The sequence below is a fragment of the Streptosporangium sp. NPDC002721 genome, from assembly GCF_042888905.1.
Taxonomy (GTDB): Bacteria; Actinomycetota; Actinomycetes; order Streptosporangiales; family Streptosporangiaceae; genus Streptosporangium.
On the sequence record NZ_JBIAQI010000019.1, the window covers coordinates 55879 to 112296 of the forward strand.

The 56418-nt window shown below is 72.0% G+C and carries 47 protein-coding genes, 1 pseudogene and 1 riboswitch (2 of these 49 cut by a window edge); of the genes and pseudogenes, 20 read left to right on the forward strand and 28 right to left on the reverse strand.

The window, feature by feature from the left end:
* Positions 1-786 carry the 5' portion of a M4 family metallopeptidase gene (locus ACFYWM_RS26655; protein WP_389918495.1) on the reverse strand. 330 nt of this gene lie to the left of the window's left edge, so the window shows 786 of its 1116 coding nt (coding positions 1-786); its start codon is at positions 784-786; its stop codon lies beyond the left edge, outside the window.
* Positions 787-1168: 382 nt separating this feature from the next.
* Here ACFYWM_RS26655 and ACFYWM_RS26660 point away from each other — a divergent pair, with 382 nt between their 5' ends.
* Both ACFYWM_RS26660 and ACFYWM_RS26665 read left to right on the forward strand, forming a co-directional pair.
* Entirely contained in the window at positions 1169-2008 is an 840-nt protein-coding gene (locus ACFYWM_RS26660; RefSeq protein WP_389918498.1) for a metallophosphoesterase family protein, read from the forward strand.
* The gene (locus ACFYWM_RS26665; RefSeq protein WP_389918501.1) at positions 2005-2655 is read left to right on the forward strand and encodes a 4'-phosphopantetheinyl transferase; all 651 of its coding nucleotides are present in this window, start codon (positions 2005-2007) and stop codon (positions 2653-2655) included. The genes ACFYWM_RS26660 and ACFYWM_RS26665 overlap by 4 nt, the downstream gene beginning before the upstream one ends.
* A gap of 27 nt (positions 2656-2682) precedes the next feature.
* Here ACFYWM_RS26665 and ACFYWM_RS26670 read toward each other — a convergent pair whose 3' ends face one another.
* Together ACFYWM_RS26670 and ACFYWM_RS26675 are read right to left on the reverse strand one after the other, a co-directional pair.
* Positions 2683-3327: a LuxR C-terminal-related transcriptional regulator gene (locus ACFYWM_RS26670; protein ID WP_389918504.1), complete on the reverse strand. Its 645-nt coding sequence runs from the start codon at positions 3325-3327 to the stop codon at positions 2683-2685.
* A gap of 14 nt (positions 3328-3341) precedes the next feature.
* Positions 3342-4670 (reverse strand): sensor histidine kinase, encoded by a 1329-nt coding sequence (locus tag ACFYWM_RS26675; RefSeq protein WP_389918507.1) that lies wholly within the window; start codon positions 4668-4670, stop codon positions 3342-3344.
* Positions 4671-4848: 178 nt separating this feature from the next.
* Between ACFYWM_RS26675 and ACFYWM_RS26680 the strand changes: the two genes are divergently transcribed.
* Positions 4849-6366: an alpha/beta fold hydrolase gene (locus ACFYWM_RS26680; RefSeq protein ID WP_389918510.1), complete on the forward strand. Its 1518-nt coding sequence runs from the start codon at positions 4849-4851 to the stop codon at positions 6364-6366.
* A 277-nt stretch (positions 6367-6643) separates the two neighbouring features.
* Complete coding sequence (locus ACFYWM_RS26685; protein WP_389918513.1) at positions 6644-7618, forward strand: glycoside hydrolase family 5 protein; 975 nt, start codon at positions 6644-6646, stop codon at positions 7616-7618.
* Between the two features lie 82 nt (positions 7619-7700).
* On the opposite strand, the gene ACFYWM_RS26690 is transcribed toward ACFYWM_RS26685, so the two are convergent.
* A complete protein-coding gene (locus ACFYWM_RS26690) occupies positions 7701-8360 on the reverse strand; it encodes a LuxR C-terminal-related transcriptional regulator (RefSeq protein ID WP_389918516.1) in 660 nt (219 codons plus the stop codon).
* Positions 8361-8367: 7 nt separating this feature from the next.
* Complete coding sequence (locus ACFYWM_RS26695) at positions 8368-9108, reverse strand: helix-turn-helix domain-containing protein (RefSeq protein ID WP_389918518.1); 741 nt, start codon at positions 9106-9108, stop codon at positions 8368-8370.
* 126 nt (positions 9109-9234) lie between these two features.
* Here ACFYWM_RS26695 and ACFYWM_RS26700 point away from each other — a divergent pair, with 126 nt between their 5' ends.
* From ACFYWM_RS26700 to ACFYWM_RS26725, 6 genes are read left to right on the forward strand one after another with little or no spacing between them, the layout of a single operon-like run.
* Positions 9235-10734, forward strand: a complete 1500-nt coding sequence (locus tag ACFYWM_RS26700) for a lyase family protein (protein WP_389918520.1) — start codon at positions 9235-9237, stop codon at positions 10732-10734.
* Positions 10731-11639 (forward strand): hypothetical protein, encoded by a 909-nt coding sequence (locus tag ACFYWM_RS26705; RefSeq protein ID WP_389918523.1) that lies wholly within the window; start codon positions 10731-10733, stop codon positions 11637-11639. The genes ACFYWM_RS26700 and ACFYWM_RS26705 overlap by 4 nt, the downstream gene beginning before the upstream one ends.
* Positions 11636-12667: a PLP-dependent cysteine synthase family protein gene (locus ACFYWM_RS26710; RefSeq protein ID WP_389918526.1), complete on the forward strand. Its 1032-nt coding sequence runs from the start codon at positions 11636-11638 to the stop codon at positions 12665-12667. Before ACFYWM_RS26705 ends, ACFYWM_RS26710 begins: the two co-directional genes overlap by 4 nt.
* A 44-nt stretch (positions 12668-12711) precedes the next feature.
* Positions 12712-14085: an ATP-grasp domain-containing protein gene (locus ACFYWM_RS26715; protein ID WP_389918529.1), complete on the forward strand. Its 1374-nt coding sequence runs from the start codon at positions 12712-12714 to the stop codon at positions 14083-14085.
* Positions 14086-14132: 47 nt separating this feature from the next.
* Positions 14133-15227 carry a GntG family PLP-dependent aldolase gene (locus ACFYWM_RS26720; protein WP_389918531.1) on the forward strand — a complete coding sequence of 365 codons (1095 nt, stop codon included), beginning with the start codon at positions 14133-14135 and terminating at the stop codon, positions 15225-15227.
* Between the two features lie 23 nt (positions 15228-15250).
* A complete protein-coding gene (locus tag ACFYWM_RS26725; RefSeq protein WP_389918534.1) occupies positions 15251-16588 on the forward strand; it encodes an MFS transporter in 1338 nt (445 codons plus the stop codon).
* Positions 16589-16645: 57 nt separating this feature from the next.
* Here the strand turns inward: ACFYWM_RS26725 and ACFYWM_RS26730 are convergent, their stop codons facing one another.
* Entirely contained in the window at positions 16646-17746 is a 1101-nt protein-coding gene (locus ACFYWM_RS26730) for a lytic polysaccharide monooxygenase (RefSeq protein ID WP_389918538.1), read from the reverse strand.
* Positions 17747-17970: 224 nt separating this feature from the next.
* Positions 17971-20274 (reverse strand): polysaccharide lyase 8 family protein, encoded by a 2304-nt coding sequence (locus ACFYWM_RS26735; protein WP_389918541.1) that lies wholly within the window; start codon positions 20272-20274, stop codon positions 17971-17973.
* Positions 20275-20357: 83 nt separating this feature from the next.
* Here ACFYWM_RS26735 and ACFYWM_RS26740 point away from each other — a divergent pair, with 83 nt between their 5' ends.
* The 3 genes from ACFYWM_RS26740 (at position 20358) to ACFYWM_RS26750 (ending at position 21328) form a co-directional block, all read left to right on the forward strand.
* The gene (locus ACFYWM_RS26740; protein ID WP_389918544.1) at positions 20358-20504 is read left to right on the forward strand and encodes a hypothetical protein; all 147 of its coding nucleotides are present in this window, start codon (positions 20358-20360) and stop codon (positions 20502-20504) included.
* Between the two features lie 108 nt (positions 20505-20612).
* On the forward strand, positions 20613-20921 hold the full coding sequence (locus tag ACFYWM_RS26745) for a hypothetical protein (RefSeq protein WP_389918547.1): 309 nt from the start codon (positions 20613-20615) through the stop codon (positions 20919-20921).
* A 101-nt stretch (positions 20922-21022) separates the two neighbouring features.
* Entirely contained in the window at positions 21023-21328 is a 306-nt protein-coding gene (locus ACFYWM_RS26750) for a hypothetical protein (RefSeq protein WP_389918550.1), read from the forward strand.
* Positions 21329-21446: 118 nt separating this feature from the next.
* Here ACFYWM_RS26750 and ACFYWM_RS26755 read toward each other — a convergent pair whose 3' ends face one another.
* A complete protein-coding gene (locus ACFYWM_RS26755; protein WP_389918553.1) occupies positions 21447-22010 on the reverse strand; it encodes a TetR/AcrR family transcriptional regulator in 564 nt (187 codons plus the stop codon).
* A gap of 146 nt (positions 22011-22156) precedes the next feature.
* Here ACFYWM_RS26755 and ACFYWM_RS26760 point away from each other — a divergent pair, with 146 nt between their 5' ends.
* Together ACFYWM_RS26760 and ACFYWM_RS26765 are read left to right on the forward strand one after the other, a co-directional pair.
* Complete coding sequence (locus ACFYWM_RS26760) at positions 22157-24349, forward strand: MMPL family transporter (protein WP_389918555.1); 2193 nt, start codon at positions 22157-22159, stop codon at positions 24347-24349.
* Between the two features lie 164 nt (positions 24350-24513).
* A pseudogene (locus tag ACFYWM_RS26765) lies at positions 24514-25110 on the forward strand (type I restriction enzyme endonuclease domain-containing protein); the annotation flags it as partial.
* On the opposite strand, the gene ACFYWM_RS26770 reads toward ACFYWM_RS26765, so the two are convergent.
* The 4 genes from ACFYWM_RS26770 to ACFYWM_RS26785 all read right to left on the reverse strand — a co-directional run bounded on the left by ACFYWM_RS26770 (position 25018) and on the right by ACFYWM_RS26785 (position 27512).
* Positions 25018-25470, reverse strand: coding sequence for a hypothetical protein (locus tag ACFYWM_RS26770; RefSeq protein ID WP_389918558.1), 453 nt, complete (start codon positions 25468-25470; stop codon positions 25018-25020). The pseudogene ACFYWM_RS26765 and the gene ACFYWM_RS26770 overlap by 93 nt on opposite strands.
* Positions 25451-26104, reverse strand: coding sequence for a DUF433 domain-containing protein (locus tag ACFYWM_RS26775; RefSeq protein ID WP_389918561.1), 654 nt, complete (start codon positions 26102-26104; stop codon positions 25451-25453). Before ACFYWM_RS26775 ends, ACFYWM_RS26770 begins: the two co-directional genes overlap by 20 nt.
* Positions 26105-26418: 314 nt before the next feature.
* Positions 26419-26637 carry a DUF397 domain-containing protein gene (locus tag ACFYWM_RS26780; RefSeq protein ID WP_389918564.1) on the reverse strand — a complete coding sequence of 73 codons (219 nt, stop codon included), beginning with the start codon at positions 26635-26637 and terminating at the stop codon, positions 26419-26421.
* Between the two features lie 17 nt (positions 26638-26654).
* On the reverse strand, positions 26655-27512 hold the full coding sequence (locus ACFYWM_RS26785) for a helix-turn-helix domain-containing protein (protein ID WP_389918567.1): 858 nt from the start codon (positions 27510-27512) through the stop codon (positions 26655-26657).
* A 228-nt stretch (positions 27513-27740) separates the two neighbouring features.
* On the opposite strand from ACFYWM_RS26785, the gene ACFYWM_RS26790 reads away from it, so the two are divergent.
* Both ACFYWM_RS26790 and ACFYWM_RS26795 read left to right on the forward strand, forming a co-directional pair.
* On the forward strand, positions 27741-28019 hold the full coding sequence (locus tag ACFYWM_RS26790; protein WP_389918570.1) for a hypothetical protein: 279 nt from the start codon (positions 27741-27743) through the stop codon (positions 28017-28019).
* Positions 28016-28423, forward strand: coding sequence for an ATP-binding protein (locus ACFYWM_RS26795; protein WP_389918573.1), 408 nt, complete (start codon positions 28016-28018; stop codon positions 28421-28423). Before ACFYWM_RS26790 ends, ACFYWM_RS26795 begins: the two co-directional genes overlap by 4 nt.
* Before the next feature lie 409 nt (positions 28424-28832).
* On the opposite strand, the gene metH is transcribed toward ACFYWM_RS26795, so the two are convergent.
* From metH to ACFYWM_RS26825, 6 genes are all read right to left on the reverse strand, one after another.
* Complete coding sequence (gene metH / locus ACFYWM_RS26800) at positions 28833-32450, reverse strand: methionine synthase (protein ID WP_389918882.1); 3618 nt, start codon at positions 32448-32450, stop codon at positions 28833-28835.
* A 65-nt stretch (positions 32451-32515) separates the two neighbouring features.
* A riboswitch (S-adenosyl-L-homocysteine riboswitch) is annotated at positions 32516-32591 on the reverse strand.
* A gap of 227 nt (positions 32592-32818) precedes the next feature.
* Entirely contained in the window at positions 32819-33511 is a 693-nt protein-coding gene (locus ACFYWM_RS26805) for a formylglycine-generating enzyme family protein (RefSeq protein ID WP_389918576.1), read from the reverse strand.
* A gap of 121 nt (positions 33512-33632) precedes the next feature.
* Positions 33633-34577, reverse strand: coding sequence for an alpha/beta fold hydrolase (locus tag ACFYWM_RS26810; RefSeq protein WP_389918579.1), 945 nt, complete (start codon positions 34575-34577; stop codon positions 33633-33635).
* A 229-nt stretch (positions 34578-34806) separates the two neighbouring features.
* Positions 34807-35352, reverse strand: coding sequence for a GNAT family N-acetyltransferase (locus tag ACFYWM_RS26815; protein WP_389918582.1), 546 nt, complete (start codon positions 35350-35352; stop codon positions 34807-34809).
* Positions 35349-35768: an arsenate reductase ArsC gene (locus ACFYWM_RS26820; protein ID WP_389918585.1), complete on the reverse strand. Its 420-nt coding sequence runs from the start codon at positions 35766-35768 to the stop codon at positions 35349-35351. Before ACFYWM_RS26820 ends, ACFYWM_RS26815 begins: the two co-directional genes overlap by 4 nt.
* Before the next feature lie 146 nt (positions 35769-35914).
* On the reverse strand, positions 35915-36307 hold the full coding sequence (locus tag ACFYWM_RS26825) for a metalloregulator ArsR/SmtB family transcription factor (RefSeq protein ID WP_389918588.1): 393 nt from the start codon (positions 36305-36307) through the stop codon (positions 35915-35917).
* A gap of 124 nt (positions 36308-36431) precedes the next feature.
* Here ACFYWM_RS26825 and ACFYWM_RS26830 point away from each other — a divergent pair, with 124 nt between their 5' ends.
* Complete coding sequence (locus tag ACFYWM_RS26830) at positions 36432-36914, forward strand: ArsI/CadI family heavy metal resistance metalloenzyme (RefSeq protein ID WP_389918591.1); 483 nt, start codon at positions 36432-36434, stop codon at positions 36912-36914.
* A 118-nt stretch (positions 36915-37032) separates the two neighbouring features.
* Here the strand turns inward: ACFYWM_RS26830 and ACFYWM_RS26835 are convergent, their stop codons facing one another.
* A complete protein-coding gene (locus tag ACFYWM_RS26835) occupies positions 37033-37695 on the reverse strand; it encodes a hypothetical protein (protein WP_389918594.1) in 663 nt (220 codons plus the stop codon).
* Positions 37696-37870: 175 nt separating this feature from the next.
* On the opposite strand from ACFYWM_RS26835, the gene ACFYWM_RS26840 reads away from it, so the two are divergent.
* Positions 37871-39082, forward strand: coding sequence for a hypothetical protein (locus ACFYWM_RS26840; RefSeq protein ID WP_389918597.1), 1212 nt, complete (start codon positions 37871-37873; stop codon positions 39080-39082).
* Positions 39083-39269: 187 nt separating this feature from the next.
* Here ACFYWM_RS26840 and ACFYWM_RS26845 read toward each other — a convergent pair whose 3' ends face one another.
* Positions 39270-39695: a hypothetical protein gene (locus tag ACFYWM_RS26845; RefSeq protein WP_389918600.1), complete on the reverse strand. Its 426-nt coding sequence runs from the start codon at positions 39693-39695 to the stop codon at positions 39270-39272.
* Positions 39696-40096: 401 nt separating this feature from the next.
* Here ACFYWM_RS26845 and ACFYWM_RS26850 point away from each other — a divergent pair, with 401 nt between their 5' ends.
* Positions 40097-40432: a hypothetical protein gene (locus tag ACFYWM_RS26850; protein ID WP_389918602.1), complete on the forward strand. Its 336-nt coding sequence runs from the start codon at positions 40097-40099 to the stop codon at positions 40430-40432.
* A 99-nt stretch (positions 40433-40531) separates the two neighbouring features.
* Here the strand turns inward: ACFYWM_RS26850 and ACFYWM_RS26855 are convergent, their stop codons facing one another.
* The 8 genes in view from ACFYWM_RS26855 to ACFYWM_RS26890 are tightly spaced (at most 13 nt apart) and all read right to left on the reverse strand, a layout consistent with a single transcriptional unit that may run on beyond the window.
* Entirely contained in the window at positions 40532-44743 is a 4212-nt protein-coding gene (locus ACFYWM_RS26855) for an amino acid adenylation domain-containing protein (RefSeq protein ID WP_389918604.1), read from the reverse strand.
* Positions 44724-45122, reverse strand: coding sequence for an acyl carrier protein (locus ACFYWM_RS26860; RefSeq protein ID WP_389918607.1), 399 nt, complete (start codon positions 45120-45122; stop codon positions 44724-44726). The genes ACFYWM_RS26855 and ACFYWM_RS26860 overlap by 20 nt, the downstream gene beginning before the upstream one ends.
* A complete protein-coding gene (gene panD / locus ACFYWM_RS26865) occupies positions 45122-45547 on the reverse strand; it encodes an aspartate 1-decarboxylase (protein ID WP_389918885.1) in 426 nt (141 codons plus the stop codon). The genes ACFYWM_RS26860 and panD overlap by 1 nt, the downstream gene beginning before the upstream one ends.
* Before the next feature lie 13 nt (positions 45548-45560).
* Positions 45561-48683 (reverse strand): amino acid adenylation domain-containing protein, encoded by a 3123-nt coding sequence (locus ACFYWM_RS26870; RefSeq protein WP_389918610.1) that lies wholly within the window; start codon positions 48681-48683, stop codon positions 45561-45563.
* Between the two features lie 8 nt (positions 48684-48691).
* Positions 48692-50296, reverse strand: coding sequence for an amino acid adenylation domain-containing protein (locus tag ACFYWM_RS26875; protein ID WP_389918613.1), 1605 nt, complete (start codon positions 50294-50296; stop codon positions 48692-48694).
* The gene (locus tag ACFYWM_RS26880) at positions 50293-53364 is read right to left on the reverse strand and encodes a beta-ketoacyl synthase N-terminal-like domain-containing protein (RefSeq protein WP_389918616.1); all 3072 of its coding nucleotides are present in this window, start codon (positions 53362-53364) and stop codon (positions 50293-50295) included. The genes ACFYWM_RS26875 and ACFYWM_RS26880 overlap by 4 nt, the downstream gene beginning before the upstream one ends.
* On the reverse strand, positions 53361-55067 hold the full coding sequence (locus ACFYWM_RS26885) for a fatty acyl-AMP ligase (RefSeq protein ID WP_389918619.1): 1707 nt from the start codon (positions 55065-55067) through the stop codon (positions 53361-53363). Before ACFYWM_RS26885 ends, ACFYWM_RS26880 begins: the two co-directional genes overlap by 4 nt.
* Positions 55064-56418, reverse strand: the 3' portion of a protein-coding gene (locus ACFYWM_RS26890) for an SDR family NAD(P)-dependent oxidoreductase (protein WP_389918622.1). Its footprint extends 2884 nt past the window's final position; 1355 of the gene's 4239 nt are visible here — the last part of the coding sequence; its start codon lies beyond the right edge, outside the window; the stop codon is at positions 55064-55066. The genes ACFYWM_RS26885 and ACFYWM_RS26890 overlap by 4 nt, the downstream gene beginning before the upstream one ends.

Here is a 56418-nt window from a genome sequence, read left to right on the forward strand (position 1 = left end):
CGGCTGGCGGTCGCGTCCCCCGCCGGGGGTCGACCAGGCGGTTCCCGGCGCCTTCATCGACCGCAGGGCCGTCCCCCGCAGGGCGCTGCCCAGGATGCCGTCGCCGATGAGCCAGTCGGCCCGGTCCGCGGTCTGCCCGCGGCCGTACTGCTTGGCGAGCGACCCGAAAACGTCGGAGAACGACTCGTTGAGGGCTCCGGGCTGCTTGCTGTAGACCAGGTTCGCGGTGAACTGGGTGACGCCGTGGGTCAGCTCGTGCGCCACGATGTCGACGGCCCTGGTGAGGGAGCCCTTGGTGAAGATCTGCCCGCTGCCGTCGCCGTAGATCATCTGGAAGCCGATCCAGGCGGCGTTGTCGTAGTCGGTCCCGTAGTGGACCGAGGAGACGATCTCCAGCCCCCGCCCGTCGATGCTGTCGCGCCCGAAGACCTTCCGGTAGAAGTCGTAGGTGACGCCCGCCCCGTCGTAGGCGTCGTCGACCGCCGCGTCACCGGAGGGCCCGTCGCCCTCCCCGCGCCTCTTGCGGCCGGGGAGGTCGAAGTCGCCGCCGTTCTCCACGTCGTAGACCGTGCGCACCATGCCCGGGGCGGGCGCCACGTCGGCGACGGTGAGGCTGAGCTGGCGCAGCACGCCGGCGAACGACGCGCGCTGCGCGCGGGCGGTCTCGGAGGTGGCCAGGGTCCTGAGCGCGGCCTCCCGCTCCTCGGGGGTTCCCTGGCCGGCGACCGCCTCGAGCAGGTCGGGGGGTGCGATGCAGCACTGGGGCATGCTGTCGAATGTCGTCATACGTCAAGCATCGCCGCCGTCCCGGCCGGGCGCATGAGTATGTCCGTACTCGGCCGGGGGCGCCGTACCCGAGGCCTTCACGGCGGGGTGGGGTGCGCCTCCGGGAGCGGTCATGAGAGGGTTCTTTTGCTCGGCGATCACGAGTTCGTGACCGCGCCCGGGAAGCGGGCGAGACGGAGGCGGCGGTGCTTGGGAACGTGGAAACGAACGAGGGGACGGCGGGGGCGCCCTCTCCACCGGCGCGCGGCTCGCGGCCCGCCCCGGCCACCGGCCCCACGTCGGCCACCGGCTCCCACGGAACGGGCCACGCGCCGGGCGATCACGGTTCACGGGAGACGAGCCGCGTGCCGGGCGGGCGCGGTTCACGGGGAACGGGCGGCGCATGACGTCACTGCTGGCCATCAGCGACCTGCACATCGGCTACCAGGAGAACCGGAGCATCGTCGAGAGACTCCGGCCCACCTCCGCCTCCGACTGGCTGCTGGTCGCCGGGGACGTCTCCGAGAAGGTCTCCGACATCGAGTGGGCCCTGGGGCTGCTCGCCGGACGGTTCGAGAAGGTCGTGTGGGCCCCCGGCAACCACGAGCTGTGGACCCACCCCAGCGACCCCGTCCAGCTGCGCGGCGAGGAACGCTACCGGCACCTGATCGAGGTGTGCCGGAACCTGGGGGTGGTGACGCCGGAGGACCCCTACCCGACCTGGACCGGCCCCGACGGCCCGGTCACCGTCGCCCCGCTGTTCGTGCTGTACGACTACACCTTCCGCATGCCCGGCGTCGCGACGAAGGAGGAGGCGCTCGCCCGCGCGTACGACAAGGGTGTGGTCTGCACCGACGAGATGCTGCTCCACCCCGATCCGTACCCCACCAGGGACGCCTGGTGCGACGCCAGGATCGCCGAGACCGAACGGCGCCTGGAGGCCAGGCCGCCCGGGGTTCCGACGGTGCTGGTCAACCACTACCCTCTGGTACGCGATCCCACCCTGATCCTGTACCACCCGGAGTTCGCTATCTGGTGCGGCACCGAGCGCACCGCCGACTGGCACCTGCGCTTCGACGCCGCCGCGGTCGTCTACGGCCACCTGCACATCCCCCGGACCACCCGGTACGACGGCGTCCGCTTCGAGGAGGTCTCCTTGGGTTATCCCCGCGAGTGGCGTCCCAGGTCCACCGCGCCCGGCCAGTTGCGGCACATCCTGCCCAGCCCGAGGCCCGTCGCATGATCGAGAAGATCCTGCCGTCGTGGGTGGCGAGCTCGGAGTGCTTCGAGGACCCGCCGGGCGTCGTGCTGTTCCCCGAGGAGGAGGCGGCCGTCGCCCGCGCGGTGGAGAAGCGGCGCCGCGAGTTCGGCACCGCGCGCCACTGCGCCCGCCAGGCCCTGGCCGAGCTGGGGCTGCCCCCGGCGCCGATCCTGCCCGGCGAGCGCGGCGCGCCCGGGTGGCCCGACGGGGTGGTGGGCGCCATCACCCACTGCGCCGGATACCGCGCGGCGGCCGTCTCCCTCGAGGCGCTCACCGTCGGCATCGACGCCGAGCCCCACGAGCCGCTCCCCGAGGGCGTGCTGCCCGCGGTCTCGCTGCCCGAGGAGCGGGCCGAGATCGCCCGGCTCGACGACGGCGTGCACTGGGGGCGGTTGCTGTTCAGCGCCAAGGAGAGCGTCTACAAGGCGTGGTTCCCGCTGGCCAGGCGCTGGCTCGGCTTCGAGGAGGCCCACCTCACCTTCTCCCCCTCCGGTACGTTCACCGCCCGCCTCCTCGTCCCGGGCCCCCGGGTGGAGGGTGAGGAGCTGACCGGCTTCACGGGCCGCTGGCTGGTGTCCGACGGCCTGGTCGTGACCGCCATCGCCGTACCGGGCAAGCCCGCGCCCTGACTTTCCGCCCCGGGCCTTCCGGTGTGGTCAGGACTCCAGGTAGCGCAGCACGGCGAGCACGCGGCGGTGGTCGCTCTGCGACGGCGGCAGCCCGAGCTTGGTGAAGATGTGCGTGACGTGCTTCTCCACCGACCCGTACGACAGGAACAGGGCCTCGGCGATCGCGCCGTTGGACCGTCCGTCGGCCATCATGACGAGCACCTCGCGCTCGCGGGGGGTGAGGGTGCCGAGCGTGTCGGCGCGCCTGCCGGTCGCCATCATCCGGGTGACGACCTCAGGGTCCAGCACGGTCTCGCCCGCGGCGATCCGGGAGAGCGCGGCCAGGAAGTCGCCGACGTCGGCGACCCGCTCCTTCAGCAGGTATCCCACCCCTCGCGAGTCCTTGGCGAGGAGCAGGGCCGCCGAGCGCGTCTCCACGTACTGGGAGAAGACCAGCACCCCGATGCCGGGGTGGTCGCGGCGGATGTCGATCGCGACGCGCAGTCCCTCGTCGGTGTGGGTCGGCGGCATGCGCACGTCCACCACGGCGACGTCCGGCCGGTGCTCGTCCACCGCGGCGCGCAGCGCGGTCCCGTCCCCCACGGCCGCGGCGACCTCGTGCCCCCGCGTGGTGAGCAGCAGGGTCAGCCCTGCCCTGAGCACCGCGGAGTCCTCGGCGACGACGACGCGCATGCGACCTCCTGTGTTCAGGCGGGGAGCGGCACCTCCACGGTGACCACCGTAGGCCCTCCGGGAGGACTGTCGATCTCCAGCCGCCCGTCCACCACACCCACCCGGGCCGCCAGTCCGGGCAGTCCCGTTCCCGCGCCCATCGAGGCGCCGCCCGTCCCGTCGTCGCCGACGTGCAGGCGCAGCAGGCCGCCGTGTCCGCCCACCTCGACGATCGCCCTCCGCGCGCCGCTGTGCCTGACCACGTTGGCGAGCAGTTCGGCGGTGCAGAAGTAGACGATCGCCTCCACCGCGGCGGAGGGGCGCCGGGGCAGGTCGACACGGAGGTCGACGGGCAGCGTGAAGCGCGTGGCGAGCACGGCGAGCGCGGCCTCCAGCCCCTGGTCCAGGACGGGCGGGTAGATGCCGTGGATCAGCAGGCGCAGATCGGCGATGATCTCCTTGCTCTCGCGGTGGGTGGCGTCCACCAGGTCGCGCGCCTGCTGGAGCCGATCCCCTTGGGCGGAGGCGAGCTCCTCCTTCGCCATGCCCAGGCTCATCGCCAGCGCCACGAGGCGGGCCTGCGGCCCGTCGTGCAGGTCGCGCTCGATCCGGCGCAGGGTCGCCGTCGCGTCCTCGGCCATCCGGGCCCTCGTCTCCTCCAGGTGGCCGATCCTGGTCGAGGCCGCGGTCCGGCCGAGCAGGGTGCGGACGAGGAACCGCTCGGGGAGGAGCGCGGCCCGCAGCGCCAGGGGGGCCGGCGCGAGCAGCGCCAGCCCGGCCACGCCCACCAGCAGGGCGCCCGGCCAGGTGTCTGCGTACGGGCCCCAGGCGCCGGTGTGTCCCGCCGCCCAGCGGGCGGGGTAGGAGAGCAGCAACAGGCCGCCACCCCAGAATCCGGCGGCGGCGCCGAGGGCGAGCAGCGCGGCCAGCGGCTTGACCAGCAGGTAGGCCGCCGCCCGCCACCCTGCCCCGTCGCCGAGCGCCGACACGAACCAGCCGATCGGCCCGGCTCCCGGCCTGAAGGGGGCGGGGGCGGGCGTCCGGACGTCCAGCAGCAGGCGGGCCAGGCCGAGGTGAGCCGCGCCCAGGGAACGGGCTCCCCGGACCGTGACGGCCAGCACCGGGAGGCCGACGACCGCCGTCGACCACAGCGCGGCCGTCAGCATGACGAGGACGAGGACCAGGCCGGCGGCGGCGAGCGGCAGCCCGGCCAGCACGTACCCCAGCTCGCGCCACCCCCGCCCCGGCCTCGGTCCCGCTTCCGGGAGCGGTTCCGGGAGCGGCGAGGACGGAAGCTGAGACGGGGACGGGGACGGGGACGGCGACGCGGCCGGGGACGGAGGGCCGGAGGGAGGACGGCTCATCCCCCCAGCGTGCCGCACCGCGCTCCCGCCCGACATCCGGCGGGCCCGTGGGGGATATCCCGAGGTTTCCCGGCGGATGTCCCGGTGGCCCCGGGCGGACGGGTTCGCGACGGTGGAGGGAGCCGGCGGGAGACGACCGTACGGCACTCCAACCGCCGTCCACACGAAGGAGCCAAGGATGTACGGGAAGATCGGATCGTTGTTCACCGGACTGGTGACGGCGTCGGCGCTGCTTGTTCCAGCCGAAGCGCCCGCGCCCTCCCCCTCGACGCGGCCGGCGTGGGCCCAGGCACCCGCGTCACCGGAAGCGGCCTCGCGGGTGAAGCGGCTGGACTGGAGGGCCTGCGCGGGCGAGAACCTGCCGGAGGGGATCCGGTGCGCCACCGTCACGGTGCCGGTCGACTGGAGGAGGCCGGGCGGGCGGAAGATCACCCTGGATCTGGCGCGGCTCCCCGCCACCGACCCGGCGAACCGGATCGGGAGCGTGCTGCAGGTGCCGGGAGGCCCTGGGGCCGAGGGGGTGAAGGACCTGAAGGATTCGGCCCCCGGTCTCACCGAGCTGCGCCGCCGCTTCGACCTGATCGGCTACAACCCGCGCAACACCGGGCTCAGGGAGAGGCTGCCGGCGGCGTGCTGGGGAACGGGAACGCAGCTGCTGGAACCCCGCGACCGCGAGGAGTACCGGGCCCAGGTGGCGAAGGTGGAGGCGGCGGCGCGCGAGTGCCGGGACGCCGACGCGAGCGGCCTGTTCGACAACCTCGACTCCCTGTCGGTGGCCCGGGACATGGAGGCGGTCCGCGAGGCTTTGGGCGAGCGGCGGCTGAGCTTCATGGCCAACTCCTACGGAGGGGTGCCCGCCGCGGCGTACGCGCGCCTGTTCCCCGGGCGCGTCCGGGCGATGTACCTCGACGGGGCGGCCGACCAGGTCAACGGGTGGGCCAAGTTGCACCTGGAGCACGCCTCCATCAACGAGCGGATGTTCGGGCGGTTCGTCGCCTGGTGCGCGGCCGACGACGCCTGCGCGCTGCACGGGGAGGACGTGAGCGCGGTCTGGCGCGCCCTCGTCGAGAAACTCGACCGCTCCCCGATCCCGATCTCCTCCCCGGAGTTCGGCGCGGGGAAGCTGAGCGGGTGGCACCTGAGGCTGACGAGCTTCCAGGCGAACCCGGGCCCGGACAACGCCTGGTGGAAGACCTTCGCCGCGTCGGTGGACAGGCTCAGGAAGGGTGACGCCTCCGATTTCGCGGAGCCCGTCAACAGCAACTCGCGGATCTGGACGATACCGGCCCCGCGGGCGATGACCTGCCCCGACGACCGCGGCCTCACCGGGTACGCCCAGTTCCGCGACCTCTCCCGCCGGATGCGGGAGGCCTCCCCCCACCTGGGCGGGGTGCCGTTCGACATGCTGGGCTGCGCCGGCTGGCCCCGGCCCGTCGCCAACCCGTCCCGGCCGCTGCCGGTCCGCGGCCTGCCGCCGCTCCTGGGAGCCGGGTCCTGGACCGACCACGCCATGACCGCGAGCCTGGCCGGGACGGTGCCCGGTTCGGTCACCGTCCGGTACGACGGTCCCGGGCACGTCATGTACATGCCGGGCGCCAACGGGCCCGCCAGCCGGTGCGTGATCGGCCACGCCACCCGCTACCTCGTCGACCTGACGCTCCCCTCCCCCGGAACCGTCTGCCGCCCCGGCGAGTGACCGAGGGGATCGAACTTAACCGCATCGACTCGCTTCACGGCCATGGCTCTTCGAAGCGATAACCGATGACACAAAAACCCGACATATATACATATACAGTTAAAATTCACTCTGAGAAGAGAAATGTCGTCGAAGCATTCTTGTTACTTAACCAGTTCAGTAATAGCCTGAGGGCTGCGCGCGCGATCTCCTTTCTCCCCCGCTAGGAGCATCAGTGTCACACCCACCAGCAATCCGCCCCCGGCCCGTCCGGCCCGTCCGGCCCGTCCGGCGCGGTATGGCCATCGCCATGGCGTGTGTCCTCGCCGCCGTCAGTCTCGTCGTCACCGGGCCGGCGCCGTCTGCGTCGGCCGCGGCCGGCTTCCGCGTCTCAGGGACCAAGCTGCTCGACGCCAGGGGCGCGCAGTTCGTCATGCGCGGTGCCAGCCACGGCCACGCCTGGTACACCGGCCAGACGCAGGTCTGGGCCGACATGAAGAACCTCGGCGCCAACACCATCCGCGTCGTGCTGACCGCGGGCCGCTACGGCTACACCAGCGCCGCCGAGGTGTCGGCGATCATCGGCCGCTGCAAGTCGTACAAGCTCGTCTGCGTCCTGGAGAACCACGACACCACCGGCTACGGCGACCAGTCCGGCGCGCAGACCCTGAACGACGCGGCCACCTACTGGCTCAACGTCAAGAGCGCCCTGGTCGGCCAGGAGGCGTACGCGATCATCAACATCGGCAACGAGCCCTTCGGGAACAACATCGCCTCCCAGTGGACGAGCGCCACCAAGAGCGCGATCCAGCGGCTGCGAGCCGGCGGGCTCCAGCACACACTGATCGTGGACGCCCCCAACTGGGGCCAGGACCACCAGTGGATCATGCGGAACAACGCCTGGGACGTCCTGTCCGCCGACTCCCAGCGCAACACCGTGTTCTCGGTCCACATGTACGGCGTGTACGACACCGCCGCGGAGGTCTACAACTACCTGGACTCGTTCCACACCGCCGGGCTGCCCCTGATCGTCGGCGAGTTCGGTCACTGGCACTCCGACGGCGCGGTGGACGAGGACGCGATCGTCAATCACGCCAATTACCGCGGCACGGGCTGGCTGGCCTGGTCGTGGAGCGGCAACGGCAGCGGCGTCGAGTACCTCGACATGGTCTACGGCTTCAACGCCGGCAGCCGCACCTGGTGGGGCGACCGCCTCATCTACGGAACCAACGGCTGGAAGCAGACCTCCAAGCAGGCCACGGTCTACAACTGACCCGCTGTTTCTCAGGGTCGGCGGCGGCACGCTCCGGTGCCGCCGCCCTTCCCCCTCCCTCGTACGACCCCCGGCAGGGCGGTCACACGACCCCGGCCTTGTGCGCGAACACGGCCATCTGCAGCCGGTCGCGGAGGTTGAGCTTGCTGAGGAGGTTGGACACGTGGAACTTCACGGTCGCCTGGCTCACGTACAGCTTGCTCGCGATCTCGGTGTTGTTCAGCCCGTCGGCGACCAGGGCGAGCACCTCCTGCTCGCGCTCGGTGAGCGACTTGACGGCCTCGGGCGGCCGGTAGGGCAGCCCGTTCTCGAAACGGCGCAGGAAGCTGCTGGCGACCTGCGGGGCGAAGAACGCCTCCCCCCGGGCGATGGCCCTGATCGCCCCGACCAGCTCGTCCTGGTCGCTGGAGCGCAGCAGGAACCCCCGTGCCCCGGCGCGTACGGCGTCGAACATGGACTCGGGGTGCTCCGTCAGGATGACGCTCCGCACCGAGCCCGCCAGCGGGTCGGCGCGGAGCCGCTCGGTGACCTGGACGCCGTCGAGGCCGGTGAGCCGCTCGTCGACGAGGGCCACGTCCGGCCGCAGGCCCCTCGCCTTGGACACCGCCTCGAACCCGTCGCCGGCGTCCCCCACGACGCGCAGCCCCGGTTCGGCGGCGAGGATCGAACACAGTGCCGTGCGCAACAGTCTCTCCGAGTAGCAGATCAGCACCCGGATGTCCGTTCCAACCCCGTTGTTCATCGGTGTCTCATCTCAGGCGCGCGAGCGCGAGGTGCCGTGAGGGGACGAGCCCGGCGAGCGGTTCCCTGCCGGTGACGACGACGCCGGTGAAGCCGAGTGCCAGCAGCGGCGGCACCCGGCCCTCCGCGAGCCCGTCGGCGTCGCGGGCGTCGTCGAGCAGGAGCAGGCAGCGCCCGCCCGAGACCGGGGACGTCATGCGGCCGATGCGCGCCCGCCGCACGGCGTCGCGCAGCTCGCGGGGGTCGCGCCGGTCGCGGCCCAGGTCGAGGAAGAGGACGTCCAGCCCCATCCGCTGGCGCAGCACCAGGGCGCACTGGGTGGCGAGGGTGGTCTTGCCGACCCCCGCGGCGCCGGTGACGGTCACCAGCGCGGGCTCCCCGCCACCGGAGGCGACCGACACCGTGTCCTCGATCTCCCGCAGCAGCGGGAGCCGGCTCAGCGCGACGGTGCCGCTCACCGAGGGCAGCGCCCACTCCGGGGGCGGCGCCACGGCGGGGGCGCCGAGCGAGCGGGGCGGGGCGGCCTCGAAGGTGAGGCGGTCGTCGCCGGTCAGCTCCAGGGCGGCGGCCAGGCGGCGCACCGAGGTGCGGTGCGGGTAGCGGGTACGGCCCCGCTCCAGATCGCGCAGCGTGCGCACGCTCAGGCGGGCGCGCTCCGCCAGTTCCTCCTGCGTCAGCCGCGCGTTGTCCCGGTGGGTGCGCAGCAGCTGGGCGAACCCCAGGCTGTCGGACAGAAGTGCAGACCTCACGTGAGTCCTCCCGGTGACGATCAGATGCCGTCAACATAGGAAGATCCGATTATCGTCGGGTATCGCCGCGATATCGCCGGTCATTCCGCCTGGTCACAGGCTACGGGCGCTGGCAGCGTGAGCCTCATGCTTCCGACAGGACGGATAAGGCGGCCCCCGGCACGGTTACTCGACGACGCGGTCCTGACCCAGCGCTTCGACTGGGAGATGAGCACTTTGCTCCGGCACTACCGGTGGATCGAGCTGACCCAGACCGGCGAGTACGCCCGCATGGGACTGCTCGGCCACGACGCGGCGGAGCGGATCCGCCGGGTGGTGCTGGACCTGACCCCCGAGCAGGTCGGCGCCGAGCGCGCCGCGGCCATGTCGGACCCGCTGTTCGCCCTGGAGAGGTGCGTCCAGGCACGCGTACCCGAGGGCGCGCACGCCTGGCACGTCGACCGCAGCCGCAACGACGTCCAGGCGTGCGCGCAGCTCATGCTCGGCAGGGAACGGCTGCTGGAGACGGTGGCGGCGGTGGGCGGGCTGGCCCGCGCCACGCTGCGGGCCGCGGCCGGGCACACCGAGTCGTTCATGCCCGGCTACACCCAGCACCAGAGCGCGCAGACCATCACCTTCGGCTTCTACCTGGCCGCGCTCGCCGAGGCGGCGACCGGCGCCGCCGAGTCGCTCCTCTCACTGTTCGACGCGGTCAACCTCTGCCCGCTGGGCGCCGGGGCGATGGCCGGGCTGGAGCTGCCGTGGGACCGCGAGCGCATCGCCGTCGCGCTGGGCTTCGACGGCCCGCAACCGCACGCGCTGACCTCGGTCGCCTCCCGCGCCTGGGTGCTGCGCGCCGCCGGGGAACTGTCGGTGCTCGGCACCACGCTGAGCCGGTTTTTGACCGACCTCATCTGGTGGAGCGGGTCGAGCTGCCGGTTCGTCGACCTGCCGGACGAGCTCGCCGGGATCTCCTCGGCGATGCCGCACAAGCGCAACTTCCCGATCCTGGAGCGGGCCCGCGGGATGACCGGCCACCTGGTCGGGCTCTCGTACGACATCATGATCGGCCAGCGCAACACCGGCTACACCAACCTGGTGGAGGTCTCCAAGGAGAGCACCCGATTCCTGGAGGACCTCTTCTCGACCTGCGGCACGATGCTGGCGCTGTTCGAGCGGGTGGTCGCGAACGTGCGCTTCCACCCGGAGCGGGCGGGCGCGGTGGCGCGCGGCGAGCTGACGGCCGCCTCGACCGTCGCCAACCACCTCACCCTCGAACACGGCGTGCCGGCCAGGAGCGCGCAGGTCGTCGTCGGCTCCTGGATCTCGGCCGCGATGGAACGGCTCGGCCCGGCCGCCACCCTCACCCCCGACCTGCTCTCGGCGCCGGACCTCGTCGCCGCGGGCGAGCGGCTCGGCTTCACCTTCGCCGTCGGGGAGGCAGAGGTGCGCGACCTGCTGGACCCCGAGGCGAGCGTGCGGCGCAAGCGGACCGGCGGCTCGACCGGCCCCGAGCAGGTCCGTCTCCTCCTGGAGCGGACCGGCGACCGGCTGGACTCCGCCGAGCGGGGAGTCGCCGAGCGGTCCGGGTGGCTGCGGGAGGCCTGGGAGCACACAACCGGTACGAAGGCGGGCGATCTGTCATGACCATCCAGATGCCGATCGAGGAGACCGTCACCGGCCGGGCCGGAGGGGTCGGCCGGGGACGCGCCCCCGGCACGTTCGGCGAACTCCTCCAGGGAATCCTGGGACCCGGTACGGACTTCCTGGTGACCTTCCCCGTCGACCTGTACGTGGAGGCCGTCTTCGAGCCCGACCCGCAGCTGGACCAGGTGATCGTCTCGCCGCCGCACAAGAACAAGGCGCGGCGCCTGGCCACCCGGATCCTGTCGCGGTACGGGGTGCACACCGGCGGCTGGCTGATGCTCAACAGCGCGCTGCCCGAGGGCAAGGGCATGGCCAGCTCCACCGCCGACCTGGTCGCCACCGCGCGGGCCGTGGACTCGGCCTTCCGGCTGAGACTTCCCAACCGGCTGCTGAAGCAGATGATGGCCGAGATCGAGCCGTCCGACGGGGTGATGCACCCGGGGATCACCGCGTTCTTCCACCGGGAGGTGCGGCTGCACCGGCGCATGGGCACGCTCCCCCAGCTGACCATCGCCGGGATCGACGACGGGGAGAGCGTCGACACCGTCGCCTTCAACCGGTCGCGGAAGCCGATCCCCGCCCACTGGGCGGTGCGCTACGGCGAGCTCCTGGACGACCTCACGCGTGCCGTGCGCGACCACGACCTGGCGGCGGTGGGCAGGGTCGCCTCCGCCAGCGCGCGGCTGTTCCAGACCTTCAACGCCAAACCCCACCTGGCGGCGGTGGAGGAGATCTGCCGCGACGTGGGCGGGCTCGGCACGGTCGTCGGGCACAGCGGTACGTGCCTGGGGATCCTGCTGGCCCGGCACGACCCCGAGCACGGTCCCCGGCTGGCCCGCGCCCTCACGGAACTGGAGCGGCTGGGGCGGCCACTCATCGTCTGTAGGAGCACGAGCCGGACATGACACTGAGAACCGACGCGATCGACGCCATCGGCCGGACCCCGCTGATGCGCCTGCGGGCGACCGGCGGGGCGACCGTCCACGCGAAACTGGAGCTGGCCAACCCGTACGGGATGAAGGACCGCGTCGCCAGGCAGGCGATCCTGACCGCGAGGGCGGAGGGGGTCCTGGCCGACGGCGGCCTGATCGTGGAGAGCTCCTCCGGCACCCTGGCCATGGGGGTCGCCCTGGTCGGCACCTACCTCGGCCACGGGGTGCACATCGTCACCGACCCTCGGATCGACCCGATCACCATGGCCAAGCTGGAGGCGCTGGGCGCCACCCTGGACATCGTGCCCGCGATGACCGGCAACGGCTGGCAGAGCGCGCGGCTGGAGCGGCTGCAGGCCGTGATGGCCGCCAACCCGGGCGCGTTCTGGCCCCGCCAGTACGACAACCCGGCCAACCCCGCCGCCTACGACCGTCTCGCCGAGGAGGTCGTCTCGGAGATCGGCCGGGTCGACGTGCTGGTGGGCGCGGTGGGCAGCGGCGGCTCGCTGTGCGGGACGGCGCGGGCCCTGCGGCGGACCAACCCCGGGCTGCGCGTGGTCGCCGTCGACGCGGTCGGCAGCGCCATCTTCGGCCAGCCCGACGTGCCCAGGCGGCTGCAGAGCGGGCTGGGCAACAGCCTGGTCCCGGCGAACGTGGACTTCTCGGTCATCGACGAGGTCCACTGGCTGTCCGACCGGGAGGCGTTCGCCGCGACGCTGGAGCTGGCCTCCTACGAGAAGGTGTTCGCGGGCAACAGCTCGGGCTCGGCCTACCAGGTGGCGCGCTGGCTCGCCTCGCGGCTCGACCCGGACGTCTCGGTGGTGGTGATCTTCCCGGACCGGGGCGACCGGTACGTCAACACGATCTACAGCGCCGAGTACCGGGCCGCGCACGGCCTGACCGACCTGCGCCCGCCGCTCGCCCCCGACCCCATCCGGCTCACCGACACCGCCGTGACCTGGTCCTACGCGACACTGGGCCGGGCCCTGGAGTACGCATGAACCCGACCCCGCTCCCGCCCCTGTCACCGGCTCCGTCCCCGTCCTTGTCCTCAGCTCCGTCCTCGTCCCCGCCCTCGCCCTCGCCCTCGAACCCGGCCCCGTTCCTCGTCTTCGTCGAGTCCAACACCACCGGCTCGGGGATGCTCGCCTTCGCCAAGGCTGCGGCGCTGGGCTTCACGCCGGTGCTCGCCACCGACAGCCCCGCGCGCTACCCCGGGCTCGCGGCCACCGGGGTGCGGGTCGTCACGTGCGCCACCGGCTCCCCCGAGACCTTGGCCGGGGAGCTGTACCACGCCCTGGGCGAGGCTGCCGAGACCGCCGAGATCGCCGGGGTGACCACGACCAGCGAGTTCTACACCGCCGCGGTCGCCAGGGTCGCCGCCGACCTCGGGCTCCCCGGCAACCCGCCGGAGGCCGTCGCCACCTGCAGGGACAAGGGGCGGATGCGCCGCACGCTGGCGGCGGCCAGGCTGCCCTCCCCCGCCTTCGAGCTGGTCGGCCCCGACGACGACTTCGACTCGCGGATCATCGTCGCGCTGTCGCGGATCGCCCTGCCGTGCGTCGTCAAGCCCGTCGACGACACCGGCTCGCTGAGCGTGGTGCTCTGCTACACCCCCGGCGAGGTGGCCGCCCACTGCCGCCGCGTCATCTCCTCCGGCGTCAACGTACGCGGGCAGGCCACCGCGAGGACCGCGCTGATCGAGGGGTACCTGGGAGGTCCTGAGTTCAGCATCGAGACGGTCAGCTCCGGCGGGTTCCACCGGTGCGTCGGCATCACCGCCAAGCGGGTGACGTCCCCGCCGCACTTCGTGGAGCGCGGGCACGTCTTCCCCGCGCCGCTGCCCGCGGAGGAGGTCCGGGTGCTCACCGGGGTCGCGCTGCGGGCGCTGGCCGCCGTCGGGATCACCCACGGCGCCACCCACATCGAGATGAAGCTCATCGACGGCCACGCGTACGTCGTGGAGATCAACGCCCGGCCCGCGGGCGGCATGATCCCCGAGGTCATCGCGCGGGCGTGCGGCTTCGACCTGCTCGACGCGCACCTGCGGGCGGCGGCCGACCTGGACCAGCTGCCGCTGCCCGACCACTTCACCCCGGCCGGCATCGCCTTCCTGCTGGCCCCGGACGGCGCCGGGGGCGAGCCGGGGAAGGTCACGCTGCGGGAGGTGGCCGGGGTCAAGGACGCCGGTTCCGTACCGGGCGTCGACACGGTGACGGTCACGGCGCCGCCGGGCTCGGAGGTGCGGCCGGCCCGCAGCAGCTACGACCGGCTCGGCTACGTGATCGCGCACGCGCCCGGCCACAGCGAGCTGTACGACACGCTGGACACCGCGCTCGGGCACCTGCGGCCGGTCCTGCTCCACGAGCTGCCGCCCATCGAGATCCCTCGGCAGGGCTACCGCATCTCCCCCTCCTGACCGTCACCGTCCCTTCCGGAAACCCCGATTGGAATCCCATGACGAGCGTGCTGGACACACCCCACCTGGTCGCCGGAGAGTACGACGACGGCGGCGAGATCGAGCTGCGCAGCGACACCTTCACGCTGCCGACCCCCGAGATGCTGGAGGCCGCCGCGAACGCGCCGCTGGGCGACGACGTCTACGGCGAGGACCCGACGGTGGCCAAGCTGGAACGGCTCGCCGCCAACCTGCTGGGCAAGGCCGCGGGCTGCCTGATGCCGAGCGGCACCATGGCCAACCTCGCGGCGCTGCTGGCGCACTGCCCGCGCGGCGGCAAGGCGATCGTCGGCCACGAGTCCGACCTGTACGTCTACGAGGCCGGGGGCGCGTCGATGTGCGGCGGCATCGTCTACGAGCCGCTCGCCAACCAGCCGGACGGGACGATCGGCCTGGAGGACATCGCCGAGGCGTGCACGGTCGACCGCACCGACCCGCAGATCGCGCCTCCGGCGCTGGTCAGCCTGGAGACGCCGCAGAACCGGTGCGGCGGCCTGCCGCTCCAGCTGGACTACCTCGCCGAGGTGGCCCAGCTGACGCGCTCGCACGGGGTGGCGCTGCACCTGGACGGGGCGCGCATCTTCAACGCCTCGGTCGCGCTGGGCGTCACCCCCGCGGAGATCGCCTTCTACGCCGACACCGTGCAGATCTGCCTGTCGAAGGGCCTGTGCGCGCCGATCGGGTCGGTCCTCGTGGGCGACCGGGCGATCATCGCCCAGGCCAGGCGGATGCGGAAGATGCTGGGCGGCGGCATGCGGCAGGCCGGCATGATCGCCGCCTGCGGCATCATCGCCCTCACCGAGATGACCGGCAGGCTGGCCGAGGACCACGAGAAGGCCGCCCGCCTCGCCCGCGGGCTGTCGCGGCTGCCGGGCGTCCGGCTGGCCCCCGGCCCGCCGATCACGAACATGGTGTTCTTCCGCGTACGCGACGAGCGCTACACCACCCGCTCGTTCATCGCGGCGGCCCGCAGGCGGGGCGTCCGGGTGGAGGAACTGGGCCACGGGCGGATCCGCGCGGTGACCCACGCGGGGGTCGGCACCGACGCCGTCGACCGGGCGATCAAGATCTTCGCCGAGCTGCTTGCCCCCAGCGGCCGATGAGAACCCACCGGGGTGGAGGGACCATGGGAACGACCGGGAGCGACGCGGCGGAGCGCACCTCGCACGGCGCCGGGAACGAACCGGCCGGGCGGCCGGGAACCGGAGAGAAAGCCGAGGGGGGAGGGAAGGCGGGTCCGGAGCGGCAGGCGGGAGTGAACGCCGTCCCCACCGGGCTGGGGCGCCCGTTCCACCAGTTGTGGGCGGCGTCCGGGCTGTCGAACCTCGCCGACGGCGTCCTGCTCGTCGGTGTACCCCTGCTGGCGATCTCCCTCACCCGCTCGCCGGTGCTGGTGTCGCTGGTGAGCGCCGCCACGACGCTGCCGTGGCTGCTGCTGGCCCTGCACGCGGGCGCGATCGCCGACCGTCACGACCGGCGCCGGATCATGATCCTGGCCGGTTGGTCGCGGGCGGCCGTGCTCGCGGCGACGGCCGCCGCCGCGTGGTACGGCGTGCTGACCCTGCCGGTGCTGGTGGCCGCGGTGCTGCTCGCCGGGGCCGCGGAGGTGTTCGCCGACACCTCCGCCCAGTCGGCGCTGCCGATGACCGTGACCGGCGACCGGCTGGAGGCGGCCAACGGGAGGCTCGTCGCCACCCAGACCCTCGGCAACCACTTCCTCGGGGCACCGCTCGCGGGCCTGCTGGTCGGCGTCGCCGCCACCGCCGTCTTCGGGACGGCCGCCCTGCTGTACGCGGGCGCCGCGCTCCTGCTGCTCGGCCTGCGCGGCCGGTTCCGCCCGGAAGCCGCCCCGGCGCAGGCGCTGCGCGCCGACATCGCCGACGGCATGCGCCACCTGTGGGGGCATCGCGCCCTGCGCGGCCTGGCCGCGTACTCCGGCGTGCTCAACCTCGCCTACGGCGCGTACTTCGCCGTCTTCGTGCTGTGGGTGGTCGGCGACGGCTCCCGCGTGGGGCTCACCCCGGGCCAGTACGGCTTCCTGGCGGCCACGCTGGCGGCGGGGGCGGTGGCCGGGTCGGTGCTCTCCGGACGGCTCACCCGGCTCGCCGGTGCGAACGGCGCCCTGGTGGGCGTCACCCTGCTCAACGGGCTCCTGCTGCTGGTGCCCCTGCTCGTCCCCTCGCCGTGGGCGGTCTTCCCGGCCGCCGCGGGCATCGGCGCGGCCAACGCCGTGACCAACGTCGTCTCCGTCTCGTTGCGCCAGCGGCTCATCCCCGGCGGCCTGCTCGGGCGGGTGAACGCCACCTGCCGCCTCATCGGCATGGGCGCCATGCCGCTGGGCGCGGCGGCCGGTGGCCTGGTCGCCGCCCTCGCGGGCCTGCCCGCGGTCTTCTGGGCCGCCTGCGCGCTCTCCCTGCTCGGCGCCGTCCTGGTCCCGCGCGGCGAGACCGCCTCGAAGCCGTGAACGACGGGCCGGCCCGCCACCGGAGGGGGAGGTGGCGGGCCGGTGCGTACATTCCGGTCAGGTCGCCGTACAGGTGAGGGTGGGGGTGCCGCTGGTGCCGGAGCCGAGGAACCCGAAGGTGCCGACGGCGCCGGCGCCCAGTGAGCCGTTGTGGGCGACGTTGCGGGCGCTGACCGAGGACCCGCTGCTGGTCAGGGTCGCGTTCCACGACGAGGTGACCCTCTCACCGCCCGCGAAGGTCCAGTTCACCGTCCAGCCGGTGATCGCCCTGGAGCCCGCGGTCACGCTCACGTCGGCCTGGAAGCCGCCGGACCACTGGGAGGTGACGCGGTAGGTGGCCGAGCAGCCGCCCGGGACCGGGGTCGGGGTGGGCGTGGGCGTCGGGGTGGGGGTCGGCGTCGGAGTGGGCGTCGGGGTTGGGGTGGGGTTCGTCCCGCCGCCGGTGAAGTTGACGTCGCTGCAGAAGTAGTAGGACTGGTCGAGGTGGCTGGCCTGCCAGACGGTGTAGACGATGTGGTGGCCGCTGCGGCCGGGCGCGTTCACCGGGATGGGCGTGGTGGTGCCGGTGGGCCTGCTGCCCAGCTGGTTGACGAGTTCCAGGTCGCTCCACCTCAGCGGCTGGGTCTTGGGGTTGAAGCCCTGTCTGGTGACGTAGACGCGGATGTAGTCCGCGCCGTGCGAGGCCTGGTCCAGCAGGTTCATCGTGAACGAGGCGGGACGGTCGACGGTCTTCCACGCGCCCACGGTGTCCATGGAGTTGTAGCGGCCGCCCTCGGTCCGGCCGCCGCTGCACAGCTGCCCGTCGGGGATCGCGGCCTGGTGGTTGCCGCCGACGCCCTCGCGGAACAGCCCGTTCCAGTTCCACATCGCGTTGGTGTTGCTCTGCCAGGCCTGCCAGCACATGGGGTCCTGCTGGGCCATGGCCGGGTTCTGGAAGTCGCTCCCCCAGCGCTGCCAGCAGCCGTAGTTGCGCGAGGGCGGGTCGCTGATCGAGCCGTGCGCGGCGGCGGGGGTCGCCGTCACGGTGGTGAGCGCGAACGCGGTCGCGACCGCGACCAGTGCCGCGACGACCATCCGCCAGACCGGGATCCGGTGGAGGGAGGCGACACCGGGCGCGTGGGACTGGTCGCGCAGGAGTCGGAGCGTACGTGACCTCATCGGGTACAGGTCTCCTTTTCGAGTGCCGGGGGACGGGTCCTGGCGCGCCGAGTGAGGGCGGAGTCCTCACGCCAGAGGGTCCCCACCGTCGCCCAATCCGCTTTGGGGGGCAACAGTGATCTACGGCTCCCGAAAGGGGACGGGCCTGGAGCTGGTTATACCTCGCAAAAGCGGATGAAAGGTTCATTTCCGAACGGTTTCCCCGGGAGCGGCCTCCATCCGAGTCAGACGCGCACCTCCGCGGTGTGGGCGTGCCCGCGGCTGCCCCCCACCTCCACCTTGAGCGCTTTCCTGGCCCTTCGCACGCTGCGGTCGCTCTCCTTCACCGACTTCACCGGCCAGGGCAACGTGATCCTCAGCTCGTCGGCGGTCCTGGACGGGTCGGAGACCGCGAGCCGTACCCGCTCGCCGGCGCGGCGGACCAGCAGCGTGCAGGGGCCGTCGACGGTGAGCGGCCCGTCCTGGGTCTCGACGGTCCCCGCGCGCCAGAAGACGGCGGCGATCACGCCGTCGCGCGAGATGGCCTGCACCGCCCCGGAGTTGGCGAGGACCTCGACCCGCCCCTCGTAAGCCTCCATCTGCGTAATAGAGGCGTCGGGCAGTACGGCGTAGGCGTAGCGGGCCCTGCGGGGATCGACGCCGTGGTCGATGAGGATCGTCGTGTAGTGCCTGGTGACAGGAGAGCTGTCGCCGCCGGTGGTGGCGCCCTTGTCGATGTCGCGCCAGCGGCCGGTGCGCTTCTTGCGGATCACCTTCGCCTCGGCGCCGTCGAGCAACGCGTACCCGGCCACACCGGACAGGTGGATCCAGCCGTCGCCCCGGGTCAGCTGTGGATGCCGGTCGTGGGTGTTGCGGTTCTCCACGACGGTCTCGACACGTCGGCCGTCGGAGGCGGTGATGCCGGCGCCGAGGGCGATCACCGCGTCGTCGAGCAGGAACCACGCCTTCCTCGCCCGCAGCGAGGAGCCACCGGCGACCAGCCTCATGGCGGCCACGCCGTACTCGCCGTCGAGTGCCACGCCGCCCGCCCACGGGGTGGGGGGCAGGCGACGGTGGCCGTGCGAGAGATCGGCGCGCCTGCGCCTGTCGACCGTCGTGCCCGGCAGCCGGTACGGGTCGATCGTGGGCCACAGGTCGTCGTTCCAGTGGGTGAGGTCGCCGGTGTAGAGGTAGGTCATGCCGTCGCCGGTGTACCAGCCGTGCAGGTTCTCCCGGTTGATGGCCTCGGCCGCGCCGATGCGCTCCGAGCTCATCGCGATCGCGTACGCCCAGGTGGGACGGCGGTGCACGACCCGGTCCATGTCGGCGAAGACGTACGTGCCCGTCGTGCGCGGGCCGACCGGCACCGACGGGTCGGCCAGCAGGGCCGTGGCCCTGGCGATGCTCGCCGGCGGCGCGAACGCGTCGTAGGGAGTGGCCTGGTTGCGGGCGAGCCAGCCCTTGACCAGCGGCCGCCAGCGCCGGGCATGGCGCTCGGGCGCCGTCTCCAGCAGGGTGAGGACGGCCTCGACCGCCTTGTGTCCCGAGTGGTGGTCACGGTGGCCCTGCACCGAGATCTGCCGGCCGCGTACGCAGTCCATCATCAGCCCGTCGAAGATGAGCGGCACGAAGGAGCGGTCCACGAGGTCGTAGACGTTGCCGATGCCGGTGATCTCCCACGGTGACCCGGCGAGCATGGCGATCAGCTTGGCCACGCTCTCCAGGTAGTCCACGCCGTAGCTGCCGGTGTAGGGGTACACGTCGTGCTGGATGAACGACCCGTCACGGTAGAAGCCGTCGCCCGGCCCCCTTGTCGTCCGCAGCAGGTCCGAGACCGCGTCCCCGGCCCGCCTGACGAGGCGGGCGTCGCGGGTGAGCACTCCGCGCATCGCCACCGCCATGGCCTTGCCCGCGCGGTTGGCGCCGGTCTCGACGACGCCGGGGTGGCTGACCCGGCGCTCCGGGTCGGGGCACCAGCGGCGCAGGGGGCGCAACCAGCGCTCGACGCGGCCCGGGGGCAGGCCGTCGTACATCAGGGCGCAGGTGTCGGTCAGCGCCCGGGGGACGCCGATCTCCCACCAGAACCAGTTGCTGCCCCGCCGGTCGAGCCCCTCGTTGTACGCGTGCTCGTAGAGGAAGTCCAGCGCCCTGACAGCGGTCTCGGCGACCCGGCCGTCGTGGTGCATGGCGGTACCCGGCGTGGCCCAGGCCAGCGCCAGCGTGCGCATGCGGTTGTAGGACCGGTTGAAGTCACCCGTCCGGGGATCCGACAGCGGCAGGTCGGGCCACAGGCTCGGACGACCGGCGGCGGGCTTCAGCTTACGCAGCACCGCGTTGGCCGAGCCCTCAAGCGCCTTCGCCCTGTCGACATAAGCCCTGTCGGTACGAGCGGAGCTGTCCGGCCCACCGGCCAGCAGGCTCACCCACCGCTCACGCGCGGCGTCGAACGCGGCGACACCGACCGCCTCGGCCGGCCTGTCCCACAGGGCGAGACCGGCCACCGTCGCGGCGCCCAGCAGGGCGGACCGCCGGCTGAGGTGGTGGGTCATGAAGGCTCTTCCGGCGGTAGGGCACATTTCAGATGAAAAGATCATAGGTGGACAGGTGAGTGGGCTGTTCAACCCCGGTGACGGTGAGCGGACGTACGAACGGCATGACAACCGGCACCGTCCCCATCGCTCACGAGACCGTCGACCACCTCAACCACCACGTGCCCCTGCTCCACCCGGCGATCTCGATCAGGTCCGCCTGCAACGCCGACAGATACTCGACGGCCTGATCGACCAGCACCGGCGGCCCGCATGGACGAAGCGGACAACCGCAGCCCAGAGGCCACACCCGGATTTCCGCACCCCACAAGATCTTCGATCCTGCGGCGATCGCCGAGGTGCTGACCACAGATCCGTCGCGTATCCGCGTCTCTCCGGAATTGTTTCCGCGTGTCTTCGCCGTCTCGCAGGGGCTTGCTCGTCATGTCGAGCGGCAGGGGTATCGGCTTGGGGTGCCGACGAAGAATCCCAAGGTCGCCTTCCACATCCTGATAGGCACCCGGCAGCGGGGAGTCGAACTCGCCGAGGAGCGGCAATTGACAGATCCGCCACCACCGCGTCCGCTGTTTCGACCGCATGGCGGGCCGCCTCGGCGAAAGCTCCGTCCGCTTGTAAATTACATGACCCGCCACGAAGAAAAACCATGATGGGCCAGATCCCGGTAATCGAGTGTTCAATACCGTCTTTACCTCGGTCCGTTTGAAAATTATCCTCAGTCGATCAAAAGATCCGTCCCTGTAGGAGAAGCATGCAAAAAGGTATTTGGCTCCGCCGGCTCGGCCTCGTCTCAGCGGTAGTGACGGCCGGCCTGGCGACCACGCCCGTGGCCGCACACGCCGGCAGCTATGACACTCCCCGCAGCGCCACTGCCGTGGGGGCGGGCAACACCTACGCGGCCGGGTTGGCGGCGGCCGAACAGCGGGCCCGGGCGGCCGTCCTCGCGGTCGGCCACGACTGCACCCCTGGGACCTATAACACCATAACGACCTATGTCTCCCCGGGCGGCGGCACATGGGTCTTCCAGTCCACTCACCAGGCGATGTGCGTCGACTGATCAAGCTCGGCCTCTGCCGGGCAGCGGGGCAGAGTGGTCTCGCTGCCCGCAGCGGAGGCCGGGCGCTGCGGTCTGGACGGGCGGGTGGGCGAACACGTGGCGAGCGCCGACCCGCCCCTCACTCGCCGAGTGCGGGGGTCAGGTAGCCCACCAGCATCGTCTTCAGCTCGGCGATGAGCTCGGCGGAGCGCTGCGGCGGCGCCGAGGCGACAAGCGGCATGACCGCCTTCACCGTCGCCAGCGACATGGTGGCCAGCGTGAGACAGCGCTCCTGGTCCAGGTGCGGGGCGCGTATCGAGAGGACCTGCGCGACGCGCGTGGCGATGCCCGCGTGGAGCTGCTCGGAGGCCCAGGCCAGGCGGTCGCCGGTCGCCGAGCCGTGCAGCAGTGCCCAGTAGGCGGGGCGGCCGCCCTTGAAGTCGGCGATCTCATCGACGAGTTGGTCGACCAGCTCGGGCAGCGGTATCCGCGTCACGTCGCCGGTCAGCCGCTCGTTCCAGTGCTGCCGCCTGCCGTCGGTGAACCGGGCGAGCAGGGCCTCCAGGATCTCTTCCTTGTTATGGAAGAACTGGTACAGCGAGCCCGGCGACATCCCGGCTCGCGCGGCGATCGCGTTGGTGCTCGCCTCGGCGTAGCCGATGTCGGCGATCACCTCCTCCGCCGCGTCGAGGATCTCCTCCATGCGTTTGAGGCCGCGCGCCTGGCGACGTACAGGCTTGCGTGTCTCGACCACGGATCACCGTCCACGTTGACAAATGCGAGCTTTTACTTGTATTTCTGATTCCAACGCTGAATACGAGTAGTTTACCGACTTCGGGGTTGATCAAGATGACCGTCCGCACCCACGCCCCTCCGCTGGCCGCGCCGCCGGTGCCCCCGCTGCGCCGCCTCGGCTACCTGCTGGTACGGCGCCGCCGCCTGGTGATGATCCTGGCCCTGCTCGGCACGGTCGTCATGGGCACGCTGGCGGCCGGCACCGTGAGCGGGCTGTCCCTCGCCCGCTACGACGCGCCGGGCTCGGAGTCCGACCAGGCGCAGAACGAGCTGGCCGAGCGGTTCGGCACGGGTAGTGCCGACCTCGTCCTGCTCGTCACCGCCAGGGACGGGAACGTGGACGACCCCGCCGTGGCCGCCGCCGGCCGGGAGCTGACGAGCCGGCTGGCCGCCTTCGACGGCGTGGCCGAGGCAGCCTCCTACTGGTCGCGGGGCACCCCCGCGACGCTGCGCAGCGAGAACCGCGCGCACGCGCTCGTGCTCGCACGCATCCCGGGGGACGCCAACCTGGTCAGGGGACAGATCCTGCCGCGAATCATCCCCGAGGTGACCCGAGGCGACGACACGATCGCCGTTCAGGCGGGCGGCGGGGAGGAGGTCTACCGCCAGACCGTCCCGCTGGCCAGGCAGGACTTCGTGCGGGCCGAGATGGTGATCTTTCCCCTGGTGTTCATACTGCTCTGGATCTTCCTGCGCCGCCTGGTGGCGGCCGTGGTGCCCATCGTGCTGGGCGTCTTCGTGATGGTGGTCTCGCTGGCTCTGATCCGCCTGCCGCTGCTCTACTCCGATGTCTCCACCTTCGCGCTCAACCTGACGCTGGCGCTCGGCCTCGGCCTCGGCATCGACTACGCGCTGTTCATGGTCTCGCGGTTCCGCGAGGAGGTACGGCTGGGCCATGACCGGCACGAGGCGGTCGCCAGAAGCGTCGAGAAGGCAGGCCGTACGGTGATCTTCAGTGGGGTGACCGTGGCGGCCTCGCTCGCGGTGCTGCTGCTGATGCCCTTCGACTTCTTCCGGTCCTTCGGCTACGCGGGGATCGCGGTGGTCATCGGGGGAGTGGCCGGTGCCATGATCGTCCTGCCCGCGGCGCTCGCCGCGATCGGTGACCGGGTGCTGCCCCGCCGTACGAAGGAGGAGAACGGCACGTTCTGGCGCGGCCTGGCCACGCGCGTCATGCGCAAGCCGCTGATCTTCGGCGGAGTGGCGACGGTGGTGCTCCTGTTGCTCGGCTCGCCCTTCCTCGGGCTGAACTTCGGCGTCGCAGACGATCGCATCCTGCCCACCTCGGCGCCGGCGCGGCAGACCTCCGAGGTGATCCGGGCGGAGTTCCCCGCGGAGGAGAGCGACGCGCTGCAGGTCGTCTCCGCCGGGGCCGCCGACGCGGCGGGGGTGCCCGGCTACGCGGCCGCGCTGTCGCGGCTGCCCGGGGTCGCCCAGGTGGACTCGGCGGCGGGATCCTACGCCGAGGGGCAGCGGGTCGGCGACGGCGATCCCGGGCGGTTCCAGGGCGACGAGGGGACCTGGCTGTCCGTGGTGCCGGCCGCGGAGCTGATGGAGCGTGATCCGGTGGGCCTGGTACGGGACGTGCGGGCGCAGGCGGCGCCGTTCGAGGTGCTGGTCGGCGGCTACCCAGCAGAGCTCGGCGACTACCGGCAGGCGGTGGTGGACCGGCTCCCGCTGCTGCTCGGGCTGATCCTCGTGGTGACGTTCGTCATCCTGTTCCTGATGACGGGAAGCCTGCTGATCCCGTTGAAGGCCACGATGCTCAACCTGCTGAGCCTGTCGGTGATGCTGGGCGCGCTCGTGTGGATCTACCAGGACGGGAACCTGTCGGGCCTGCTCGGCTTCACCGCGACGGGCACCCTCGATCCGAGCATTCCCATCCTGATGTTCTGCATCGGGTACGGGCTCTCGATGGACTACGAGGTGTTCCTGCTGTCGCGGATCAAGGAGGAGTACGACCGCACGGGCGACACCGCCGCCGCCGTCACGGCAGGGCTCCAGCGCAGTGCTCCGCTGATCACCGCCGCCGGTGCGATCCTGGCGATCTCCTTCGCGGCCTACGTCACCGCGGGCGTCTCCTTCGTGCAGATGCTCGGCGTCGGGATGGCGGTGGCGATCCTGGTGGATGCCACGATCATCCGGGCGATCATGGTGCCGGCCTTCATGCGGCTCGCGGGCCGGGCCAACTGGTGGGCGCCCGGCCCCCTGCGGCGGCTGCACGCGCGGATCAGGCTGAGCGAGTGATCCATGCGCGCCCGGTTGTTCGCGTCCACCCGGGCGCGCCAGGGGTTCGGGTGAGGTCGCGGGCCCAGATCTGCTCCACGACGGGCTCGCGCTACTCGGCGACGCCGCACGCGACCAGATCCTGGAGCGGGTGAGCGCGGGCCTGTCCGGGGTGCGGGCCGCGTCTCAATCTCACCTCTTGGCGCAACGACATCGCCTTCTTCCGAGAGGTGCGCGCCTGGATGGTGAAGCTGGACGCCACAGACCGCGAGGCCAGTGGCAAGCCGTTGGCCTCGGAGGTCAACGGCTACCTTTCCCAGTTCGCGGCCTCCGTCGTCGACGCCGACACGATCACCGACCTGTACGCCGAGGCCGGCCTTGGCAATCTCGACATCACCAACCTCAACGGTGAACATTTACGCGAACTCCAGAACACCGAGACCCCACACCTGACGGCCGAGGCGCTACGCCGGTTGATCGAGCAAAAGACCCGGCACAACATCATCCGTCGGGAGAGCTTCGCCGAGAAACTCGAAGACCTCATGATCCGCTCTTCACCGGATCCACGAAAATGGCTCTGGCTGCCCCGCCGGAGCGACGCCAAGCTTGTCCCCAGAAGTGATCTGGCAACCCCAATGAACAATGACGGATGCGTGTTCCGCCACGGATCGGCCCATTCGATCAAAGTGTCATTCCTGCGACTTCGGCCAATACTTGGGCGGAGTGGCAGCGGGATCGACGACGCGCAGGCGACTGGCCGGGGTCGAGTCGATACCGCGTAAGGTCACCAGGCGCTGCCCGTCCGCCCCGGTGAGGAGATTCAACGCAGCGGGCAGTCCGGCGGCGACGGTGGCGATCGCCAGGCCGATTCCGATCATGCCGGGGTGCTTGTGTGGGTATTCGATCCGATGCAGCCCGGAAGCGGCGATCGCCTCGACCTCCCGGGGGCGCTGCATCTGCCGGGCGTCGTTGGTCAGGATGACGTGGAATCCCTCGGCCACCGCTCGGGGGTAGAGGTTTTCGTCCCGGGTCCCAGACCAGCGGTCGAGATCCAGCAGATGGACGATCTCATGCCCCAGCACGAAGGCGATGATGGCCTGGTGGAGCGGCCGGGACACGTTCTCATCCAGCAGCAGCCTCACGTGGTTCCTTGGGGGGATCGTAGCTGTTGACGTAGTCGGCGAAGTCGGCGGCGTCCAGGGCCGCCGTAGGAGTGACGCTCGGGTAGTACTCGGAGATCCGCTCCGGGGGGAGCCCGTCTCGAAGGAGAGCGGCGACCTCGTCATAGGGAACGCGGGTGCCCTCGATCACCGGCACTCCGCCGCGAATCGCCGGGTTCACCGTCACATGCGCACGGGGCCTCAGCAGCGGCGGGATGTGCCTGCCATCGCGGTAGAACGGCTGCAGGACATCGACCATCTCGTGGATGACCACGTTGGCTTTCCTGCGTACCAGGTCGACCGCCTGGTCGGACTCGGCCAGGTAGATGCTGCTGCCGTCGGCGACCAGTGTGTACGACGAAAGGTGATCGTGCTCCTGCAAATCGCCGCGGAGGGTGTCGAGCGCCCGCCTGATCTTTTGCAGCGAGGCGTCGTTGCGCAGCTTGACGCAGGTCCGCAACGCCACCACATCGCGGAAGGAGTAGAGAACGGGCCGGGTGCTGGAGATCTCCGGGATCAGCACCGCGCCACGGTTGACGCCGGCCTTGCGCCAGTGGGCGAGCTGACGGAGCGTGGCACCCGACAGCGCCGCCGTCAGCTTCGGGTCAAACGCCATCACCTCACCCCTCCCCCATTTTGTGATCCGCGCCCTGCCCGAGACATCATCGCAAATCTCGCCTGGCAGGTCAGGCGCTATGCGGCTTCGTCTCCACCGTTTCGGAAACTTCCAGCGGAACACGAATGTCATCTTGAGGACACCGACGCTCACCCGAGCCTGCCAGTCGATAACGCGCGCCCCGAAGCCCGCCACAGATATGTTGCCGCTCCCTCTCTGGAACGGCACTCTTCACGGCGACGTGACCGACAGACAGCACTCCAACAGTCCAAGCAGTCCAAGCCGCGACCGTGGCTGGCGTCTCGGATAAGCCGTCAAGCGGCCGGATCCGCAAGGGAACCGCCCTTGATGCCGCTGACGAAGGTCTGCCACTCAGTGGAGGTGAAAATCAGCGCCGGCCCGCTCCGATCCTTGCTGTCACGAACACCTACACGTCCTCCGTTCAAAGAAGCCACTTCAACGCAACTGCCACCGTTCCCACCGCTAAGGCTGCTCTTTCGCCAGACCGCCCGAGGTATTTCTTCGTGGGACACTTTGCCCCTTTCAACGCTTATAGATCTTCTTTTGCGAGCTTCGCGATCATGTCGATTGAATCCCGAGGATCGAGAGCTGAAGCACGCAGGTGGTCATATGCCAGCGTATATGCCCGAATCTCTTCGGTCTTCTCCAGATAGAGACTGCCCGTTATGTACTCCAGGTAGGTGACTTCACTCGCTCCATCGGAGAAGGACAGGATGGCGAACGATCCGAGCATCGCCGCGTGAGCGCCGATGACGTAAGGCAAGACCTGGATGGTCACATTTGGTTGAGCCGAAATGTCCGCGAGGTGCTGGAGCTGCTCTTTCATGACACGGGTACCACCGACGCGGCGACGCAGAGCGGCCTCGTTCACGATCGCCCAGAAGTTCATGGGCTGCTCGGATCGGGTGATGACATCCTGCCGGGCCATGCGCAAGCTGACGTGCCGCTCTATCTCGTCGGGTGCGTCGGTCACCCGCGCCGCCCGGTAGATCGCGCGAGCGTAATCTTCGGTCTGGAAGAGCCCGTGAACGAGTTCGGGTTCGTAGTTACGAAGTGACGACGCCTCTGCTTCCAGCCCTATGTAGACCTGGAACCACTGCGGGATCACATCGCTGTAGGCATGCCACCACCCTCGCTCCTTCGCCTGTTTCGCCAGCTGGACGAGCGCATCGTACTCAGCGCCCTCACGGAGTCCGTAGAGCTGCAACATGGCCCGGACGTCGTTGACGGAGATCCGCAGCGTCCCGCCTTCCACTTTGGTCATCCTCGACGTCGACCAGTTCAGATGATCAGCCACCTCCTCCTGCTTGAGGCCGGTCGCGGTGCGGAGTTGTCGCAACTCCTGCAGCAATCGTCGATGGCGGACGGTCGGCGAGAAGCTGACCATGGGGCTCCCTCCCAAGACGCTTGTTGATCACAGATCGTAATGAGTCTTTAACTGGTTGTGCGAAAGTGCTTGCAGATTCAGATTTGCAGGTGCAGATTTAGCGCGTGCTCGCTCACCGAGAGTGATGGTACGTCGCAGTCTCAGGCTTTGCAGCCCGTTTCGCGTAAGCCGCAAGCCCATCACGTCCAACGCCGAACACTTCAGGACCGACGGAGGGATGGCAGGAAGATGAAGATTCGTGATCTTCAAGGGTGGGGTGGTGAGTTGCTGGAGTTGGCCTGGGAGTTGAATGATCTTGGGTTCGACTCCGTGGTCCGGCTCTCGCCCGGCCGTCGGCCGAGCGTGGAGATCTTCATGCCGTCGGGGCGGTCGAGGGTCGTCACCGCGCAGCGGGGCCATACCTCGGTGTTCACCTGGGAGCGAACCTCCACCCGTGCGAACCGCGACCGGCAGGGCCGGAGCAGGATGCGGATGGCGGCGGAGCGACTCCTGGAGGTGGCGCGATGAGAATGCCGGAGCCGCTGGGGCGGGCCGACCTTCCCGCCGAAGTGGAGTCCGTCCCCCTGGCCCGCCGCTACGTCCGTGACCTGCTCGACCGCCTCGACCACAAGCAGACCGACGACGCGCTGCTGCTGGTCAGCGAACTTTTCACCAACGCGGTACGCCACTCCGACTCCGGCCGTCATCCCGACGGCCGGGTCTCCGTCGCCGTCGCCAACCACGATGGAACGCTCCACATCGACGTGATCGACGCCGGATCAACCGGACAGGCGCCCCACATCTGCTCCCCCGCCGACCCCGACAGCGGCGGCGGACGCGGCCTCTGGCTGGTCCAGGAACTGTCCACCTCGTGGGGCTGGTACGAGACCCCGACCGGCAGGGTGGTCTGGTTCCGGCTCTCCGAGACCTGACCACTGCGAAGGTCGGACCTCCCGATTCATCGTGGCCCGCAACACCAACCCAGGCACGCAAAAGAACACGACGTCCCAGACGCTCTCGGCGGCGAGTGAGACATCTGGAAGGACGCCCAGAAATCCCCTCCCCTCGCCCGGTACCCATGTGCTCCAGTAGTCGCTGGGGCACCTTGATCCCCACCGAAGCCGTTCCCCACGCACCGGATTCCGCTCAAACCAGGAACCGCCTCGGCGAGTCTCCCTTCACTCAGGTGAAGGCGCCGGGCCAATCCGTTGGGCATCAGCTCTTGGAAGACCTCACGGCACGTCTCCTGTGGCAGGGCGTCATGGTTCATGCGGTGGCTTCAGAGGTGAATCCTGTCGGCCGGGGCCGTGAACGCCCCACGACACCGGCCGACAGTTCGGGTCAGCTCGGGTCATAGGCGAGGTTGGGCCGCAGCCAGCGCTCGACCTCGGTGAGTTCCATGCCCCGGCGCACGGCGTAGTCCTCGACCTGGTCCCTGCCAAGGCGTCCCACGGTGAAGTAGCGCGACGACTCGTGGGCGAAGATAAGCCCGCTCACGCTCGCGGCCGGGGTCATCGCGAAGGACTCGGTCAGGTCCATGCCGAGCTTGTCGGCGCCGAGCAGCTCGAACAGCTCCCGCTTCTCGCTGTGGTCCGGGCTCGCGGGGTAGCCGAGCGCGGGGCGGATGCCCCGGAAGCGCTCGGCGTGCAGGTCCTCGATGAGGGGGTCGGCGTCCGGCTCGAACCAGCCGCGCCGCGCCTGTAGGTGGATGTGCTCGGCGAACGCCTCGGCCAGGCGGTCGGCGAGGGCCTTCACCATGATCGACCGGTAGTCGTCGTTCTGGGCCTCGTAGCGGGCCGCGAGCTCCTCGGCGCCGTGCACGGCCACGGCGAAACCGCCCAGGTGGTCCCCGGCCGGGGCGATGTAGTCGGCCAGGCACCGGTTGGGGCGGCCGTCGGGCTTGGCCGTCTGCTGGCGCAGCATCGGCAGCCGGAGACCGTCCTCGAGCACGATGTCGTCGCCCTCGGAGTGGGCCGGCCAGTAGCCGTAGGCGCCCCTGGCCTGGAAGCTCCCCTCGGCGATGATCTGGTCGAGCATGGTGTTGGCGTCGTCGAAGAGCTCGCGGGCCACCGGCTGGTCGAGGATGGCCGGATACTTGCCCTTCAGCTCCCAGGCCAGGAAGAGGAACTGCCAGTCGATCATCGCCCGGAGGGTCTCCAGGTCCGGCTCCACGACACGGACGCCGGTGAAGCCGGGGACCGGCAGGTCCTCGAAGGAGACCTTCTCGGGGTTCGCGCGGGCCTTCTCGACGCTCAGCAGCGGGGTGCGCTGCTTGTTGGCGTACTGCTCGCGCAGGCGCTCCTGGTCGGCGCGGTTGCTCTCCTCCAGCGCCTGTGAACGGCCTGCGTCCAGCAGGTCGGAGACCACGCCGACGACGCGGGAGGCGTCGAGCACGTGGACCGTGGGCTTCTCGTAGGCGGGGGCGATGCGGACCGCGGTGTGCTGGCGCGAGGTGGTGGCGCCGCCGACCAGCAGGGGCAGCTTCAGCCCGCGGCGCTGCATCTCGTCGGCGACGGTGACCATCTCGTCCAGCGACGGGGTGATCAGCCCGGACAGCCCGATGACGTCCGCGCCCTCGGAGATCGCGGTGTCGAGGATGACCGAGGCGGGGACCATCACCCCGAGGTCGATCACCTCGTAGTTGTTGCAGCCGAGGACGACGCCCACGATGTTCTTGCCGATGTCGTGCACGTCGCCCTTGACGGTGGCGAGCACCACCTTGCCCTGGCCGCGGCCGGTGTCGATGCGTCCCTCCAGCCGCGCCTGCTCCTTCTCGGCCTCCATGAACGGCTCCAGGTAGGCGACCGAGCGCTTCATCACCCGCGCGCTCTTCACCACCTGCGGCAGGAACATCTTCCCCGACCCGAACAGGTCGCCCACGACCTTCATCCCGTCCATGAGCGGCCCCTCGATCACCTCCAGGGGGCGCGCCTTCTGCTGCCGGGCCTCCTCGGTGTCGTCCTCGATGAAGTCGACGATGCCGTGCACGAGGGCGTACGACAGGCGCTCCTCCACCGGGGCGTCGCGCCAGGCCAGGTCCACGACGCGGCGGGTGCCCGATCCGCTCACCGTCTCGGCGAAGGTGACGAGCCGGTCGGTGGCGTCCTCGCGCCGGTCGAAGATGACGTCCTCGACGAGTTCGAGCAGGTCGGCGGGGATGTCCTGGTAGACCGCGAGCTGCCCGGCGTTGACGATGCCCATGTCCAGCCCGGCGCGTACCGCGTGCAGCAGGAACGCCGAGTGCATCGCCTCGCGCACGACGTCGTTGCCGCGGAAGGAGAACGACAGGTTGGAGATGCCGCCGCTGGTCAGCGCCCCCGGACAACGCTCCTTGATCTTCGGCAGCGCCTCGATGAACGCCTTGGCGTAGCCGTTGTGCTCGCTGATGCCGGTGGCGACCGCGAGCACGTTGGGGTCGAACACGATGTCCTCGGGGGCGAACCCGGCCTTCTGGGTCAGCAGGTCGTAGGCGCGGGCGCAGATCGACACCTTGCGCTCGGCGGTGTCGGCCTGCCCCTGCTCGTCGAAGGCCATCACCACGACGCCCGCGCCGTAGTCACGGATGATCCGGGCCTGCTCCAGGAAGGACTCCTCGCCCTCCTTGAGGCTGATCGAGTTGACGACGCCCTTGCCCTGAACGCACTTGAGCCCGGCCTCCAGCACGCTCCACCGCGAGCTGTCGATCATGACCGGGATGCGGGCGACCTCCGGCTCGGTCGCGATCAGGTTCAGGAAGGTGGTCATGGCCTGCTCGCTGTCGAGCAGGTCGGCGTCCATGTTGACGTCAAGCAGGTTGGCGCCGCCGCGTACCTGCTCCAGCGCGACGTCGACGGCCGCCTGGTGGTCGCCGCCCTCGATCAGGCGGCGGAAGCGCGCCGAGCCGGTGACGTTGGTGCGCTCGCCGATCATGACGAAGCCGGTGTCCGGGCCGATCTCGAAGGGCTCCAGGCCGCTGAAACGGGTGCGGACCGACGGTTCCGCGACCTGGCGCGGCGGGAGGCCGGACACCGCGGCCGCGATCCGCTCGATGTGCGCCGGCGAGGTCCCGCAGCACCCGCCGACGACGTTGACCATCCCCGACCTGGCGAACTCGTCGAGCAGCGCCGCCGTCTCCTCGGGGGTCTCGTCGTAGCCGCCGAACGCGTTGGGCAGGCCCGCGTTGGGGTGGCAGGCGACGTAGGTGCCGGCCAGGCGCGCCAGCTCGGCGACGTGCGGGCGCATCTGCTCGGCGCCCAGCGAGCAGTTCACGCCGACCACGAGCGGCTCGGCGTGCCGGATCGCGCTCCAGAACGCCTCCACGGTCTGTCCCGACAGCGTGCGCCCGCTCAGGTCGACGATCGTCACCGAGATCCACAGCGGCAGGTGCGGGGCGACCTCGCGCGCGGCGGCGATCGCGGCCTTCGCGTTGAGCGTGTCGAAGATCGTCTCGATCAGCAGCAGGTCGACGCCGCCCTCGGCCAGCGCGCTGATCTGCTCGGCGTACGCGGCGCGGACCTCGTCGAACGAGACCGCCCGGTAGGCGGGGTCCTCGACGCGCGGGGACAGCGACAGCGTGACGTTCAGCGGGCCGATCGAACCGGCCACGAAACGCCCGCCCGCCTCGTCGGCGGCCTGGCGCGCGAGCTGGGCGGCCCGCACGTTCATCTCCCGCACCAGCGACTCCAGCCCGTAGTCGGCCTGGCCGATGCTCGTGGCGGTGAAGGTGTTGGTGGTGGTGATGTCCGCGCCGGCCGCGAGGTACTGCCGGTGGATGTCGAGGATGACGTCGGGACGCGTCAGGTTCAGCAGGTCGGGGTCGCCGGTCACGTCGCGCGGGTGGTCGAGGAACCGGTCGCCGCGATAGTCGGCCGGGGTGAGCGAGGCCCCCTGCAGCATCGTGCCCCAGGCCCCGTCGAGCACCAGGATCCGCTGGTCCAGCAGCTCCCGCAGGGCCCGCGCGCGCTCCTCGGCTCCCGGCACGCCATCAGTGGGTACGAGGTCGCGCTCGTCGTGCTTCGAAGATCCGTTCACCGGTCAGCCTCCCATCGTGGGAGGCGCCCTTGCCGGAAGATCCGGGCCGAGCGTGGCGGGCGTGAGCCCGTTGCAGCGCCTCTCGGCCTTGAGATCGAGAATACCGAGGGTTGGAACGAGACGCCAAACAACGGTCCACAATACGGAAAGATCGTGTCCAAATACCGTCACGAGACTCCCATCTCGCGAAGATCGTCGCCCTCCGCCCCCGGGGCGCCTTCACCGGCGGCGTAGGGCCCGCCCAGTCAACCGGCCTCCGCCTCCACCAGGCCCGTCCGAAGCGGGAACCCACGGTCGGCCGGTCCCGGCGGCCCCGTTCACAGCGACCGGGCGAGCCGGAATCCCAGGTCGTCGACGCGGAAGGCGGGATGGCTCCTGCGACGGCACGAGGCCCGGCAGCTCCGGGGCAGGTCGCACCAGCTTCCCCCGCGGAACACGCGGTACGGGCCGTAGACCTCGGGGTCGTAGACGTCCCAGCACCATTCCCACACGTTACCGATCATGTCGTGGAGTCCCCACGCGTTCGGCGCCCTGGTCGCGACGTCGCGCACCTCGCCGCCGGAGTTCCCCCGGTGCCAGGCGATCTCGTCCAGTTCCCCGTAGCGGACGCCGGAGGTCCCGGCCCGGCAGGCGTACTCCCACTCCGCCTCGTACGGAAGGCGGTAGCCACCGGACTCGGGCTCGCAGACCACGTCCCGCCCGTCGGGGTCGGCTCCCGTCGAGTAGCAGGGGTCGAGCCCCTCCGCCCGCGAGAGCAGGTTGCAGAACCGGACGGCGTCCATCCAGGAGACCTCGGTCACCGGCGTCCGCGGCCCCGCCGCACTCCCGGGCGCCTCGCCCAGAACGTCGCGGTAGAGCTCGCGCGTCACCGGACGCGACGCCAGCCGGAAGGCCTTGACCTCCGCCTTCCAGACCGCCTTCGTGCCCTCGTCCCGCAGGAAGATCGCCCCGGCGGGGATCGTGACCAGGTGTTCGGCGGCCGCCCGGAGCGGCGTCGATTCTGAGCTCATCGCGGGGCTCACCCTACATGTTCACCACACGCCGTTGACGTGCCGGGACGCCTGCCCGCGAACGCCGGGGCACTGGACCGGGCGCGTGCCTCGGCCTCGGCGCGTACGCGGGGACGCTGGATCAGTCCAGCCAGTCGGCGACCGTCGTGCCGTAGTCGCGCGTCTCCGACAGGGGCAGCAGGTGCCCGGCCGAAGGAAAGGTGCGGTGCGTCCAGTCCGGGCGGCGGGCGAGGAGGTCCTCGACGGTGGCCGTGGTGATCAGCTTGTCCCGCGCCCCGGCCAGCAGCAGCGTGGGCATGCCGAGCCGGTCGATCATCCGGTGGACGGCGTCCCGGTCGACGTAGAGGGCGGACACCACCGAGGCGAAGGCCGCGGCGGCGTCACCGAGGCGGCGCGGGTCGGTGGTCCGCAGCTCGTCCATCAGCAGGGTCAGCATCTCGGGCGAGATCCGTTCGAGCTCTTCACCGGCCACGCCACTCGACCAGGCGCCCGGGTCGGCGTAGGTACGCAGCTTGAGATCGATCGCGCGCCGGCCCGCCAGCCGCAGCACGCCCCGCAGCAGTGCGGGCCCGACCGTGAGCAGCGGGCGGCCCAGAACGCGCCAGAAGGCGACCTCGTCCGGCGGGATCGGGCCGGGCAGCGCCGGGCAGGCCAGGACGAGACGGTCGACCCTGTCCGGCGAGGAGGTCGCGAAGTGCACCGCGACCAGGCCGCCCATGGACCAGCCGTGGGTGACGGTGGCCCTGAGTCCCAGGCGGCCGGTGAACGCCCGCAGGAAACGCGCGCCCAGCTCGGCCTTGGCCGCGCGCGGGTGCGGCGAGCCGGTGTGGCCGAAGACCGAGCCCGGCAGGTCGGGCGCGATCACCGGCCCGTGGGCGCCCAGCTCGGCGATGGTGTCCATCCACATCGACGCGCTACCGGCCATGGGATGGATCAGCAGGTGGGTGGGCCCGCCCCGGCCCTCGCCCGCGCTCAGGTAATGGACGCCGATGCCGGCGACGTCGATCGCCCGGCTGTGGATTCCGGCCCACCGTGGGGAACGTTCGCCCCAGTTCGCGTACCGCATCCTTTCAACCTGCCACGCTGGGCTGGGGGGCGTGGATCCAATCGGACCGTGGACGCCGTGGACGCCGTGGACGAGCGGCGTCGGCGACCCGCTCCCCTGCTCCGCGACACGGATCCGGCCGCCCGGCACGGACACCGGACGGTGCGTGATCTGCGCGACGTGCCGCGAGAGTGTCGGTGCGCGACGTTCGGTTCGTCGCACACTGGCACTCCCAGGTCCGTGTGTGGTGTCAGGAGATGACCGGGCTGCGTCGCTCGATCAGTACGACGTCGCGCCAGAGGCCGTGGTGGCGGCCGATCCGTTCCCGGGTGCCGATCACCCGGAACCCGGCGCGGGCGTGCAGCGCGAGGCTGGCGGTGTTCTCGGGGAAGACGCCGGACTGGATCGTCCAGATTCCGGCGGCCTCGGTGGAGGCGATCAGCGCCGCGAGCAGCGCGGAGCCGACGCCGCGGCCTCGGGCGGCGGGGTGGACGTAGACCGAGTGCTCCACCACCCCGGCGTAGGCGCACCGGTCGGAGACCGCGACCGCCGCGACCCAGCCCAGCACCCGGCCGCCGCCGGTGTCGCCGTTCTGGCCGCCGTCGGCGTCAACGGCCTGGTCGACGGCGACGTGGCGGTGGGCGGGCAGCTTGGCCGCCTCGAAGTGCTCCCAGGCCGGGACGGTGGTTTCGAAGGTGGCCTGGCCTTCGTCGATGCCGAGCCGGTAGATGGCCAGCACCTGGGCGGCATGCCCCGCGGTCATGGCCGTGACGCGCGGCCCCGCGTCGGTGCTCACGCCCGCTCCACCGGGGCGGGGGCCAGCTCGGCGAGCAGCGCGCGGACGCGGGCGTCGATCTCGTCGCGGATGCGGCGTACCTGCTCGACGCCTTGGCCGGCCGGGTCGGCCAGTTGCCAGTCCTCGTAGCGCTTGCCGGGGAAGACGGGGCAGGCGTCGCCGCAGCCCATGGTGACGACCACGTCGGAGGCCTGGACGGCCTCGGTGGTGAGCGGCTTGGGGAACGCGCGGGTCAGGTCCAGGCCGAGTTCGGCCATGACCGTGACGACGGCCGGGTTGACGGAGTCGGCGGGAGCCGATCCGGCCGAGCGGACGGTGACGCGTCCGGCGGCGTGATGCTCCAGCAGGGCGGCGGCCATCTGGGAGCGTCCGGCGTTGTGCACGCACACGAACAACACCTCGGGGACGGTGAGCACGATGACTCCTTGAACGAGGGCGGCGGCTTCTTGAACGAGGGCGGCGGCACGCGGCCGATCGGCGGTGACCGAAGGTGGCGCTGAAGGTGGCGACAACCGCCCCACCGCTCCGGCCGCCGGGGCGGGCGGTGCCTGCGTGGTGTCGCTCATGCCATCGTCGTGGCGCGTGGTCCCAGGATCGCCGACAGCCGCGCCAGCACGCCGGGGTTGACCCAGTAGTAGACCCAGGTGCCGCGTCGTTCGCAGTCGATCAGCCCGGCGGTGCGCAGCACCTTCAGGTGGTGGCTGATGGTCGGGCCGGTCAGGTCGAAGGCGCCGGTCAGGTCGCACACGCACGCCTCACCGCCCTCGTGGCAGGCGATCGGTGACAGCAGGCGCAGCCGTACCGGATCGGCGATCGCCTTGAACAGCGGCGCCGGCTCCTCGGCCTCGGCAGTGTTCAGCGGCTCGCACACCAGCGGCGCGCAGCACGCCTGCCCGGCTCCGTCGGACCCGCCGGTCCCGGCGAGGTCCACGATCGGCAACGCTTGTTTCGGCATATCTCTAAGTTGACATATCTCTAATCAGCATTGCAAGCTGAGGACGTCCGCTATCTAGATGTTTATCTAAACAGCGGCGAAGCGGTGACGGTCACCGCCCCACCACCGATCGTGGAGGATCGCCATGTCCCGTGTTCAGCTCGCCCTGCGCGTCTCCGACCTGGAGGGCTCGATCGCCTTCTACTCCAAGCTGTTCGGTGTCGAGCCCGCCAAGCGCCGTCCGGGGTACGCCAACTTCGCCGTCGCCGAGCCCCCGCTGAAGCTGGTGCTGCTGGAGGGCGAGGAGGGCCACGACACCCGCCTGGACCATCTCGGCGTCGAGGTCACCGGCACCGCCCAGGTGGAGGCGGCCACCCGGCGCCTGAAGGAGGCGGGGCTGGCCACCTTCGAGGAGAACGACACCTCCTGCTGTTACGCCCTGCAGGACAAGGTGTGGGTGACCGGCCCCGGCGCCGAGCCGTGGGAGGTCTACGTCGTCAAGGCCGACGCCGACGTCCTGGGCAAGTCCGCGAGCACCACCCAGGATCCGGCGGCCCCTTGCGCCTGCGACCCGAGCGCGAAGGAGGCCGGCGAGCGGTCTCCGGCGGCGAGCAGCGCCTGCTGCTGAGGAACCGGCCGCAGATCTTCCTCACCCCGCTGTGGCGTGCGGTCCGGCGGACGTGTGACCACACGCCTGCCGGAACGGGTCCGTCGCAAGGGCTCGCATCCGGTATCCGGGTACGGGCCTACCGTCGAGGTTCGCCCACGGTCAGCATGTGGTCGGCGCCGCGCTGGAACTCATAGGGGACCCCGCGCACCGTGCACACCAGCCCTTCGGCTCGTAGATCCGCCTGAAGCGCGTCAAGGAAGCCGACCGGCTCACTGTCGCCCAGGCGGACCAGGGGGAAGATCCTGACCTCACCTCGGCTGACCCGGCTCATCTCCTCGATCGCCGACCGGTGCCACTCCCGATCCAGGCGCCCGGCCCAGGTGAACAGCAGGTGTGAGCACAGCACCATGTCGACGCTGCCGTCGGCCATCGGGAGACGCGGCAGGCCGGCCGCGAGATACGAGGCCGGATGCCTGCGAATATCGGCCATGAACTCGCTCCTGGCGTTGACGCGCATCTCCTGACGCCGTTCCGCCGAGCCGTACCACTCCCACACGAACCGGTCCGTGTTCGCGTCGATCATCGCATCGCCCCGGTCCAGGTCGGCCGGCAGACGGTCGGCGAGCGCTGCGGCGCCGAGCGCGTAGAGCGGGTCCGCCGCCAGGGCCCGGGCTCCCATCGCCCTGGCCCCCGCGACGAAACCGGACGCCCCGCCACCGCAGTCGAGAACGACGCCGTCCAGGTCGCGGTCGTCGATCGCGAACATCGCCCGGTACTCGGCGAAGGAACGAGACGACATGATCATTTCCGTCTGACTCACTACCGTGCCTCCAGCTTCCGCAACCGTCTTTCGTGCCGCCTGGCCGCCTGGCCGCCCCGATCGCCGGCCGCCCGTCTGATCAACCTGTTCAACTGTTCTCGATCGATCATGTCCTGTGCTGTTCATGAAGGTCGTTCCGTACGATGATCTCCGCATGTCGTCCCGTACGTCCGCCGTGCTGGCGGGCCCGGCCCTGGCCGTCCTGACCGTCCTGGCCGCCGGATGCACCGATCCGGCCGCCGACCGGGTGCCGTATGTCAGCGCGACCCGGCCTCTGGTGACCCCGCCACTGCCGTCGCTCACCAGGGTCCCGCCACCACCCTCGCCGATGTCGTCGCTCACCGTGGTCCCGCCGCCGCCCTCGCCCATGCTGACCTCGGCTCCGGAGCACCCGTTCCCGATGGCGACCTCCCTGGCCGAGCCCATGGCGACCGGAGCGCCCCTGACCGCGACGGGCCCGCCGCGGTTCTTCGTCTCCGCGCGCACTCCGCTCACCCGCTTCCCCGGCAGGTCCAAGACCGCTGTCCTCACCCCGGTGCCGCCCGCCGTGCACAACGCCGAGACGGGGGCGTTCATCGCGAACGTCCCGTTGCCGCCCGGCATCGACAGCTCCTGGCACCTCGTGGACGCCGCCCCGGACAACCGCCTGTTCGCCATCGCCGGCTGGACCGAGCCGACGAATATCGGCATCCGCTTCTTCGTGGTACGCCTCGACGAGGACGGGCGGCCGGGGAAGCCGGTGGCCATCCCGCAGACCGACCCTGACGAGCTGTCGCTCGTCCACGACCTCGCGCTCAGCGCCGACGGCACCCGGCTGGCCTACGCCACACCGCTCATCGGAGGCGGCGCCAAGATCTCCGTGCTCGACGTCGCCACCGGCCGGCGCCTGGACTGGAAGACGTCGACGCACTCGATCGTGAAGGGCCTGTCCTGGGCTCCGGACGGCCGCTCGCTCGCCTACGTGCTGGCGGGCCGGTCCATCGCCCTGCTCGACCTCGCCCGCCTGGGTACGGACCCGGACGACGCCGTGTCCCGGATCGTCATGAACGCCACGGGTGCCCTGCCGTTCGCACTCGAGTCGGTCGCCCACACCGCTGACGGCAGCGCGCTGATCTACTCGTCCGGGCACACCGTCGAACGCGTTCCCCTGGCGGGCGGGCCCGCGCAGGTCCTGGCCCGGCCGGAGTTGCCGCCCGGCGCCTCGCTGACCCTGCCCGTCAGCGTCGACGGGACCGGCGAGCACCTGCTTTACGTGCACGGGTGGCGCGCCTACCGGGCCAATCTCGCCGACGGCGTGATCACCTCGGTGCCGATCACGGTCGACGAGCATCAGGGGAAGGGCGGCTCGCCGCGAGCGGCCTGGTGACCACCGGCTGAAGCGGCCGCCCGGCTCCGCGATCTCGGCGCGGTGCCGTATCGATCACCGATGACGTCCGCGCTTCGGGGGGCCGGTGGCGATGGAGCGGAATCCGATGAATCCGCCCCTGGCCCGCTGCGATGTGACGTTGTCGCTTGGCTCTGTATCGTCTCCGGTCACAGCAGCCCTCGCGCCTTTACGATGTAGATTCGTTTCCTCGTCCGGACGGCCCCGGGCCGGTACGGCGGTTCCGGGGTGCCCTCACATCGGAGCGGGTCAGAGGTGGTTCGACCGGGACCCCTTCGAGTGCCGGTCCCTGTCTCACTCCTGGCCGTGGTACGCGCAGCTCACGGCGCGTCCGGCGGCGGTCGCGGCGGCGCTCCTCGCGGCGGAAGCGGGACCACTCCCGGCCCCCGTGGCCGTAGCCGAACAGGTGGTAGGCGTAGGCGGTGGCGCTCCAGTGGCAGCCGCCCGTGCGGTGGCTCAGGGACGCACTGTCAGCGGTGATCTCGTCCGGCAGCGCGCAGGGCCCGAACCGGTGGTCGTGCACGGGCAGGCAGGTCGCCATCGGCGCGTCGGCCATCCGTACCCACCAGGGCCGGGTCTTGTCGGTCTTGCTCATACGGTCACCTTTCGGCTCCGCGACGCCCCGGGCTGGGGCCGTCACAAGACCGGACGCACCGTGATCACCTCCGACTTCATGGGATATACAAGACCAAAAGCCCATTAGAACCGAAAGCGACTTCGCCGCTCAGGGAAACCGATTTCGACGCTACTACGAACCGCTGGAATGCGCGGTATGCGGTGCACAGCTCCCCGTTGACCAGACCGGGCGGCGGCAGCGGGCGTCGCGAAGCTGGGCGAGACGGGCAAAAGCCCTTGGAGCTGGGGATTGTCACGTAACGCAAGTGGCGATTACGGCCCGTCGAACCGTCACGCGGGGCTACTGTTCGTGTCCCGACAGTAAAAGCCCCGGCGGGTGCGGGAACACCCCCGGGACATGGCACACGGAGAACCTTCCGCATGCGAATACACCGTACCAAGCACACGACCAATTTCACGGTCCTGCCGAATTCCTCTCTCAGAGACCGGCGGCTTTCCTTCGCCGCGCGCGGTCTGCTCTCCTACCTTCTGTCCCTTCCCGAGAGCATCCGCCAGGACATCAAGACTCTCGCCGCCGGCAACCCCGAGGGCCAGGAGGCCATCGCGCGGGCCATGCGGGAGCTGATCACCCACGGTTACCTGACGCGCGAGCGCGTCCGGAACGCGTCAGGGCGGATCTCCACCGTGGTGGACGTCTACGACACCCCCCAGGACGGCTGTCAAGGCGTCGAAGAGCAGGCCAGACCGCGGATGTGAAACGCGGCGTCGCCCTCGCGCGCGGCCTGTTGAGAGCCCGTCGCCCCGTGGCGGCATAGGGAACCGTGCCCCGCTCGGGAGGCGGGCCTCAGGGGATCTTCAGGGGATGAGGAGGCGGCTGATCTGGTCGACGTGGGGGGCTCGGAGGAGTTCGTGGTGCTCACCTCGGATCTCGCGGACGGTCAGGTCGGAGACGGTCTGCCGCCATCCGGCCTCCTGGACGGCCCTCAGCTTGGGCGGGTGCAGCTCACCGGCCAGGAGCGTGACCCTTCCGTGGAACCAGCCGGCCCGGTATCCGGCCAGGCCGCGCAGGCTGTCGCGCCACAGCCGCAGCAGCCCCGGCCCGTACGCCTCGTAGTAGGCGGCCACCTGAGGGGGTGTCACGCCCAGGCCCGCGAAGAACCCCACCTGCGAGTCGAGCAGGACCTGCCCCGCCTCCGCCGGTCCCAGCGGGGCCAGCCGGTCGATCAGCGCCTCAAGCTCCCCCAGCTCGTCCAGGAGGTCGGTCACGAACACCTCGGGCAGCACCGAGTCGATCAGCACCACGTGGTCGACGCGGTGGCCGAGCGCCTGCAGCCTCCTGGCGGTCTCGAAGGCCAGTACCCCGCCCGCCGACCAGCCCGCGAGCGTGTAGGGCCGCTCCATGTCCAGCCCGGACGCGACCAGCTCGCCGGCGTACGTGGCGGCCATCTCCGGCAGCGAACCGGCGCTCACCCCCGACTCCAGCGCCTGCAGCGCGTAGACGGGCCGGTGCGCGGCGAGCCTGGCCGCGAGCCCCGCGTAGCAGAGCGCGGAGCCGCCGAGGGGGTGGAAGCAGTAGAGCGGGTCCCCGACGGGCGAGGACACGGCCAGCGGGGTGATCACGGGAGGCCGGGCGGCGGGAGAGGCGTCGGCCTCCCGCTCGCCGGCGCGTCCCTTGAAAAGCCCGCGAACGTCGCCGGAAGCGGACCCGTGACCGGACTCGGGACCGGAGCCGTAACCCGAAGCGCGGTTGGGGTCGGGGTCAGGGACGCGGTCGCGACCAAGGTTGTGACCGGGAGCAGAACCAGGGCCGGGACCAGGGCCGGGACCAGAGCCAGAGCCAGAGGCAGAGCCATGATCCTGCTCAGGGGCCCGGCGGGGGCCGGGGTCCTGGCCGGGGTCGGGGCGGTGCCCGGAGAGCCGGTCGGGGACGGCGGCCGACACGAGGGTGGCGAGGCCGCTGACGGTGGCGTTGGCGAGGAACTTGCGGAGCTTGACCTTCACGCCCAGCCGCTGCTCCACCCCGGCCATCAGCCGTACCGCGCCGAGCGAGTCGATGCCCCTGGCGAACAGGTCCTCGTCCGCGCCGACGTCGTCGGAGCCGATCCCGAGCAGGCCCGCGATGAGGTCGGCGATCTGCCCCTCGACGGCGGTGCGCGGCCGGGACGGAGCGGGTTCCTCCGCCGTCTCCCGCGCGGTCGCGGCGCTCACCTCCGGCAGCGCGGATCGGTCCACCTTCCCGTTGCGGTTGAGCGGGATCGCGGGCAGCGGCACGAAGACCGAGGGCACCATGTACTCGGGCAGGCTCCGTGCCAGGCCCGCGCGCATCTCGGCCGCCGTGGCGGTGCCGACGACGTAGGCGACGAGCCTGCGTCCGGCGCTGGATCCGGCAGCGGATCCGCCACCGAGCCCGCCACCGGGTCCTTCTCGTACGGATCCGGCCCCCGGTCCAGCGGGAACGGGAGCGGCGACGACCACCGACTGCTCGACCCCCGGCAGTTCGTCCAGGGCTGCCTCGACCTCTCCCGGTTCGACACGGAACCCCCTTATCTTCACCTGGTCGTCGATCCTGCCGAGGAACTCGAACTCCCCGTCGGCCCGGAGCCTGCCCAGGTCGCCCGTACGGTAGAGCCGCGAGCCCGGGACGCCGTAGGGGTCGGGCAGGAAGCGCTCGGCGGTGAGCGCGGGCCTGCCGTGGTAGCCGCGCACCACGCACTCGCCGCCGATGTACAGCTCTCCCGGCACGCCCATCGGGAGGGGCCGCATCGCCTCGTCCAGCACGTACATGGTGGTGCCGGGGATGGGCCTGCCGATGGGGACCAGCTCGCCGCCGATGGGGCCGGTCACGGTGTGCACGCAGTTGGCGACGGACGCCTCGGTCGGGCCGTACTCGTTCAGCAGCACCGGCGCCGGGTCCAGCGCCTGCCAGAAGGCCAGCGCCCGGCTGGGGAAGGCGTCGGCGCCCACCACCAGTACCCCGGCCAGGCCCGCGGCCTGCTCGGCGGAGAGCTGCCCCGCCAGGACCTCCAGGTGTCCGGGGGTGAGCTTGACGAACCCGTACGGCCTCGCGGACAGGGCGGCGCCCAGCTCGTCCAGCGGGGTGTCCTCGGCCGCGACGTGCAGGCACTGGCCGACCACCAGCGGCGTGTAGATGTCGGGCACGACCATGTCGTAGGCGACGGAGGAGAACAGCGGGGCGCCCCCCACCCCACCGACGGCGTAGGCGGACACGCACCAGCGCAGGAAGTTCACCAGGCCCCGGTGCGGGACCATGACGCCCTTGGGCCTGCCCGTGGAGCCGGAGGTGTAGATGAGGTACGCCATGCTCTGCGGCGTGCCGGTCGTCACGGGGTCGCCGGAGGGGTACCCGGAGGTCTCGGCCTCCAGGGCCGCCGCGTCGTCCAGGACGAGACGGGCGCCGGAGTCGGCGACCATGTAGTCGAGCCGCTCGGCGGGCAGCCCGGGGTCGAGCGGCAGGTAGGCGGCCCCGGCCTTCCACACGCCGAGGAAGGCGGCGACGAGCCAGTCGGAGCGTTCGAGGCGGACGGCGACGACGCTCTCGGGGCCCATGCCCCTGCCGCGCAGCCAGTGCGCGATCCGGTTGGCCCTGGCGTTCAGCTCCCGGTAGCTCAGCCGGACGGCGCCGAAGGCGAGCGCGACGGCCTGGGGGGTGAGCCGGGCCTGGCGTTCGAAGAGCTCGTGGGCGCGGACGTCGAGCGGGCCCAGCGCTTCGGGCCCCCGGCAGGCCGCGAGCAGCGCCTCGCGCCGGCCGGGCGGGAGGATCTCCAGGGTGCCGAGCGGCGCGCCGGGCGAGGCCGCGGCCTGGGCGAGCAGGTGGACGAAGGACTCGGCGAGCCGCCGTACGGTGTCCGGCTCGAACAGGTCGGTGCGGTAGGTGAGGTGTCCCAGCAGGCCCCCGTCCCCTCCCCCGGGCATCAGGGACAGGGCGAGGTCGTACTTGGCGGCGGTGTCGGGGAACTCGAACGCCTCCACGGCCAGGTCCCCCAGCGCCGTGGCGCCCGCCAGGCCGGCGTGCATCTCGTACAGGACGCGGAACGGCGGGGTGCGGCCCTCGACCTGCATCGGGTACGGCAGGTGCTGGTGGGTGAGGGCGTCCAGGCAGTAGGCGCGGGTGCGGCGCAGCAGCTCGGTGAGGCTCGGGTCGCCCGACAGGTCGGCGCGCATCACGACGGTGTTGAAGAAGGCTCCGACCAGGTGCTCTGAGTGCGGGGTGGCGCGGTTGGCGACGGTGCTGCCGATCGCGACGTCGTCCTGGCCGCAGTGGCGCGACAGCAGGGCGGCGAACGCGGCGAGCCCGGCCATGTAGGGGGTGGCCCGGCAGCGCCGGGCGACGGCGCCGAGCGCGGCGGCCGTCGCCGCGGGGACGGCGAAGGTCACGACCGCCCCCTCGGGGGCGCTCTCGGCGACCGGGACGCGGTCGGCGGGCAGGTCCAGCACGGGGAGCCCGGCCAGGGCGGCCCGCCAGTGCCGCAGGGCGGGCTCCAGGTCGATCGCCCGCTCGGCCGCCACGACCTCCTCGTACGGGGCGGGCAGCGGGGGCAGCGGGCGGGGCGCTCCCTCGGCGCGAGCCCGGTAGAGGGTGTCGAGCTCGCGCAGGAACACGCCCATCGACCACTCGTCGAAGGCGATGTGGTGCACGGTGAGCACCAGCACGTGGTCGTCGTCGGCCAGGCGGGCGAGGCGGGCGCGCAGCACCGGCCCCGCCGTCAGGTCGAACGGCCGCCGGGCCTCGGCGGCGGCCGTCTCGCGTACCGCCTCCTCCGACCCGGCGAAGTACAGCGGCAGCTCGACCGGGGCCGGGGGCAGCACGGACGCCACCGGCAGCCCTCCGGCGCTCGCGTAGACGGTGCGCAGCGCCTGGTGTCGGGCGACGAGGTCGCCGAGCGCCCCGGCGAGCGCCGGGACGTCGAGCGTGCCGCGCAGGCGCAGCGCCAGGCACACGTTGTACTCCGTGCCCGCCGGGTCCAGCTGGTGGCCGAGCCACATGCGCTCCTGGGCGTACGACAGCGGCACCCCGGTCCTGGGCGTCTCAGGCGCTGCGACCGGCACCTTCCACCCCCAGCGGTGAGAGCGAGGTCCCTGCCTCCAGCATCCCGGTGACCACCTGGGCGAGCTCGCCCACCGTCGGGTAGGTGAACACGTCGGCGACCGGGACCTCGACGCCGTGCCGCGCCCGGATGCGGGCGACGATCTGGACGGCGACCAGCGAGTGCCCTCCGGCCTCGAAGAAGTCGTCGTCGGGGCCGACCGCGTCCAGGCCGAGCAGCAGCGCCCAGTCGTCGGCCAGTGCCCGCTGGACGGACTGGACGGAGGTGTGCGCGGACGCTTGGGAAAAAGCGGGCGTGGACGCTTGAGAAAAAGCGGGCGTGGACGCTTGGACGGAGGTGTGTGCGGGCGCTTGGACGGGGGTGTGCGTGGGCGTGCTCATCATGGTCTCCTCGCCGCGCCCGCGGGCACGAGCTGGTCCTCGGCGCCCGGTACCGGGCGGGCCGGGTCGTGGTCGACGTCGACGATCCGGTTGGCGCCGTCCACGTGGACGACCAGGGGCCGGTAGCCCGGCAGCTCGGCGCCCGTGTACTGGCCGTAGGAGATCAGGATCACCATGTCCCCGGGCGCGACCAGGTGGGCGGCGGCGCCGTTGACGCCGATCACCCCGCTGCCGCGCTCGCCGGTGATGACGTAGGTCTCCAGGCGGGCGCCGTTGGTGATGTCGACGATCGCCACCTGCTCGCCCTCCATCAGGTCGGCGGCCTCCATCAGGTTCTCGTCGATCGTCACCGAGCCGACGTAGTGCAGGTCGGCGTGGGTGACGGTCGCTCGGTGGATCTTGGATTTGAACATCGTGCGCAGCATCTCGGACTTCCGTTCACGCATGGGGGACCGGTGACAGTGCCGAGAGCGGCGCGTGCGGTTCGCGCACCGCCGCTCCCAGCAGATGCAGCCATGCATCCACCAGGCCCTCGACGGTGGGTCCGTCGAACAGGCCGGTGTTGTAGGCGACCTCGCCGATGATCGAGTCCGGGGTCTCCGCGACCGAGCAGACGAGGTCGGCGACCGTGGTACGCGTCGCCAGGTCGATGGGGGTCACCGTCAGCTGGGGCAGGCGCACGCTCTCGGCGCCGGTGAGCGCGCTGAGCGGGACACCGTTGAAGATGACGTCGAAGAACGGGGTGCGGCCGGGGCGGCGCGGCGGGCGCAGCGCCTGGACCAGCCGCTCGAACGGCACGTCCTGGTGGGCGTAGGCGCCGTGGACGACCTCGCGGACGCGCTCCAGCAGCTCGGCGAAGGTCGGGTCGCCGCCGCAGGGGGTGCGCAGCACCAGCGTGTTGGCGAAGAAACCGATCATCTGCTCGGTCTCCGGACGGGTACGGCCGGGCACCGGGGAGCCCACGGCGACGTCGCCGCCGCACGCCTGGTGGAGCGTGGCCTGGAAGGCGCCGAGCAGGGCGGCGAACAGCGTCGTGCCCGCCTCCCGGCTGAGCCCGCGCAGCCCCTCGGTGACCCGCTCCTCGATCATGAAGGAGGTCCTGGCGCCCGCGTAGGTCTGCACGGGCGGCCGCGGCCGGTCGACGGGCAGCTCCACCGGGGTGAGCCCGGCCAGCTGGTCGCGCCAGTAGCCGAGCTGCTCGCCGTCGGCCGCCTGGCCGCGCTGCCAGGCGGCGTAGTCGGCGTACTGGGCGCCGGGCTCGGGCAGCACGGCGGGGCGGCCGGACAGCGCGGCCTCGTACAGGGTGGCCAGCTCCTGCCAGAACACCTGCTCGGAGCCCGCGTCGTAGCCGACGTGGTGGACGACCATGGAGAAGACGTGCTCGTAGTCGTCCAGCCTGGTCAGCCTGGCCCGCACCGGCGCGGCGGCGGCGAGGTCGAACGGCTCGTCCCAGTCGGCCTGCAGCGCGTCGGAGGCGGCGCCCTCGCGGGCGATGCGGGTCTCGCCGGGCGCGCTGCCCACGATCAGCCGGGGCCCCTGGGCGTCGACGCGCACCTCGGGGATGCCCTCGGGGCTCTCGACGTAGCGGGTGCGCAGGATCTCGTGCCGCGCGACCAGCTCGTCGAACGCCTGGCGGAACGCCGCCACGTCGAGGCGGCCGTGCAGGCGGCAGGCGGTCGGCACGTTGTAGGCGGTCGAGCCGGGCGCCAGCCGGTGCAGGAACCACAGGCGCTCCTGGCCGTAGGAGAGCGGCAACGGCCCCTCGCGGGAGGCGCGCGGCAGCGGCGGGAGCTGCTCGGCGCGGGTCTCGGCGACCTCCTCGGCCAGCTCCTCCAGCGACTCGGCGGAGAAGAGCAGGTACAGGGGGAAGTCGATGCGCAGGTCGTCCTGGATGCGGAACATGACCTGGGTGGCGAGCAGCGAGTTGCCGCCCAGCTCGAAGAAGTTGTCGTCCAGGCACACCTGGTCCAGGTCCAGGACGTCGGCCCAGATCGCGGCGAGCGTCTTCTGCACGGCGGTGACCGGGGGCCTGCCCTCCGAGCGCTCGGCGGGCGCGACGATCTCCGGCAGCGCGGCCCGGTCGACCTTGCCGCTGGTGGTGAGCGGCATCTCGCCGATCACCGCGATCTGCGCGGGGATGAGGTACGGGGGCAGCCGCTCGGCGAGGTGGGCCCGGAGGTCGACCGGGTCGGGGACGCTCTCAGAGGCCACGACGTAGGCGAGCAGCCGCTCCCCGGTGACCGTGACGGCGGACCGCTGGACGGCCGGGTGGGCGTCCAGGGTGGCCTCGATCTCCCCCAGCTCCACCCGGACACCGCGAATCTTGACCTGGTGGTCGGTACGGCCGAGGAAGTCCAGGGCCCCGTCCGGGCGGCGCCGCCCCAGGTCGCCGGTGCGGTAGAGCCGCGAGCCCGGCGGGCCGTAGGGGTCGGGCAGGAAGCGCTCGGCGGTGAGCGCGGGCCTGCGGTGGTAGCCGCGCGCCAGGCCGATCCCGCCGATGAACAGCTCGCCCGCCTCACCGTCGGGTACGGGATCGCCCGCCTCGTCCAGCACGTGCACGGTGTTGCCGGTGAACGGCGCCCCGATGGAGACGACCGGGCCGGCGTGCGGGTCGTGCGGGTCGTAGGTGTACAGGGTTGAGTCGATCGACACCTCGGTGGCGCCCCACTGGTTGTGCAGGCGGCACCCGTACAGGCCGATCTGCTCGTGGAAGGCGAGGGCGAGGGGCGCGGTCAGCGCCTCCCCGCTGGAGACCACGTGGCGCAGGTGCGGCAGCGGCGGCAGGCCCGCGCGGCGGTGGGCCTCCAGGAACAGCGAGAGCATGCTGGGCACGAACTGCACCACCGCGGCGCCGAAGCGGAGGCTCGCCTCCAGCAGCGCGACCGGGTCGCGGTGCTCGCCCGGCGGCAGGATCGCCACCACCCCGCCGACCGACAGCGGCCAGAACACCTCCACGGCCGAGTCGTCGAAGCTGAGCGTCGTCTTGTGCAGCACGGTCTCGCCGGGTTCGAGGCGGTGCTCGTCCTGCATCCACCGCATCCGGTTGACCCAGCCCTCGTGGGTGCTGGCCACACCCTTGGGCGTGCCCGTCGAGCCGGAGGTGTAGTAGAGGGAGACCAGGTGCTCCGGGCGCACCCCGGCGTCGGGGGGCGTCACCGGCCGGTCGTCGATCAGCGCGCTGTCGCGGTCGAGCAGCACGACGCGGGTGATGTCGCCGGGCAGCAGGTGGGCGAGGGCCTGCTCGCCCACCGAGACCGGCACCGCGCCCTCGGCGAGCATGAGCCGCACCCGCGCGGGCGGCGCGTCGGGGTCGATCGGCAGGTAGACGCCCCCGGCCTTGAGGATGCCCTGCAGCGCGATGACCAGGTCCAGTCCCCGGTGCAGGCACACCGCCACGGGGGTGTCGGCGACCACTCCCAGGTCGCGCAGGTGGTGGGCGAGCTGGTTGGCGCGCCGCTCCAGCTGGCGGTAGGTGAGGGTGTTGCCGTCGGCGTCGATGACGGCCACGGCGTGCGGGGTCCGTTCCACCTGGGCTTCGACCAGCTCGTGCAATCCGGCCACGACTTCTCCTAACGGTTCGCCGACGCCAGCAGCGCGACGCGGTCGATCTTCTTGGTGGGGGTGAGCGGGAACGCGCCGCGCGTCTCGATCCTGGAGGGGATCATGTACGAGGGCAGGTGGGCGGCGAGGTGCTTGCGCAGTGCCCGTGGGGTGAGGCCTCCCTGGGCGCTCCGGGTGCCGGCGCCCTGGACGCCCTGGGTGTCTCGGACGCCCTGGGTGCCTTGAACGCTCTGGACGCCCTGGACGCCCTGGCCGCCCTGGGTGCCTTGGGTGCCTTGGGTGCCTTGGGTGCCTTGAACGCTCTGGCCGCCCTGGATGCCTTGGCCGCTCTGGACGCCCTGGACGAACAGCAGCAGGCCGCCGTCCACGACGTGCGCGGCGGCCAGCTCGACCAGCGGGTGCTCCTGCGCCACGGCCTCGATCTCGCCCAGCTCGATCCGGTAGCCGTTCAGCTGCACCTGGCGGTCGCGGCGACCGTCGAACCGCAGCTGCCCGTCGGGGCGCAGCCGTCCCAGGTCGCCGGTCCGGTAGAGCCTGCCGTGCTCGGGGTGCTCGACGAACCGCTCGGCGGTCAGCTCGGGGGCGCCGCCGTAGCCGAGGGCGACGCCGCGCCCGCCGACGTGGATCTCGCCCTGCTCACCGTCCGGCACCCGCTCTCCGTCGTCGTCGAGCACGACGACGCGGTAGCCGGCCAGCGGCCTGCCCACGGGCAGCGGGTCGGGCTCCGCCGCGTCCACGAGCCCGGCGGTGCACCACACGGTGACCTCGGTGGGGCCGTAGAAGTTCCAGACGCGCCCGGCGTGCCGGGCCAGCTCTGCGGCGAGCCGCGCGGTCAGCACCTCGCCGCCGCACACGGCCTGCAGCGCCTCGCGTCCCGGCGTCAGGTGCGGCAGCAGCGCGCGCCAGGCGGTGGGGGTGGCGTGGACGACGGTGACATCGTGCCGTTCCAGCCAGCCGACCAGCCGCCCGGGGTCGGCCTGCAGTGCCTCGGAGGTCACCAGGGTCGCGCCGCCGTGGCTGAGCGGGACGAACATCTCCAGCAGCGAGATGTCGAAGGAGAAGGTCTGGTTGGCGGCGTACCGGTCGGCGGGGCCGGGGGCGAGCAGCTCGGCGACGGCCCGCACGCAGTTGTGCAGCGAGGCGTGCGAGACCCGCACCGCCTTCGGACGGCCGGTGGAGCCGGAGGTGAACATCACGTACGCGCACTCCTCGGGCCGGACGTCACCGGTCAGCGGCTCGCCGGTCCCCTCCCCGCTCCCGGTGTGCGGCAGGGAGTCGAGGAGCAGGCTCATACCCGCCTGTTCCCGCTGGTAGCGGAGCCGCTCGGGCGGCAGGGACCGGTCGAGGGGCAGGAAGACCGCGCCGGCCTGCCACAGGCCCAGGATCGCGGCCACGTAGTCGGCGGAGCGGGGCAGCGCGACGCCGACCACGTCCCCCGGGCGCACGCCCCGGTCCCGCAGGGCGCGGGCCACCGCGCCTGCGCGGGCGGCGAGCCCCCGGTAGGTGATCTCGGCGCCCGGGTCGAGCACCGCGAGCGCGTCGGGCGTGCGCTCCACCTGGCGGGCCACCTCGTGCGGAACGGTGCTCATACGGTCACCGCCTATGGCGCTCATGCGGTCACCTCCTGGGGAACGGCGGTCACGGGGACGGCCGGGGAGAGGGAGGCGGACCAGTCGCGGGACCAGGGGAGCAGCGGGACGGACGTCACCGTCCCGGGCGGGTTGAGCGCGGCCCAGTCGGGGTCGTGGCCGAGCTCGTACAGCCGGATCAGCACGCCGGGCAGGTCGCTCGCGGTGGCGCAGCGCACCACGCGGGCCCGCCTGCCGCCCGCGACGCCGCGCAGCCGGGGGCCGAGCCCCACGGCGCCGATCTCCACGAAGGTGCGTACGCCCCGGTCCAGCGCGCCGGTGAGCGCGTCGCCGAGCAGGCTCGGCCCGGCCAGGTGGCGCGCCCAGTACCCGGCGCCCTGCGCGCGGCCGTCGACCGGCTCGCCGGTGAGCGTCGACAGCGACACCGTCTCCCCGACGTTGGCGGGCAGCCCCTTCAGGGCCGCCTCCAGTTCGGCGGCGAGCGGCCCGGCCAGCCCGCTGTGGTCGGCGGTGGCCGGTCCGAGGTCTCCGCAGAGCACGTCCCCGGCGGTGAGGGTGGCGGCCAGGCCGGCCAGCGCGGCCCTGGGGCCGACGATGACACAGGTCTGCGGGTCCTCCACGGCGGCCACCGCGAGCGCGGGACCGACGCGGGCGCACAGGGCCTCCGCCAGCCTGCGCGCCAGCCGGACCCGCAGGGCGTGTACGGGCGGCGCCCCGGCCAGCAGCCGGGCACGCTGCCGGGCCACGTCGTCGGCGGCGGCGGGCGCCAGCACGCCGAGGTGGCGGGCGGCGGCGACCTCCCCCGCGCCGTGGCCGATCACCAGGTCGGGACGGACACCCGCCCGGCGCAGCTCCTCGGCGAGCCCGGCGAGCTCCGCGAGCCCGGCGGAGGCGGCGAACTCGGCGCACTCGGCGCGCTCGGCCGATGCGCCGTCCTCGGCGGGCTCACCGGGCTCACCGGGCTCACCGGCGTGCGGTTCACCGGTGCGCGGCTCGCCGAGGTACGGCTCGTCGGCGAAGACGAAGGCCAGGCCGCCCGGGGCGGTGCCGCCGGGGGTCGCGGCGGCCAGGTCGGTCAGCGCCCTGTCGAGCTCGCGGTCCAGCTCGGCGGCGTCGGCGCCGGTCACCCCGGCCCGGTGGGCGTGGTGGTCGCGCCGGTCCCCCGCCGTGCGGCAGGCCGCCGCCAGGTCCAGCGCCGGATCCCGCAGCGCGGCCCGCCACCGTACGACCAGCTCCCGCAGCCCGGCGTGGGTGTGCGCCGACAGCGGCAGGTAGTGGCGCCTGCCCGTGGAGGCCGGAGGAGCCGTCTCCCCGGGCTCCCCGGGCTCCCCGGGGGAGGAGGCTCCGGTGGGAACCATGGGCTGCGCGAGCCTGTCCGGATACGACCACATCTCGTCGGGCGGCAGTCCCTCGCAGTCCTCCCACACCTGCCGCCGGGGACGGACCTGAGCACGCGGGGACACCTCTCCCCGGCCCCCGCCTGCCCGCCCTGTCACGGCCGGGGCCGAGGACAGGGATGCCTGGGCCGGGACCAAAGCCAGGGCTGGGGCCGGGACCGAAGGCGGAGCCGGGGGTGCCTCGAGGATGAGGTGGGCGTTGGTGCCGCCGAAGCCGAAGGAGCTCACCCCCGCCAGGCGTCCGTTCCACGGTTCGAGGCGGTCCTGCACGCGCAGGCCGCCGGCGGACCAGTCGAAGTCCTCGGCGGGCCGCCCGGCGTGCAGGCTGGCCGGGAGCGTGCCGTGGAAGAGCGACAGGGCGAGCTTGGCCAGGCCCGCCGCGCCCGCGGCGGCCTCCAGGTGGCCCACGTTGCTCTTGACCGAGCCGATCCGCAGCGGGGCGGGGCGCCCGGCGGTGCCCATCACCTCCGACAGGGCGCGCAGCTCCATCAGGTCACCCAGCCGGGTGCCCGAGCCGTGCGCCTCGACGTAGCCGACGTCGCCGGGGTCGACCCCGGCCGCCTGGCACGCCGCGCGCAGCAGCCGTACCTGTGCGGGGGCGCTCGGTGACATCAGCCCGTTGGTGCGGCCGTCGCTGTTGACCGCGCCGCCGCGGATGAGGGCGTAGATCCGGTCCCCGGCGGCGAGCGCGTCGCCCAGGCGCCTGAGCGTCACCATGACGGCGCCCTCGGAGCGGCCCATGCCGTCGGCCCCGGCCCCGAAGGACTTGCAGCGGCCGTCGGGGGCGAGCACCCCGGCCGTACGGAAGCACAGGCCGATGTCGGGGGAGAGGATCGCGTTGACCCCTCCGGCGAGGGCGGTGTCGCACTGGCCCGTCTGCAGCGCGGTCACCGCCTGGTGGACGGCGACCAGCGACGACGAGCAGGCGGTGTCGATCGCCATGGAGGGGCCGTGCAGGTCGAAGACGTAGGAGACGCGGTTGGCGGCCACGCTGTGCGCCACCCCGGTCGGGGTGTAGAGGCCGGGCTCGGCCGCCCCGGAGAAGCTGCTGACCAGGAAGTCCCCGCTGCTGATCCCGGCGAACACGCCGGTCCGGCTCCCGCCCAGCCCATCCGGCCCGTTCAGGCGCAGCCCGGCGTCCTGCAGGGACTCGTGCGCGACCTCCAGCAGCATCCGCTGCTGGGGGTCCATCGCCTCGGCCTCGCGGGCGTTGACCGCGAAGAACGCCGGGTCGAAGGCCTCCACGTCCGGCAGGAACCCGCCCTCGCCCACGCCCGGCTCGCGCCAGCCCGGGTGGCGCGCGGCCCGCTCCCCCGGCACCGCGCCGACCGCGTCGACGCCGTCCGCGAGCAGCCTCCAGAGGTCGCCGGGACCCTCGGCGCCCGGCAGGCGGCAGCCGATGCCGACGATCGCCACCGGTTCGAGGGAGTACCCGGCGGCCTCCCGCCCAGGCGAAGCCGACGACACAGGCGATGGCGTCGAGGTGGTCAGGTAGGCCGCCAGCATGCGAGGCGTGGGGTGGTCGTAGAAGACCGTGGTGGGCAGCGCGACGCCCAGCCGGGCCTCCAGCTCGGCCGCGAGCGCGACCGCGTCGGCCGAGCCGATGCCGTAGTCGATGAACAGCCGGTCGGCGTCCGTGTCGGCCTGGCCGGTGCGCTCGGCGACCAGGGAGAGCAGCAGGTCCTGGACGTTCATCGCAGGGCCGCCACCGGGCCGGTGCCCGCGAGCGCGGGCGAGGTCCATCCGGCGAGCACGGGGAAGGCGCCGTCCAGCAGCATCGCGCGGCTCTCGCGGCGCCGGATCTTGCCGCTGGTGGTCTTGGGGACGCTGCGCGGCTCGACCAGGAACACCCCGTCGAGCATCACGTCGTGCTCCCTGGCCACCGCGAGGCGGATCTCGGTGATCAGCTCGTCGAGGTTCCCGGCGTTCTTGACCGTGACCTCGGCGACGACCACCGCGGCCTCGGCCTGCGGCACGTCGCCGGTGGGCTCGGTGGCGAACGCGGCGCCGCAGCCGCCGCGCACGGCGGGGCTGACCCGCTCGACGGTGTACTCGACGTCCTGGGGATAGTGGTTGACCCCGTTGACGACGATCAGGTCCTTGTGACGTCCGACGATCACCACGTCGCCGTCCTCCATCACGCCGAGGTCCCCGGTGCGCAGGAAGCTCTCGGGGCGTCCCGGCAGGCGGGCGTGGAAGGTCTCGGCGGTGGTCTCGGGGCGCTGCCAGTAGCCGTCCGCCACCGAGGGCCCGGAGACCCACACCTCCCCCACCTCGCCGGGCGCGCACGGCTGCCCGGTGGCGGGGTCGGCGATCTCGAAGACCATGTCCTTCACGGGGGTCCCGCAGCGGACGTAGTCGCGCTCCCCCACCCGGACGCCGGGGTCGTCGACCTCCAGCCGCGAGGTGGAGATCACCAGGGTGCTCTCGGCCATGCCGTACGCGACGCGCAGGCCCGCGGGGTCGAACCCGGCGGGCGCGAACCGCTCGGCGAAGCGCCGTACGGTGGCCTGCCGGAGCGGTTCGGCGCCGTTGAGGGCCACCCGCCAGCCGCTCAGGTCCAGGGAGGCGACGTCGGCGTCGGTGGCCTTCCTGACGCACAGCTCGTAGGCGAAGTTGGGCGCGTAGGAGAGCTGCCCGCCGTACTCGGAGATGGCCCGCAGCCAGCTGACCGGCTGCGCGGCGAACGTCTGCGGGGACATCTTCACCACGTGGGCGCCCCACAGCAGCGGCGACAGCAGCGAGCCGATGATCCCCATGTCGTGGTAGAGCGGCAGCCAGGAGACCGTGGTGCTCTCGTGGCCGGCCCCGACGGCCGAGGCCACCGCGCGGGCGTTGTGGACCAGGCCGCCGTGGGTCACCATGACGCCCTTGGGGTTGCCGGTGGAGCCCGAGGTGTACTGCAGGAACGCCAGGTCCCCGGGGACGGGCAGCGACCAGTGGTCGGCGGCGTCGCCGGAGAGCAGGTCGGCGAAGTGCAGCCAGCGGCGGAACCCCGGCAGTGCCGCCAGGGCCTCCAGCGCGCCCGCGTCGGGGAGCGGCTCGGGGGCGATCGCGTAGGCGGCGCCCGAGTCGCGGGCGATGGAGGCGATCTTCGACCAGGCCGACCTGAAGTGCGCGAGGGAGGGCATGTAGACGGGTACGGGCACCGCCCCGGCGAGCATGCAGCCGTAGAAGACGGGCGCGTACTCGGCGGAGGAGGGGCAGGCGAGGAGCACGCGCTCGCCGCACGCGCCGGCCTCGGTGAGGCGGGTGGCGACCTGCCGGGCGCGCAGGGCCAGCTGGGCGAAGGTCCACGCGGTGCTCTCGCCCCTGCCCAGGAAGGTCAGGGCCGGACGCTCGCCGTGCTCGTCGGCGGTGGCCAGCAGGGACGCCAGCACCGAATCATGAGATGTCATGCCATTCCTCCGATGTGGTCGTTGAGAAGCTCGTCCAGCAGGGCGTCCACCTGGGCGTCGGACAGGGCGTCCAGCCGCGCGGCCATCGGGTCGCGGGCGTCCGCCATGGGGTCTCCGGCGGCCGGCCGCTCCCCCAGGTGGGCGCTCACCCGTCCGGCCAGCTCGGCGACGGTGGGACCGTCGAGGAAGACCGGGGTCGGCAGCCGCACCCCGAGCCGGGCCTCCAGGAGGTTGCGCAGCTCGACGGCCATCAGGGAGTCCAGGCCGAGGCGGGTCAGCGACACCTCCCGGCCGATCGCGGCCGGGGAGGTGCGCAGCACGCCCGCCACCCACTCGGTGAGCGCCCTCTCCAGCTCCTCGGGGGTCGTGATGTCCAGCGGGCCGGTCGCGGCGTGGCCGCCCGCCAGCCCGGCGAAGATCGACCAGCGTTCCTGTCCCGGGTTGTGCGCGAACCAGGCGGGCGCGTCCAGGGGGACGACCGCGACCTGGGCGGGTGCCTCCGCGAGCAGGCCGGCCAGGATCCGCAGCCCCGAGGCGGGGTCGATGGGGCCCATGCCCCTGTCCGCGAGCCGGCCCGCCCGGTCGGGCCGGGCGGCGAGCCCGATCTCCGACCAGACGCCCCAGTCGACGCTGGTGGCGGGCAGGCCCTGTCCCCTGCGCCAGTGCGCGAAGCCGTCCAGGTAGGCGTTGGCCGCCGCGTAGCCGGCCTGGCCGCCGGAACCGAGGAGCCCGGCCGCCGAGGAGAACAGCACGAACAGCTCCAGCGGGTCGCCGCCGGTCAGCCGGTGCAGGTTGCGGGTGCCGTCCACCTTGGGGCGCAGCGCCTCGCGTACCTCGTCGAAGTCCGTGGCGGCGATCGTGCGGTCGCGCAGCACCCCGGCCGCGTGCAGGACGCCGCGCAGCGGCGGCCCCTGGGCGCGCAGGCCCTCCAGCGCGCTCCCCAGCGCGGCCGCGTCGGCGACGTCGGCGGCGAGCACCGTGACCCGCACGCCCTCCCCGCGCAGCGCGGCGATCCGCTCCCGCGCGTGCGGGCCGGGCTCGCGCCTGCCCATCAGGGCGAGGTGCCTGGCGCCCTGCCGTACGAGACCCTCGGCCGCGGCCAGGCCCAGACCGCTCAGGCCGCCGGTGACCAGGTAGGTGCCGTCGGCGCGCAGCCGGGGCCGGTCGAAGGTGAGGACCACCTTGCCGATGTGGCGGGCCGAGGCCATGTGCCGGAAGGCCGCCTCCGCCTCGGCGGCGGGGAAGGCCGTCACCGGCAGCGGGCCGAGCGTGCCGTCCGCGACCGCGTCCACCACCTCGCGCAGCATCGCCCCGGCCAGTTCCGGGCGCCGCCCGGCCAGCGAGAACGCCT

What these genes read in the sequence shown, in the direction of transcription:
- ACFYWM_RS26675 (WP_389918507.1), bottom strand. Translation starts at nt 4,670, where the DNA reads ATGAGCCGTCCTCCCTCCGGCCCTCCGTCCCCGGCCGCGTCGCCGTCC.
- ACFYWM_RS26875 (WP_389918613.1), bottom strand. Translation starts at nt 50,296, where the DNA reads ATGAGCGCCATAGGCGGTGACCGTATGAGCACCGTTCCGCACGAGGTG.
- ACFYWM_RS26755 (WP_389918553.1), bottom strand. Translation starts at nt 22,010, where the DNA reads ATGGAGGAGATCCTCGACGCGGCGGAGGAGGTGATCGCCGACATCGGC.
- ACFYWM_RS26840 (WP_389918597.1), top strand. Translation starts at nt 37,871, where the DNA reads ATGTCGTCCCGTACGTCCGCCGTGCTGGCGGGCCCGGCCCTGGCCGTC.
- ACFYWM_RS26850 (WP_389918602.1), top strand. Translation starts at nt 40,097, where the DNA reads ATGCGAATACACCGTACCAAGCACACGACCAATTTCACGGTCCTGCCG.
- ACFYWM_RS26810 (WP_389918579.1), bottom strand. Translation starts at nt 34,577, where the DNA reads ATGCGGTACGCGAACTGGGGCGAACGTTCCCCACGGTGGGCCGGAATC.
- ACFYWM_RS26845 (WP_389918600.1), bottom strand. Translation starts at nt 39,695, where the DNA reads ATGAGCAAGACCGACAAGACCCGGCCCTGGTGGGTACGGATGGCCGAC.
- ACFYWM_RS26710 (WP_389918526.1), top strand. Translation starts at nt 11,636, where the DNA reads ATGACACTGAGAACCGACGCGATCGACGCCATCGGCCGGACCCCGCTG.
- ACFYWM_RS26760 (WP_389918555.1), top strand. Translation starts at nt 22,157, where the DNA reads ATGACCGTCCGCACCCACGCCCCTCCGCTGGCCGCGCCGCCGGTGCCC.
- ACFYWM_RS26750 (WP_389918550.1), top strand. Translation starts at nt 21,023, where the DNA reads ATGCAAAAAGGTATTTGGCTCCGCCGGCTCGGCCTCGTCTCAGCGGTA.
- ACFYWM_RS26685 (WP_389918513.1), top strand. Translation starts at nt 6,644, where the DNA reads ATGGCCATCGCCATGGCGTGTGTCCTCGCCGCCGTCAGTCTCGTCGTC.
- ACFYWM_RS26735 (WP_389918541.1), bottom strand. Translation starts at nt 20,274, where the DNA reads ATGACCCACCACCTCAGCCGGCGGTCCGCCCTGCTGGGCGCCGCGACG.
- ACFYWM_RS26660 (WP_389918498.1), top strand. Translation starts at nt 1,169, where the DNA reads ATGACGTCACTGCTGGCCATCAGCGACCTGCACATCGGCTACCAGGAG.
- panD (WP_389918885.1), bottom strand. Translation starts at nt 45,547, where the DNA reads ATGCTGCGCACGATGTTCAAATCCAAGATCCACCGAGCGACCGTCACC.
- ACFYWM_RS26665 (WP_389918501.1), top strand. Translation starts at nt 2,005, where the DNA reads ATGATCGAGAAGATCCTGCCGTCGTGGGTGGCGAGCTCGGAGTGCTTC.
- ACFYWM_RS26805 (WP_389918576.1), bottom strand. Translation starts at nt 33,511, where the DNA reads ATGAGCTCAGAATCGACGCCGCTCCGGGCGGCCGCCGAACACCTGGTC.
- ACFYWM_RS26830 (WP_389918591.1), top strand. Translation starts at nt 36,432, where the DNA reads ATGTCCCGTGTTCAGCTCGCCCTGCGCGTCTCCGACCTGGAGGGCTCG.
- ACFYWM_RS26825 (WP_389918588.1), bottom strand. Translation starts at nt 36,307, where the DNA reads ATGCCGAAACAAGCGTTGCCGATCGTGGACCTCGCCGGGACCGGCGGG.
- ACFYWM_RS26885 (WP_389918619.1), bottom strand. Translation starts at nt 55,067, where the DNA reads ATGACATCTCATGATTCGGTGCTGGCGTCCCTGCTGGCCACCGCCGAC.
- ACFYWM_RS26775 (WP_389918561.1), bottom strand. Translation starts at nt 26,104, where the DNA reads ATGGCGTTTGACCCGAAGCTGACGGCGGCGCTGTCGGGTGCCACGCTC.
- ACFYWM_RS26785 (WP_389918567.1), bottom strand. Translation starts at nt 27,512, where the DNA reads ATGGTCAGCTTCTCGCCGACCGTCCGCCATCGACGATTGCTGCAGGAG.
- ACFYWM_RS26700 (WP_389918520.1), top strand. Translation starts at nt 9,235, where the DNA reads ATGCTTCCGACAGGACGGATAAGGCGGCCCCCGGCACGGTTACTCGAC.
- ACFYWM_RS26790 (WP_389918570.1), top strand. Translation starts at nt 27,741, where the DNA reads ATGAAGATTCGTGATCTTCAAGGGTGGGGTGGTGAGTTGCTGGAGTTG.
- ACFYWM_RS26795 (WP_389918573.1), top strand. Translation starts at nt 28,016, where the DNA reads ATGAGAATGCCGGAGCCGCTGGGGCGGGCCGACCTTCCCGCCGAAGTG.
- ACFYWM_RS26705 (WP_389918523.1), top strand. Translation starts at nt 10,731, where the DNA reads ATGACCATCCAGATGCCGATCGAGGAGACCGTCACCGGCCGGGCCGGA.
- ACFYWM_RS26860 (WP_389918607.1), bottom strand. Translation starts at nt 45,122, where the DNA reads ATGAGCACGCCCACGCACACCCCCGTCCAAGCGCCCGCACACACCTCC.
- ACFYWM_RS26670 (WP_389918504.1), bottom strand. Translation starts at nt 3,327, where the DNA reads ATGCGCGTCGTCGTCGCCGAGGACTCCGCGGTGCTCAGGGCAGGGCTG.
- ACFYWM_RS26835 (WP_389918594.1), bottom strand. Translation starts at nt 37,695, where the DNA reads ATGTCGTCTCGTTCCTTCGCCGAGTACCGGGCGATGTTCGCGATCGAC.
- ACFYWM_RS26680 (WP_389918510.1), top strand. Translation starts at nt 4,849, where the DNA reads ATGTACGGGAAGATCGGATCGTTGTTCACCGGACTGGTGACGGCGTCG.
- ACFYWM_RS26725 (WP_389918534.1), top strand. Translation starts at nt 15,251, where the DNA reads ATGGGAACGACCGGGAGCGACGCGGCGGAGCGCACCTCGCACGGCGCC.
- ACFYWM_RS26690 (WP_389918516.1), bottom strand. Translation starts at nt 8,360, where the DNA reads ATGAACAACGGGGTTGGAACGGACATCCGGGTGCTGATCTGCTACTCG.
- ACFYWM_RS26730 (WP_389918538.1), bottom strand. Translation starts at nt 17,746, where the DNA reads ATGAGGTCACGTACGCTCCGACTCCTGCGCGACCAGTCCCACGCGCCC.
- ACFYWM_RS26880 (WP_389918616.1), bottom strand. Translation starts at nt 53,364, where the DNA reads ATGAACGTCCAGGACCTGCTGCTCTCCCTGGTCGCCGAGCGCACCGGC.